Annotated in this window: 60 protein-coding genes and 1 tRNA gene (2 of these 61 cut by a window edge); 23 read left to right on the top strand and 38 right to left on the bottom strand. The window is 63.1% G+C overall.

Annotated elements, in window-relative coordinates; all coding sequences use genetic code 11:
- The 6 genes from pstA to EB233_RS07090 all read right to left on the bottom strand — a co-directional run.
- Positions 1–630, bottom strand: the 5' portion of a protein-coding gene (gene pstA / locus EB233_RS07115) for a phosphate ABC transporter permease PstA (RefSeq protein ID WP_064990814.1). Its footprint begins 222 nt before the window's first position; the window shows 630 of its 852 coding nt (coding positions 1–630); its start codon is at positions 628–630; its stop codon lies off the left edge, out of view.
- 3 nt (positions 631–633) lie between these two features.
- Positions 634–1,617 (bottom strand): phosphate ABC transporter permease subunit PstC, encoded by a 984-nt coding sequence (pstC, locus tag EB233_RS07110; RefSeq protein ID WP_064990815.1) that lies wholly within the window; start codon positions 1,615–1,617, stop codon positions 634–636.
- Positions 1,618–1,685: 68 nt separating this feature from the next.
- On the bottom strand, positions 1,686–2,741 hold the full coding sequence (gene pstS / locus EB233_RS07105) for a phosphate ABC transporter substrate-binding protein PstS (protein WP_081294204.1): 1,056 nt from the start codon (positions 2,739–2,741) through the stop codon (positions 1,686–1,688).
- Between the two features lie 533 nt (positions 2,742–3,274).
- Positions 3,275–7,450 carry a PAS domain-containing protein gene (locus EB233_RS07100; RefSeq protein ID WP_064990816.1) on the bottom strand — a complete coding sequence of 1,392 codons (4,176 nt, stop codon included), beginning with the start codon at positions 7,448–7,450 and terminating at the stop codon, positions 3,275–3,277.
- A 545-nt stretch (positions 7,451–7,995) separates the two neighbouring features.
- Entirely contained in the window at positions 7,996–8,232 is a 237-nt protein-coding gene (locus tag EB233_RS07095; protein ID WP_027053968.1) for a hypothetical protein, read from the bottom strand.
- Positions 8,233–8,360: 128 nt separating this feature from the next.
- A complete protein-coding gene (locus tag EB233_RS07090; protein WP_244277745.1) occupies positions 8,361–9,050 on the bottom strand; it encodes a DUF2865 domain-containing protein in 690 nt (229 codons plus the stop codon).
- Between the two features lie 531 nt (positions 9,051–9,581).
- Between EB233_RS07090 and EB233_RS07085 the strand changes: the two genes are divergently transcribed.
- Positions 9,582–9,797 (top strand): hypothetical protein, encoded by a 216-nt coding sequence (locus EB233_RS07085; RefSeq protein ID WP_064990818.1) that lies wholly within the window; start codon positions 9,582–9,584, stop codon positions 9,795–9,797.
- Positions 9,798–9,870: 73 nt separating this feature from the next.
- Here the strand turns inward: EB233_RS07085 and EB233_RS07080 are convergent, their stop codons facing one another.
- The 6 genes from EB233_RS07080 to EB233_RS07055 all read right to left on the bottom strand — a co-directional run bounded on the left by EB233_RS07080 (position 9,871) and on the right by EB233_RS07055 (position 13,619).
- The gene (locus EB233_RS07080; RefSeq protein WP_081294206.1) at positions 9,871–10,242 is read right to left on the bottom strand and encodes a hypothetical protein; all 372 of its coding nucleotides are present in this window, start codon (positions 10,240–10,242) and stop codon (positions 9,871–9,873) included.
- A gap of 269 nt (positions 10,243–10,511) precedes the next feature.
- Positions 10,512–11,360 carry a glutathione S-transferase family protein gene (locus tag EB233_RS07075; protein WP_064990820.1) on the bottom strand — a complete coding sequence of 283 codons (849 nt, stop codon included), beginning with the start codon at positions 11,358–11,360 and terminating at the stop codon, positions 10,512–10,514.
- Between the two features lie 29 nt (positions 11,361–11,389).
- Positions 11,390–11,971, bottom strand: coding sequence for a VOC family protein (locus EB233_RS07070; protein ID WP_064990821.1), 582 nt, complete (start codon positions 11,969–11,971; stop codon positions 11,390–11,392).
- Between the two features lie 684 nt (positions 11,972–12,655).
- A tRNA-Glu gene (locus tag EB233_RS07065) sits at positions 12,656–12,730 on the bottom strand.
- 92 nt (positions 12,731–12,822) lie between these two features.
- Positions 12,823–13,230, bottom strand: coding sequence for a VOC family protein (locus tag EB233_RS07060; RefSeq protein ID WP_064990822.1), 408 nt, complete (start codon positions 13,228–13,230; stop codon positions 12,823–12,825).
- Positions 13,227–13,619, bottom strand: a complete 393-nt coding sequence (locus EB233_RS07055) for a fimbrial protein (RefSeq protein WP_064990823.1) — start codon at positions 13,617–13,619, stop codon at positions 13,227–13,229. Before EB233_RS07055 ends, EB233_RS07060 begins: the two co-directional genes overlap by 4 nt.
- A gap of 26 nt (positions 13,620–13,645) precedes the next feature.
- Between EB233_RS07055 and EB233_RS07050 the strand changes: the two genes are divergently transcribed.
- Both EB233_RS07050 and rpoH read left to right on the top strand, forming a co-directional pair.
- Positions 13,646–14,701, top strand: a complete 1,056-nt coding sequence (locus tag EB233_RS07050) for an RluA family pseudouridine synthase (RefSeq protein ID WP_064990824.1) — start codon at positions 13,646–13,648, stop codon at positions 14,699–14,701.
- Positions 14,702–14,913: 212 nt separating this feature from the next.
- The gene (rpoH, locus tag EB233_RS07045) at positions 14,914–15,825 is read left to right on the top strand and encodes an RNA polymerase sigma factor RpoH (RefSeq protein WP_027053961.1); all 912 of its coding nucleotides are present in this window, start codon (positions 14,914–14,916) and stop codon (positions 15,823–15,825) included.
- 135 nt (positions 15,826–15,960) lie between these two features.
- Here rpoH and EB233_RS07040 read toward each other — a convergent pair whose 3' ends face one another.
- The 5 genes from EB233_RS07040 to EB233_RS07020 all read right to left on the bottom strand — a co-directional run bounded on the left by EB233_RS07040 (position 15,961) and on the right by EB233_RS07020 (position 19,942).
- Positions 15,961–17,151 carry an integrase core domain-containing protein gene (locus EB233_RS07040; protein ID WP_064990865.1) on the bottom strand — a complete coding sequence of 397 codons (1,191 nt, stop codon included), beginning with the start codon at positions 17,149–17,151 and terminating at the stop codon, positions 15,961–15,963.
- A gap of 267 nt (positions 17,152–17,418) precedes the next feature.
- Positions 17,419–18,291 carry an MBL fold metallo-hydrolase gene (locus tag EB233_RS07035; RefSeq protein WP_064989922.1) on the bottom strand — a complete coding sequence of 291 codons (873 nt, stop codon included), beginning with the start codon at positions 18,289–18,291 and terminating at the stop codon, positions 17,419–17,421.
- Between the two features lie 141 nt (positions 18,292–18,432).
- Complete coding sequence (locus EB233_RS07030; protein WP_027053959.1) at positions 18,433–19,092, bottom strand: peroxiredoxin; 660 nt, start codon at positions 19,090–19,092, stop codon at positions 18,433–18,435.
- A gap of 201 nt (positions 19,093–19,293) precedes the next feature.
- Complete coding sequence (locus EB233_RS07025) at positions 19,294–19,659, bottom strand: cell division protein ZapA (RefSeq protein ID WP_064989921.1); 366 nt, start codon at positions 19,657–19,659, stop codon at positions 19,294–19,296.
- A gap of 10 nt (positions 19,660–19,669) precedes the next feature.
- Positions 19,670–19,942, bottom strand: coding sequence for a DUF4164 domain-containing protein (locus tag EB233_RS07020; RefSeq protein ID WP_010911918.1), 273 nt, complete (start codon positions 19,940–19,942; stop codon positions 19,670–19,672).
- A gap of 271 nt (positions 19,943–20,213) precedes the next feature.
- Between EB233_RS07020 and tkt the strand changes: the two genes are divergently transcribed.
- The 7 genes from tkt to EB233_RS06985 all read left to right on the top strand — a co-directional run bounded on the left by tkt (position 20,214) and on the right by EB233_RS06985 (position 29,773).
- Positions 20,214–22,205 (top strand): transketolase, encoded by a 1,992-nt coding sequence (gene tkt / locus EB233_RS07015; protein WP_064989920.1) that lies wholly within the window; start codon positions 20,214–20,216, stop codon positions 22,203–22,205.
- Between the two features lie 153 nt (positions 22,206–22,358).
- A complete protein-coding gene (gap, locus tag EB233_RS07010) occupies positions 22,359–23,369 on the top strand; it encodes a type I glyceraldehyde-3-phosphate dehydrogenase (protein ID WP_064989919.1) in 1,011 nt (336 codons plus the stop codon).
- Between the two features lie 183 nt (positions 23,370–23,552).
- Positions 23,553–25,433 (top strand): potassium/proton antiporter, encoded by a 1,881-nt coding sequence (locus EB233_RS07005; RefSeq protein ID WP_064989918.1) that lies wholly within the window; start codon positions 23,553–23,555, stop codon positions 25,431–25,433.
- Positions 25,434–25,590: 157 nt separating this feature from the next.
- Entirely contained in the window at positions 25,591–26,787 is a 1,197-nt protein-coding gene (locus EB233_RS07000; RefSeq protein ID WP_027053954.1) for a phosphoglycerate kinase, read from the top strand.
- 150 nt (positions 26,788–26,937) lie between these two features.
- On the top strand, positions 26,938–27,963 hold the full coding sequence (locus tag EB233_RS06995; RefSeq protein ID WP_064989931.1) for a class I fructose-bisphosphate aldolase: 1,026 nt from the start codon (positions 26,938–26,940) through the stop codon (positions 27,961–27,963).
- Between the two features lie 174 nt (positions 27,964–28,137).
- Positions 28,138–28,875, top strand: coding sequence for a DUF899 domain-containing protein (locus tag EB233_RS06990; RefSeq protein WP_064989917.1), 738 nt, complete (start codon positions 28,138–28,140; stop codon positions 28,873–28,875).
- A gap of 184 nt (positions 28,876–29,059) precedes the next feature.
- Positions 29,060–29,773: an SGNH/GDSL hydrolase family protein gene (locus EB233_RS06985; protein ID WP_064989916.1), complete on the top strand. Its 714-nt coding sequence runs from the start codon at positions 29,060–29,062 to the stop codon at positions 29,771–29,773.
- Between the two features lie 37 nt (positions 29,774–29,810).
- On the opposite strand, the gene EB233_RS06980 is transcribed toward EB233_RS06985, so the two are convergent.
- Positions 29,811–29,972 (bottom strand): hypothetical protein, encoded by a 162-nt coding sequence (locus EB233_RS06980; RefSeq protein ID WP_081294108.1) that lies wholly within the window; start codon positions 29,970–29,972, stop codon positions 29,811–29,813.
- Between the two features lie 113 nt (positions 29,973–30,085).
- Entirely contained in the window at positions 30,086–31,039 is a 954-nt protein-coding gene (locus tag EB233_RS06975; protein ID WP_064989915.1) for a ring-cleaving dioxygenase, read from the bottom strand.
- Between the two features lie 310 nt (positions 31,040–31,349).
- On the opposite strand from EB233_RS06975, the gene EB233_RS06970 reads away from it, so the two are divergent.
- The 4 genes from EB233_RS06970 to EB233_RS06955 all read left to right on the top strand — a co-directional run bounded on the left by EB233_RS06970 (position 31,350) and on the right by EB233_RS06955 (position 33,457).
- The gene (locus EB233_RS06970) at positions 31,350–31,517 is read left to right on the top strand and encodes a hypothetical protein (protein ID WP_081294104.1); all 168 of its coding nucleotides are present in this window, start codon (positions 31,350–31,352) and stop codon (positions 31,515–31,517) included.
- An 83-nt stretch (positions 31,518–31,600) separates the two neighbouring features.
- Positions 31,601–32,191 carry a DJ-1/PfpI family protein gene (locus EB233_RS06965; RefSeq protein ID WP_064989914.1) on the top strand — a complete coding sequence of 197 codons (591 nt, stop codon included), beginning with the start codon at positions 31,601–31,603 and terminating at the stop codon, positions 32,189–32,191.
- Between the two features lie 66 nt (positions 32,192–32,257).
- Positions 32,258–32,665 carry a hypothetical protein gene (locus EB233_RS06960; RefSeq protein ID WP_064989913.1) on the top strand — a complete coding sequence of 136 codons (408 nt, stop codon included), beginning with the start codon at positions 32,258–32,260 and terminating at the stop codon, positions 32,663–32,665.
- A gap of 72 nt (positions 32,666–32,737) precedes the next feature.
- Entirely contained in the window at positions 32,738–33,457 is a 720-nt protein-coding gene (locus tag EB233_RS06955; RefSeq protein ID WP_027031515.1) for a helix-turn-helix transcriptional regulator, read from the top strand.
- 63 nt (positions 33,458–33,520) lie between these two features.
- Here the strand turns inward: EB233_RS06955 and EB233_RS06950 are convergent, their stop codons facing one another.
- The 4 genes from EB233_RS06950 to EB233_RS06935 form a co-directional block, all read right to left on the bottom strand.
- The gene (locus tag EB233_RS06950; RefSeq protein WP_044548374.1) at positions 33,521–34,213 is read right to left on the bottom strand and encodes a DUF1013 domain-containing protein; all 693 of its coding nucleotides are present in this window, start codon (positions 34,211–34,213) and stop codon (positions 33,521–33,523) included.
- Positions 34,214–34,373: 160 nt separating this feature from the next.
- Positions 34,374–35,456, bottom strand: coding sequence for a helix-turn-helix transcriptional regulator (locus EB233_RS06945; protein WP_064989912.1), 1,083 nt, complete (start codon positions 35,454–35,456; stop codon positions 34,374–34,376).
- Positions 35,457–35,774: 318 nt separating this feature from the next.
- Positions 35,775–35,915, bottom strand: coding sequence for a DUF1127 domain-containing protein (locus EB233_RS06940; RefSeq protein ID WP_064987068.1), 141 nt, complete (start codon positions 35,913–35,915; stop codon positions 35,775–35,777).
- A 293-nt stretch (positions 35,916–36,208) separates the two neighbouring features.
- The gene (locus EB233_RS06935; protein ID WP_064989911.1) at positions 36,209–37,219 is read right to left on the bottom strand and encodes an NAD(P)H-quinone oxidoreductase; all 1,011 of its coding nucleotides are present in this window, start codon (positions 37,217–37,219) and stop codon (positions 36,209–36,211) included.
- 137 nt (positions 37,220–37,356) lie between these two features.
- Here EB233_RS06935 and EB233_RS06930 point away from each other — a divergent pair, with 137 nt between their 5' ends.
- The 3 genes from EB233_RS06930 (at position 37,357) to EB233_RS06920 (ending at position 39,185) form a co-directional block, all read left to right on the top strand.
- Entirely contained in the window at positions 37,357–37,551 is a 195-nt protein-coding gene (locus EB233_RS06930) for a DUF1192 domain-containing protein (RefSeq protein ID WP_064989910.1), read from the top strand.
- A gap of 91 nt (positions 37,552–37,642) precedes the next feature.
- A complete protein-coding gene (locus EB233_RS06925; protein ID WP_027053943.1) occupies positions 37,643–38,890 on the top strand; it encodes an MFS transporter in 1,248 nt (415 codons plus the stop codon).
- A 31-nt stretch (positions 38,891–38,921) separates the two neighbouring features.
- Positions 38,922–39,185, top strand: coding sequence for an ArsR/SmtB family transcription factor (locus EB233_RS06920; RefSeq protein WP_027053942.1), 264 nt, complete (start codon positions 38,922–38,924; stop codon positions 39,183–39,185).
- A 36-nt stretch (positions 39,186–39,221) separates the two neighbouring features.
- On the opposite strand, the gene EB233_RS06915 is transcribed toward EB233_RS06920, so the two are convergent.
- The 4 genes from EB233_RS06915 to EB233_RS06900 form a co-directional block, all read right to left on the bottom strand.
- The gene (locus EB233_RS06915) at positions 39,222–39,686 is read right to left on the bottom strand and encodes an SRPBCC family protein (RefSeq protein WP_064989930.1); all 465 of its coding nucleotides are present in this window, start codon (positions 39,684–39,686) and stop codon (positions 39,222–39,224) included.
- Between the two features lie 11 nt (positions 39,687–39,697).
- The gene (locus EB233_RS06910; RefSeq protein ID WP_064989909.1) at positions 39,698–40,033 is read right to left on the bottom strand and encodes an ArsR/SmtB family transcription factor; all 336 of its coding nucleotides are present in this window, start codon (positions 40,031–40,033) and stop codon (positions 39,698–39,700) included.
- A gap of 5 nt (positions 40,034–40,038) precedes the next feature.
- Positions 40,039–40,695, bottom strand: coding sequence for a glutathione S-transferase family protein (locus EB233_RS06905; protein WP_064989929.1), 657 nt, complete (start codon positions 40,693–40,695; stop codon positions 40,039–40,041).
- A gap of 101 nt (positions 40,696–40,796) precedes the next feature.
- Positions 40,797–41,654, bottom strand: coding sequence for an alpha/beta fold hydrolase (locus EB233_RS06900; protein WP_081294107.1), 858 nt, complete (start codon positions 41,652–41,654; stop codon positions 40,797–40,799).
- Positions 41,655–41,746: 92 nt separating this feature from the next.
- Here EB233_RS06900 and EB233_RS06895 point away from each other — a divergent pair, with 92 nt between their 5' ends.
- The 3 genes from EB233_RS06895 (at position 41,747) to EB233_RS06885 (ending at position 43,208) form a co-directional block, all read left to right on the top strand.
- Positions 41,747–42,286 carry a winged helix-turn-helix transcriptional regulator gene (locus EB233_RS06895; protein WP_064989907.1) on the top strand — a complete coding sequence of 180 codons (540 nt, stop codon included), beginning with the start codon at positions 41,747–41,749 and terminating at the stop codon, positions 42,284–42,286.
- Between the two features lie 76 nt (positions 42,287–42,362).
- Positions 42,363–42,596: a hypothetical protein gene (locus tag EB233_RS06890; RefSeq protein WP_027053936.1), complete on the top strand. Its 234-nt coding sequence runs from the start codon at positions 42,363–42,365 to the stop codon at positions 42,594–42,596.
- Positions 42,597–42,776: 180 nt separating this feature from the next.
- Complete coding sequence (locus tag EB233_RS06885; RefSeq protein WP_027053935.1) at positions 42,777–43,208, top strand: GlcG/HbpS family heme-binding protein; 432 nt, start codon at positions 42,777–42,779, stop codon at positions 43,206–43,208.
- A gap of 34 nt (positions 43,209–43,242) precedes the next feature.
- On the opposite strand, the gene EB233_RS06880 is transcribed toward EB233_RS06885, so the two are convergent.
- The 8 genes from EB233_RS06880 to EB233_RS06845 form a co-directional block, all read right to left on the bottom strand.
- Positions 43,243–43,644, bottom strand: a complete 402-nt coding sequence (locus EB233_RS06880) for a hypothetical protein (RefSeq protein WP_027053934.1) — start codon at positions 43,642–43,644, stop codon at positions 43,243–43,245.
- A 155-nt stretch (positions 43,645–43,799) separates the two neighbouring features.
- Positions 43,800–44,753, bottom strand: a complete 954-nt coding sequence (locus EB233_RS06875; protein WP_064989906.1) for an agmatinase — start codon at positions 44,751–44,753, stop codon at positions 43,800–43,802.
- A 31-nt stretch (positions 44,754–44,784) separates the two neighbouring features.
- Positions 44,785–45,459 carry an amino acid ABC transporter permease gene (locus tag EB233_RS06870; protein WP_064989905.1) on the bottom strand — a complete coding sequence of 225 codons (675 nt, stop codon included), beginning with the start codon at positions 45,457–45,459 and terminating at the stop codon, positions 44,785–44,787.
- On the bottom strand, positions 45,456–46,115 hold the full coding sequence (locus EB233_RS06865; RefSeq protein ID WP_064989904.1) for an amino acid ABC transporter permease: 660 nt from the start codon (positions 46,113–46,115) through the stop codon (positions 45,456–45,458). The genes EB233_RS06870 and EB233_RS06865 overlap by 4 nt, the downstream gene beginning before the upstream one ends.
- Before the next feature lie 103 nt (positions 46,116–46,218).
- Positions 46,219–47,076: a transporter substrate-binding domain-containing protein gene (locus EB233_RS06860; RefSeq protein ID WP_064989903.1), complete on the bottom strand. Its 858-nt coding sequence runs from the start codon at positions 47,074–47,076 to the stop codon at positions 46,219–46,221.
- Positions 47,077–47,081: 5 nt separating this feature from the next.
- Positions 47,082–47,588 (bottom strand): Lrp/AsnC family transcriptional regulator, encoded by a 507-nt coding sequence (locus EB233_RS06855; protein WP_081294103.1) that lies wholly within the window; start codon positions 47,586–47,588, stop codon positions 47,082–47,084.
- A gap of 334 nt (positions 47,589–47,922) precedes the next feature.
- A complete protein-coding gene (gene rpmF, locus EB233_RS06850; RefSeq protein ID WP_008834724.1) occupies positions 47,923–48,105 on the bottom strand; it encodes a 50S ribosomal protein L32 in 183 nt (60 codons plus the stop codon).
- Positions 48,106–48,245: 140 nt separating this feature from the next.
- The gene (locus tag EB233_RS06845) at positions 48,246–49,007 is read right to left on the bottom strand and encodes a biosynthetic peptidoglycan transglycosylase (RefSeq protein WP_027053933.1); all 762 of its coding nucleotides are present in this window, start codon (positions 49,005–49,007) and stop codon (positions 48,246–48,248) included.
- A 222-nt stretch (positions 49,008–49,229) separates the two neighbouring features.
- Between EB233_RS06845 and EB233_RS06840 the strand changes: the two genes are divergently transcribed.
- The 3 genes from EB233_RS06840 (at position 49,230) to EB233_RS06830 (ending at position 53,416) form a co-directional block, all read left to right on the top strand.
- Positions 49,230–50,147, top strand: a complete 918-nt coding sequence (locus EB233_RS06840) for a polyprenyl synthetase family protein (protein ID WP_064989901.1) — start codon at positions 49,230–49,232, stop codon at positions 50,145–50,147.
- Positions 50,148–50,200: 53 nt separating this feature from the next.
- Positions 50,201–50,956, top strand: a complete 756-nt coding sequence (locus EB233_RS06835) for an SDR family oxidoreductase (RefSeq protein WP_064989900.1) — start codon at positions 50,201–50,203, stop codon at positions 50,954–50,956.
- Positions 50,957–51,070: 114 nt separating this feature from the next.
- Positions 51,071–53,416 carry a response regulator gene (locus tag EB233_RS06830; protein WP_064989928.1) on the top strand — a complete coding sequence of 782 codons (2,346 nt, stop codon included), beginning with the start codon at positions 51,071–51,073 and terminating at the stop codon, positions 53,414–53,416.
- 6 nt (positions 53,417–53,422) lie between these two features.
- Here EB233_RS06830 and EB233_RS06825 read toward each other — a convergent pair whose 3' ends face one another.
- The 3 genes in view from EB233_RS06825 to EB233_RS06815 are tightly spaced (at most 56 nt apart) and all read right to left on the bottom strand, a layout consistent with a single transcriptional unit that may run on beyond the window.
- Positions 53,423–54,184: a Stf0 family sulfotransferase gene (locus EB233_RS06825; RefSeq protein ID WP_064989899.1), complete on the bottom strand. Its 762-nt coding sequence runs from the start codon at positions 54,182–54,184 to the stop codon at positions 53,423–53,425.
- 56 nt (positions 54,185–54,240) lie between these two features.
- Positions 54,241–54,792 (bottom strand): phosphotransferase-like protein, encoded by a 552-nt coding sequence (locus tag EB233_RS06820; RefSeq protein ID WP_064989927.1) that lies wholly within the window; start codon positions 54,790–54,792, stop codon positions 54,241–54,243.
- 40 nt (positions 54,793–54,832) lie between these two features.
- On the bottom strand, positions 54,833–55,046 hold the end of the coding sequence (locus EB233_RS06815) for a lytic transglycosylase domain-containing protein (RefSeq protein ID WP_064989898.1). 641 nt of this gene lie beyond the right edge of the window; only the last 214 of its 855 coding nucleotides appear in the window; the start codon falls outside the window, past its right edge; its stop codon occupies positions 54,833–54,835.

Genomic DNA, 55,046 nt, shown 5'->3' with positions numbered 1-55,046 from the left:
GCCCGAGATGCGGGCGATGGCCAGCAATATGCCGGTGACGATGCCCGACATCGCGGCGCGGTAGGCGACCGAACGGATGACCACCCAGCGCGGCGCACCGATCGCGGTGCCGGCTTCGCGCAAGGCGTTCGGCACCAGGTTGAGCATGTCTTCGGTGGTGCGCACCACGACGGGGATGACCAGGATCGCCAGCGCGACGGCGCCGGCGATCGCCGAGAAATGTCCCATCGGCCGCACCATCAGCTCATAGACGAACAGGCCGATGATGATCGACGGCGCCGACAGCAGGATGTCGTTGATGAAGCGCACCACGGTGGTGAGCTTCGAGAAACGCCCGTACTCAGCCATGTAGGTGCCGGCCAGCACACCGATCGGCGTGCCGACGATGATGCCGATGATGGTCATCACAATACTGCCGTAGATGGCGTTGAGCAGGCCGCCGGCATCGCCGGGCGGCGGCGTCATTTCAGTGAAGACCGCAAGATTGACACCTGAAAGGCCCTTGTACAGCAGGGCGCCGAGGATCAGCGCCAGCCAGGCGAGGCCGATGCCGGCGGCGGCGACGCACAGCGTCATCATCACGCCATTCTTGCGCTTGCGGCTCTGGTGAAGCGATGCGGCTGTCGACATCGGTCAGGCTCCGGTACGGGCATCGATGCGCATCAGCATGTAGCGGGCGATGGCAAGGATCAGGAAAGTGATGACGAACAGGATCAGGCCGAGCGCCACCAGCGAGGAGGTGTAGAGGTCGCCGACCGCTTCGGTGAATTCGTTGGCGATGGTCGCCGAGATGGTCGTTGCCGGCGCAAACAGCGACGTCGAAATGCGGTGCGCGTTGCCGATGACGAACGTCACCGCCATTGTTTCACCGAGCGCGCGGCCGAGCGCCAGCATGACGCCGCCCATGATGCCGATGCGCGTATAGGGAATGACGACCCGGCGCGTGACTTCCCAGGTCGTGCAGCCGATGCCATAGGCCGACTCCTTCAGCACCGACGGCACCGTGTCGAAGACGTCCTTGGTGATCGAGGTGATGAAAGGCAGGATCATGATGGCCAGGATCATCGCCGAGGTCAGCAGGCCGATGCCATAGGGCGGGCCGGCGAACAGGCCGTTGAGGCCCGGAATGCCATGGAACACGCTGATGATGAAGGGCTGAATGGTCGTCTGCAGGAACGGCGCCAGCACGAACAGGCCCCAGATGCCGTAGATGATCGATGGGATGCCGGCCAGCAGTTCAACCGCCATGCCGATCGGCCGCCGCAGCGGGCGCGGGCAAAGCTCGGTGAGGAAGATGGCGATGCCGATGCCTAGCGGCACGGCGATCAGGATCGCGATCGCCGAGGTGATGATGGTGCCGTAGATCGGCGCCAGCGCACCGAACTTCTCTGTCACCGGGTTCCAGCTCTCGGTGGTCAGGAAGGAAAAGCCGAAGGTCGAAAGGGCTTGCCAGGAACCGGCAAACAGCGAGATCGCAACACCGCCAAGCAGGACCAGCACCAATATGGCGGCCGCCCGGGTCGTCGCGTGGAAGATCGAGTCGGTCAGCGCGAACCGTCGAACGGTGGCATCGCGCGAATTTCTGACGGCTGGCAAGGCTTCCTGGACAGCGCTCATGTCAAGCTCGGCTCTTTCAAGTTGATGAGAAAAGGAGCGCCGCGGGCGCGGCGCTCCTTCAAGAGATATTACTCGCCGGCGTAGACGGGCTTGCCGTCGGCCTGGATGTCGGCCTTCCACGAAGCCTTGATCAGGTCGACGACGCTGTCGGGGATCGAGACATAGTCGAGCGCCTTGGCGGTTTCCTTGCCGTCCTTGTAGGCCCAGGCGAAGAACTTCAGGGCTTCGCCGGTGGCGGCGGCATCATTCGGAGCCTTGTGGATCAGAACCCAGGTCGAGGCGGCGATCGGCCAGGTGGTGTCGCCGGGCTCGTTGGTGATGATGACGTTGAAGTTCTTGGCAGTCTTGAAGTCGGCGTTCGAAGCGGCGGCGCCGAAGGATTCGAGCGACGGCTCGACGACCTTGCCGGCAGCATTCACCAGCTTGGAGTAGGACAGGTTGTTCTGCTTGGCATAGGCGTATTCGACGTAGCCGATGCCGCCATCCGTCTGCTTGACGGTGTTGGCGACGCCTTCCGAGCCCTTGGCGCCGACGCCCGTCGGCCATTCGACGGCGGTGTCCGAACCGACCTTGTCCTTCCAGTCGGGCGAGAGCTTCACCAGGTAGTCGGTGAAGTTGAAGGTGGTGCCCGAGCCGTCCGAACGATGCACGACGGCAATGGCCGTCGACGGCAGGGTGAGGCTGGGGTTCAGCGCCTTGATCGCGGCGTCGTCCCAGGTGGTGATGGCGCCGAGATAGATCTGGGCAAGCGTCTTGCCGTCGAGGACCAGTTCGCCCGGCTTGACGCTGGTGAGGTTGACGATCGGCACGATGCCGCCCATCACCATCGGGAACTGCACGAGGCCGTTCTTTTCCAGATCGGCGTCGGACATCGGCTTGTCGGTGGCGCCGAAGGTCACGGTCTTGGCGATGACCTGCTTGATGCCGCCGCCCGAGCCGATCGACTGGTAGTTGAGGCCGATGCCGGTGTCCTTCTTGTAGGTGTCGGCCCATTTGGCGAACACCGGATAGATGAAGGTCGAGCCGGCGCCGGAAAGGTCAGCTGCGATGGCTGCGGAAAGGGTGAAGGTAGACGCTGTAGCCATTGCGATCGCAACGGCCGCCGAGCGGATGAAATGTCTCATGTGGCCTGCTCCTGTTCGGAAGATGGTCTCTCGGCGCCATTCCTAAGCAGCGCCCGCTGAGGCCAATAGCGTTCGATTATAACAGTCGCATGACAGTTTCATGTCAGCCCGGTAACGCGTTGCCGGCGCCTCCAAAGGTGACAGCGACCGCCACCAGTGGCGGCGTTCCGGTTTACCCTCTGAATCAGTGAGTTGAGCAGTCCGCAAAGCACGGCCGCCGTCGGGTGCGACGGCGGCTGCCTCCGGTAAATAAAATCCGGGCGGGAGTGCGTTGCTCAAGACCAGAGCGTGTCATGGCCGGGCCGTCGCCAAAAACAGGTCCGTTGGGGTAGGTTGACGCTGTTCCGTACTGGCGGTCGCTGCTCCCGCCCGTAACTGCAAGGGCGGAATTCGATTTTGCCATTGTCCCGGCTCGGCACAGCCTTTGGTATGGTGCGATCGCACCATAGGCATTGCACGCAGGGATAGCAGCGAATCCGCGATTGATTCCCTCGGCTTGCCGTTTCCGATGCTTGGAACCCGCCGACGCGGTGCTATCCCGCGTTGCGCTGGACCTGACGGCCCGCGCCGAGCCACCGCTCGACTTTCTCCAGCAGGGCCCTGGGGCTGATCGGCTTGGGCAGATAGTCGTCCATGCCCGCCTCCAGGCAGCGTTCGCGGTCGCCCTTGAGCGCATGCGCGGTGACGCCGACGATGGGGACATGCGTCCCGGTTTCCTGCTCCAGCCGGCGGATCGCGGCGGTTGCCTCGAGCCCGCTCATCTCCGGCATCGAGACGTCCATCAGGATCATGGCCGGATTGAGCTTGCCGAAGGCGTCGAGCGCCTTGCGGCCATTGCCGACAATCTCGAAACCGTAGCCGGTCTCGCCGAGGATCTGGGTGAAGACCATCTGGTTCACCTCATTGTCCTCGGCCACGAGGATATCCAGCCTGTGTCCGCCACCGCCAGTGGCCGGGAGCCTCGGGCGAACCGGCGGCGGCTGCAATTGCGCGCGTTGCTCGGACGGCGCCAGCGGCGGCCGCTGGGGAGCACCGAACCCTTCGGCTACAGCATACTGCGCGGCATGGTCATCCGTGGTGTGGCGGTGGCGCTGGATGGTCGCGACCAGCGTTTCCAGGAGCACGGAGGAGCGCGCCGGTTTGATCAGCTGGGCATCGATGCCGAGATCGCGGTAGCTGGTATTGGCGAGCGACTGGTCGACCGAGGTCAGCATGATGATCGGCGTGCCGGTGAGGCCTTCGGTGTTGCGCACGATGCGCGCCATTTCCGCGCCGCTCATCTCGGGCATCTGGTAGTCGAGCACGACGCAATCGACCGGCACACCATAGGCGGCGGCCGCGATCAGCACCTTGAGGCCCTCGGCGCCGCTTTGGGCCGCGCAGGAATCGAACGTCCACGAGGTCATCTGCTCGGTCAGGATGGCCCGGTTGACTGCATTGTCGTCGACGATCAGCACGCGGGCGCCCGTCACGTCCACCGGCATGATGCGCTGCCCGTTCTGCTGTCCGGCCCCGGGCAGCGTCACGGTGAACCAAAAGGTCGAGCCCTTGCCCTCGGCGCTCTCGACACCGATGGTGCCGCCCATCAGTTCGACCAGCCGCGAGGTGATGGCAAGGCCGAGCCCGGTGCCTTCGTGCCGCCGGGTCGAAGAAGTGTCGACCTGACTGAATTTTTCGAACACCAGTTTCAGTTTTTCCTCGGGAATGCCGATCCCGGTGTCGGTGACCGAGATCGTCAGCCTGGTTCCGGTCGGGACCCTCTCGCCGGTCACGTCGACCAGCACATGGCCCTCGTCCGTGAACTTGACCGCATTGCCGAGGAGGTTGGTTACGATCTGCCGGATGCGGCCGACATCGCCGACGAACAGGCTTTCGAGCCTCGGCTCGACGCGCACGATGAGCTCGAGATCCTTTTCCTTGGCCCGTGTCGACACCAGTGTAGCCACGTCCTCGATCGCCTCGGCAAGATTGAAGGGCGCCGGATCGAGCACCATCTGGCCGGCGTCGATCTTGGAGAAATCGAGGATGTCGTTGATGATGGTCAGCAGCGCGTTGCCCGATTTGACGATGATGTCGGTGAACGTCTTCTGCTTGGGATCGAGATTGGACTTGGCCAGGAGTTCCGCCATGCCGAGCACACCGTTCATCGGCGTGCGGATCTCATGGCTCATATTGGCGAGGAATTCCGACTTGGCGCGGTCGGCCAGCACGGCGCGCTGGCGCGCCTCGCTGAGTTCGGCCTCGCGCATCTTCAGTTCCGTGATGTCGGTGGTCGATCCGATCAGGTAGAGCGAGCCGTCCGACGCGATCATCGCGCCCTTGCGCGCGAATTGATGCCTGACGCTGCCGTCGGCAAGCTGTACGGTCTCCTCGATCTCCTGGGTCTCGCCGGTGCGCAGGACGGCCAGATCGCCGGCGACGAAAGCTTCGCCATCCGGACCGAAGATCTCCACGTCGGTCTTGCCGATCGCCTCCTGCTTGCTGAATCCGGTGAGGTCGCACCAACCCTTGTTGACGTAGAACTGCCGTAGATCGGAGCGCTTGGCGTAGATCGACACCGGGACATTGTCGATCAGGCTGCGGAACACCTCGTTCTCGCGCATGCTCTCTTCCAGAGCCCGCTCGCGCGCCTTGACCTCGGTGATGTCGGTGCTGGATCCGACCAGATGCACGGAGCCATCCGTAGCCGCTAGGCGGCTCTTGCGCGTCATCAACTGCCGCACCGTGCCGTCGCGATGGGTGACGGACTCCTCGACCTCGCGCACGGCGCCGGTCGCCACGACATCGCTGTCGTCATGGCTGAAGCCTTCCGCTTCCTCGGCGCCGAACAGCTGACGGTCGGTCCGGCCGATGACGTCTGCCTTGGCAAGGCCCGTAATGGCGCACCATGCCTTGTTGACGAATTCGATGCTTAAATCCTGCGCCTTGATGAAGGCCGCCACCGGCAACTCGTCCATGACATGCCGGAACAGATCGATCTGGCGCATCGAATCGCGCAGCGCCGCCTCGCGGCTCTTGATTTCGGTGATGTCGACGCGCACACCGATGAACGTGCCGTCATCGGTGCGCATGTCGTAGACCTGGTACCAGCGTCCATCGGCGTTGAGGCGCTCGTAGGAAGAATTTGGCAGCCTGTAGCGCGCCAGCATGCTGTCGAGCCAGCGTTCGGGTTCGGTCTCGTACAGCCTGTCCATCCCGCTATCGCCGCTGGAGCGGAAATAGCCGACCGAACGGCCGAATTCCAGCGCCTCGCGGAAGCTGCGGCCAGGCTGCCAGAAGGGCTTCAGCGCCGGCAGCGAGTCCTGCAGCTTGAGGTTGGCGAAGACGAACTTGTCGTCGCGGTCGTAGATGATGACGCCGGCCGGCAGCGATTCCAGCACGCTGGCCAGGTGCTTGCGCGCGTCCTGCGCTTCGGTCTCGCGGCCCTTCATGTCGGTAACGTCGACATAGGAGACGAGCCGCTTGCCGCCGGGTAGCGGTGCCAGCGACGCGACGAGCGTGCGCCCATCATTGTGCGGCAATTGCCTGGAGCCGGCGATGCCGGTCCTGATCTCGGCTTCGCGCTCTGCGCTGTGACGTTGCCAGGCAATTTCATCGGCGCCGTAAGGGTCGATGGTACGGCTGGCTTCCATCAGCTCGCGGAAGGGCGAGCCGATCCCGGCACGGCTCGGATCGATCCTCCAGAAATCATAGAAGGCCCGATTGATGACTTCGGCGCGCATATCGGCATCGAGGACGAGAACGCCGATCGGCATCTGGTCGACCATGGTGCGGAGATTGACGAAGGTCTCGGCGATTTTGGCGTTGGCGCTTTCGATCTCGGCATCGCGGCGCTTGAGTTCGGTGACCTCATAGTAGGTCAATAGCCGCTTGCCCCCCGACAGCGCAGTCACCGAGAACATCATCGTCCTGCCGCTGGCATGGACAAATTCGCGCGGCGCGACGGAGCCGGCGCGAATCTCTTCCAACCGGGTGGCGAGATAGCGCTGCCACTGCTGTTCGTCGATGTCGCCATAGATGCCATTGCGGCGGTTGAGTTCCATCAACCGGCTGAACGGAGCGCCGACGGTCACGGCACCATCCGGAATCCTGGACAGGTCGCGATAGGCCTTGTTGACGATCAGCGTGTCGAGCCTGGCGTCGAGAAGCACGACGCCCATGTGCATGGCGTCCATCGTCCGTTCGAGATCGGCAAGATGCCGGTCGGGTTCACCGTCCGACAACGGGCTCTGCTCCACGGTCTCGAAGGCGCTGACCAGTGCCGTGACATTGCGGCCTATGCCGCGATAGCCAGCGAACTCTCCGTCGCCGTCAAACCTTGGGAAGCCTGACGTCAGAACCCAGCGGCAGTCGGCGCGCCCTCCCTTCAGCTCGTAGACGAAGTCGCGGAAGGGCCGGCGCGCCTGCAGATCTTCCAGATGCGCTGCCGCGCTGTGGTTGCCCTTCAGGACCTGATGGAGGAAATCGAAGCGAAACCGGCCAAGAACATCTGCCGGATTGATGCCCGTCGCAGCCTGGTAGTTTTGCGAAAGCCAGGAAAAGCGCAGTTCGGCGTCGGTCTCCCATTGCCAGTCGGACGCGGCCTCGACCAATTGGCGAAGCGCATCGGTCGAATCCCTGTCTGCGGAAGGTGACGCATCGTCGCGATGCACCGCCCTGCCGGGCCTACGCTTGCCGCGCGCGCCGATTGCTTCGTCCGCTTCCGCCATGCTGTCCCCACCCCGAAAATCAAGGTCGAACCCTCCCTCCGCGGTTCGTCGGCGGAATGTGCCCGAGAAGCATTAACGATCCGCTAACCTTAACGGCGCAACCGGCCTGTTCCTCCTGCGCTATTCGGTCCGGTTGTCGAGCGCACCACGGCCGCGTTATAAGCCGTGCAGGGGTGTTGCTTATGATTGGACGGATAGGGCCTTTCTTGCTGGGCGTAGCGCTGCTTTGCGGCAGCGGCTGTTCACGCAGCTATGACGGCACGGTCATCATTCCGCGGCCCCTCGATGCCAGGCGATTCTGGGACCGGCCGCCACCCAATATCGACTACGCGCCGCAGGCCGCCAACGACGCCTTTCCTGTTCCGCCACAGCCACCCGGACGAGTTTCGGAGCAGAGAGTTTCGAAACCTGCCATGCACAGACGGCACCAGACGCGATTTTCACCATCGCCTCCCCCGCCGTCGGACCCGGAAAAGCAATTGGCGTGCAAGAATGTAAGCGAGCCAGGTCAGCGGGTCCGCATGGTCTGCGAGTAAAAACAGCTCCTATAGCGATGCCGCGCCCTTCTTCGGTTCCTTTGCGCCTAGCTTGTCGAGCGCAAGACGGACCTGGCGCAGATCGTCCTGCCAGCCGTCATCGTCGCCCATCGGACTTTCCGACGCGGCCCGCTGGAGCCCGCGCGCCTCGGATTCGATCTCGCGCAATTCGGCGATCTTCTGGTCGTTGGTCAGGGAGCCGTCTTCGACGATCTCCAGAACCCGCATTTCCCTAAACGTAGCCATGGTGTTCCTCCCGGCTGGTGTCGATCACAACGCCGTGAGCGCCCCTCTGTTCCAGACGGTCTCATGGCTGGCTGCACCATGACAGCCCGCGACAATCCGCTATCCGATGGATGCGCAGGGAGGGGCGGTCATTCAGCCGGGAAGAAGGCCGGACCGACCACGCGCACCGGCCGCTTGCCGGCCTCGATCGACTGCAACTGAGCCGCGCCCGCGGTCTCGGTGCCGGATTGCGGGATCGCCGCAACGCTGCCGAGGTCCGGCTTTGGCTGCGGCAGGGGAATGACGGCGTTACTCATGTTTGTCGGCGTCACCGTCCTTGCCCTCAATTCGGCAACCCGCTGGTAATAGCGCTTGACGTCGCAGGCCTTGAAATTGGCATCGTCGCGATAGCGGAAAGCCGACGGCAGTTCGGTGTAGGGTTTGCGCGTATCGAGCGCGAGCATCTTTTCGGTTTCTAGGCTGGCATCGCTCAGCGTGTAGAGATCGACGGCCGGGTCATTGCAGATATAACGGCATTGATCGGCCATATCCTTGATATCGTCGCCCCCGGCGAATTGCGACTTTGGCGCCGGAAAGAAATATCCATCCGAAAGGCGCACGCAAAACAGTATCGTATTACTAGCATAATTTGCTCCGCCTGCCGTGGACTGGCTCTTTGGCGCCGGGCGCTGGTCCGTCGTGCAGCCGAGCGCGGTGAACCGGGCCTGCAAGCCCGAAATGTCTCGGCCGGAACCGGCCGCGATCCGGCGCAGCACCTCCGTCCGGTTTCTGGCCAGGTCGGCACACGCGTTGAAGAAGCCGCCGGTGGCATTTTGCACCGTGCACCTGCGCTGCCTCTCCAGACCTTGGATCGCCGCAAGCTGGCGGCGCAGTTGCGCTAGTTCGGGGCCCACGACCCCGCCGCGGCCGCCGGAAAGCAACTGGCTCCTGATCGCGCTGCAACTATCCGCCTGGGAAGACGTCGTACCGAGCGCAGAAGCGGTTGCCGTCACCAGCGCTATCATCATGAGAAGCCAGAAACGGATCATCGGCCGACATGTCCTTGTTGCTGACAGCCTGGAATCGCATTCGTTTCGACTATGGCAATATTTGACTAAATAAGCCAAACATAATATTTGTAGTTTTTAGGCCTAATAAGACTTTCACTTAATCTGATAGACCGACCTCTGTAAATTCAATATTACATTTTTGTTTCAAGATTGAGACGAACCGCAAAACAATGCCTGGAGACCGGCGGCTGTCCGCGGTGCAGGCCATGCCCGCAGGGCGAACGATCAATCCACCGTTACCGAGCCTTGACCCCGAAACCTTTGCCTGACTGCGGCGTTGATAGGCAGAGGAGAACGCAGATGTCGATCCACTTCACGGTATCGGAACTGACAAGAAACCTTTTCCATTCTCTCGGGTTGGATCATGAGCGCGCGCCACGATCGCTCAATCCCGAGGAAAATCTGTTGCTCGAGTGCTATCTGGCCGGGCAGATTCCGGAGTCGGCCTGGAGCGATTATGTCTTCGAGACACCGGATTTGGCACGGCATGCCCAAGCCCGGCGCTTGAGCCAGTGAGCGACTGACTCTGAAAGCCCGGGCCAGCCTGGCAGGGGCCTGAAGCCCATCGCGCTGAAAGGCGACCGGATAGCTATTGCTTCGGGGAAACCAGTTGCAATGTGAAGACGTTGCCGCCAATGCCCTTCGCCAGCGCCGGTGAAAAGGTTAGGGGCGTGCAATTCTCGACGGCCGCGATGGCCGCATCGATGAAGGCTTTGCGCGCCTTGTCGTTGCCTGCCACCTTGGCGGCCGTAGGCCGCGGCGGACCGATCAGCGACCCGTCGCGCTTGAAGCTGAAGCTCAGGGTCACTGTGGAATTTCCGGAATCCGCCGGCGGCGTCCAGCACGCCTGGATGGCGGTCCCGATATCGTCCATCGTATTGAGCGTCGCGGCTTGTGACGGGATAAGCGCTCCAATCAGCGTGCCACCGGCGATCATCAACATTGCCGCCATGCATTTCATCGCAAACCTCATCTCGCTCAGAGCCGGCAACCCAGGTCGACTCGGCTGAAAGGATGTTAGAGCCAATGTCGGCGATGACCATATCCCGACGCGAAAAGTTGATGCTCCGGCATTTCCGGATCACCATCCCGCGATGCCCCGGCATGAGGTCCGAAAAAAGCAAAAAGGCCGGCACGGAGCCGACCTTTCCTTCCACCGGTAGTGCGCCAGTACATCCGTGGTCGCGCGGTGAATTCCAGACAGTAGACAGGGCTTTGGTTAACGAATCCTTAAGCTGAAGCCTTTGCCTGCGACCTCACATAGGCGATGTAGCCACGCACGTCGCCGGCCGGCTCGGCATAGGCCTTGCCGAGCTTCTTCTCGATCGCTGCCATGTACTCTTTCGCCCATTTGGGCAGCGCGTAGTCGATGACCGCCAGAAACTCGAGCGTCGCCGCCAGCCGGATGTCGGCGATCGACGGGTGCTTGCCGCCGATGAACGGCTTGCCGTCCCGGAAGAAGCTGTGGAAGACCTCCAGCGGCTCGGCGATCGCGGCCATCGCTGCCTTCTGCGCTTCCGACTTCTTGTCAGGATGGGCATCGCTGTGGCCGACCTCGCCGGCATAGTGCGGGAAGCCCAGCGCCGGATAGGTGGCGCGCGCTACATAGGGGTAGAGCGTTCCGATCAGGTAGAACATGGCGCTGTCGACCATCGCCCGCTTGGCCGGCGCCTTCGGATAGAATTTCTCCAGCCCGTGCTTGTTGGCGAGATACTGCATGATGGCGCAACTTTCCCAAAGCACCCCCCTGGGCAGGCCCTTGTCCTCGATCATCGGCGTCAGGTGCGCAGGATTGCGCGCGATGTACTCGGGCGAGCGCGTGTGACCCCAGGCGTCGGTCTCGGCGGCGTCGAAGCCGGCCGCTCGGGCAAACACCCGCACCGCCATGTTGTTGACGCTCGGCTTCAGCATGGAGAGCTTCAGCGCTGGCTTTTTCGCCGGCTTGGCCTTGGCGGTCTTGGGCGCCGACTTTCCGGCTGCCGGCTTTGCCGAGGCCGTTTTTGCTGCTGGCTTGGCGACGGCTTTCGGCTTTACCTTTACCGCTGATTTGCCAGCACTCTTGGTCACTGTCTTTGCCATTGTGGTCCTCCCTCTGTCTTCGTTGGCCGTCAGTATGGATTCTTTGGCGCCCGGTCGTCCGACAAGGTCGCGCGGGAGCTCTCGACAAGCGCCTGGATTGCGTCGGCAAGGTGCGCCTCGGCAATGTTGTAGTCGCCACGTGCAACGCGCAGCCTGTGCGCTCGCATCAGCACTTCGGCATGCGTGAAACCCGCCGGCGGCTCGAAGCGGTAGGAGGCGAGTTCGATCAGCAGGCCGAGCGGATCCTCGAAGTAGATCGAATCCATGAAGCCGCGATCCTTGACGCCGCTGTGCTTGATGCCGCGCTCGTCGAGCCGGGAGACTGCCTGCAGGAAGGTGACCCGCGACACCGAAAAGGCGATGTGGTGCACGCAACCCGGATCGGTGGGCGTGCGCCGCTTCTGCGGCGTGCGGCTCTCGTCGGTGAAGATGGTGATCAGCCGGCCGTCGCCCGGATCGAAATAGAGATGGCTCTCGCTGGCCTTGTCGAGGTTGGGCTGCTCGAAGATGAACGGCATGCCGAGCACGCCTTCCCAGAAATCGATCGAGGTCTGGCGCCCGGCGCCGACCAGCGTGATGTGGTGGACGCCCTGCGCTTGCAGTTTCTGCATTGGCCCTCTCCCCGCGGCATCGGTTGCCCCTCAGGATCTGCCTGGCACCCGGCGTTCTGCGCGCCGCTTCGGCCGTGCCTCGAAATCCATGACATGATGCTAATGCAATCGGCCGCGCCGCGCCAGCGGCGGCAAGCCTTATCGTCGCAAGACGGTGAAACCGCTTTTGGCCGCAAAAGCCTGCAGATCTTTTCAAGGGATGGACGATCGTGATGCGAAAGCCGCCTCGTCACATCCTGGCTGAAGGAGAGACTAAGCGACGGCCCTAAGTTCAGGTTCCGCCAGCGCTCCCAGGCCGCCGCACTCGGTGCAGGTGACGGTCTTGCCTGGGCAATTGGTCTGGTGCGTTCCTTGCGGGCAGCAATGCCCTTTCGACGCACTCCATCTGGAGCAATCGAAAACCTTGCCGCCGCCATGGCAGCGCGAGCACATCATCTTTACCGAGGCCATTCCAACTCTACCCGACCCAAAATCCGCCGTCCGCGGACGCTACCCTCACACGCCAAGTAACAGAGATTGCTGCGCTTTCAAGCGTTGCGGCCTGACTTAAATTGGGTGGATTCGGGCCAGTTGATCGTCGGGTTTTCGCGGGCTTTGCGAACCCTCCCGCCAAGCACAACCCACGCGCGTGGGTGCCTGGATGGTGTTCGATGATTTGGGAGATCAACGATCAAATCGCGTGCTTGGTACGCCCAAGGAGAATCGAACCCCTGTTCCCGCCGTGAGAGGGCGGTGTCCTGACCGCTAGACGATGGGCGCGCTCAAGAACCGGCGATATAGGCTGACGGCCGGGAAAAAGCAACTGGGCTTTGGCGGCTTTACCAGATCGAATGAAACGCCGCCCGCGGGGGTTACCGCTTCGGCTCGATCAGGTCCCAGAGATTGCCGTGCAGATCGGCGAAGACCGCCACTGTCCCATAGGGCTCGAAACGCGGCGCCTCGCGGAATTCGACGCCCTTTTCCAGCATCGCCGCGTGGTCGCGCGCAACGTCATTGGTTTCGAGAAACAGGAAGACCCGGCCGCCGGTCTGGTTGCCGATGCTCTGTCCTTGTGTCTCGTCGGACGCCTCGGCCAACAGCAGCCTGGCGCCCTGACCGTCGGCTGGCGCCACCGTGACCCAGCGCTTGCCGCCGCCGAGATCGACGTCTTCGAGGAGCAGGAAACCCAGCCGCTCGACATACCAGGCGATCGCCGCGTCATAATTGGCGACGACCAGCGCTACGGTTGCGACACGGCGATGTTCGGCAAAGCCTCTCATTTGTTGCGAATTGCGAACTGGCCGATCACACGGCGCTCGGCGATATCATAGACGAAGATCGCGCGACTGCCGTCGGTGAGTTCCGCATCGATCGAGACGCGATTGCCCGACAGCGACTGGCTGATCACTTTGGCACCGACCGGCAGCACGATGTCGCCGCTCAGGGGCTCGCCGGCTGGCACTTGGATGTCACCGGCCAGCGGCGGGGCCACCGGTGGCGCCTTGCGGGCTTTGTAGACAATCGCCGCGATCACCACCATAAGAGCCAGCAACAGCAGGCCGAGATTGATGGCCATGAAGCGGACGAGCTTGCCACGCATCTTTTCGACTTCGGGGTCGAGCGGCTTTTCCTCGGCTTCGGAGACTTCATCGGCATTGGGCCGGGCCATGGCAAATATTCCGGAACGGTTTTTCGATGAGCGCTCATAGCGAAGAGGCACCCCAATTGATAGAGGACGAATTCGCCGAGGCCGAGCCGACCGTGCTGGTCGCGGGCGCGGATGCGTCCGGCCAACGTCTCGATCAATGGCTGGCCGCTCAGCTTGGCCCCGACATGTCGCGCAGCCGCGTGCAGATGCTGATACGGCAGGGCGCGGTTTCCATCAACGGCAAGCCTGTCGAAGAAACCAAGCGCAAGATGACCCCAGGCGAAAGCGTATCGGTTGCCATGCCGGAGCCCGAGCCGGCCGAACCGCAGGGCGAAAATATCGCGCTCGATGTGCTCTACGAGGACGACGCGCTGATCGTCATCAACAAACCGGCGGGGCTGGTCGTGCATCCCGGCGCCGGCAACTGGACCGGCACGCTGGTCAACGCGCTGATCCATCATTGCGGCGACAGCTTGTCGGGCATTGGCGGCGTGCGCCGGCCGGGTATCGTGCACCGTCTCGACAAGGAGACCAGCGGCGTCATGGTGGTTGCCAAGACCGACCGCGCTCATAAGGCGCTGTCCGAAGCCTTCGCCGACCATGGCCGGACCGGCGATCTCGAGCGCGCCTATCTGGCTTTGGTCTGGGGCATACCGCAAAGACCGACCGGGACGGTCGACGCACCGCTTGGCCGCGCCGCCGACCGGGTGCGCCGTGCCGTGGTGCCGGAAGGCCGCGACGACGCCCGCCACGCCGTCACCCACTTTGCCGTTCAGGAGCGTTTCGGCGAAAAACAGCGGGAGTTCGCCACGGCAAGCCTGGTCGAATGCCGGCTGGAAACCGGCCGCACCCACCAGATCCGCGTCCACATGGCCCATATCGGCCATCCTGTCATCGGCGACCCGGACTACGGCCAGGCCTTCCGCACCAAGGCCAACCGGCTGCCGGAACCCCTGAAAAGTCGGGTCAAAGCATTTTCCCGGCAAGCTTTGCATGCCTGGCTCCTTGCATTTCGCCATCCCGATACCCATCTACCGATGAGGTTCGAGGCGCCGATACCGGGGGACATGGAGGAACTCGTCGGCGGCTTCCGCGATTTTTGAACCCGCCATCAACTGGCTCGAAACCAGCCATCAAAAAACCTGACTGGCATTGTTCACTTCAGCGTGACACACTGTTTCGTGTTGAACAAATGTCTGTCTTTTCTGGTTTTGTTCCTGTATAAGATCTGATGTCGCGAGCGAGCCTTTTGGTGCTCGCGTCACATGCCCGCCGCGTTTCGGGGGCATCACTCTAATAGAGAGGGGGCGCTATCATGGCCCAGTCACTACCCAGTATCGTTTCCGGCGAAGGCGGCCTCAGCCGCTATCTGGAAGAAATCCGTCGCTTTCCCATGCTTCAGCCGCAGGAAGAGTACATGCTCGCCAAGCGTTATGCCGAGCATGAAGACACCTCCGCCGCGCACAAGCTCGTCACCAGCCATTTGCGGCTCGTTGCCAAGATCGCCATGGGCTATCGCGGCTACGGCCTGCCGATCGGCGAGGTGATCTCGGAAGGCAATGTCGGCCTGATGCAGGCCGTCAAGAAATTCGAACCCGAGCGTGGCTTCCGCCTCGCGACCTACGCCATGTGGTGGATCAAGGCCTCGATCCAGGAATACATCCTGCGCTCGTGGAGCCTGGTCAAGATGGGCACGACCGCCAATCAAAAGCGCCTGTTCTTCAACCTGCGCAAGGTGAAGGGCAAAATCCAGGCGCTGGATGACGGCGACCTCAAGCCTGACCAGATCGCCGAGATCGCCACGCGGCTGAACGTTTCCGAGGCCGAGGTGGTGTCGATGAACCGCCGCTTGTCCGGCGACGCGTCGCTCAACGCCCCGATCCGGGCGACGGAAGGCGAGTCCGGCGAATGGCAGGACTGGCTGGTCGACGACCACGAAAGCCAGGAAGAAATGCTGATCGAGCAGGACGAGCTGGAAAACCGGCGCGGCATGCTGTCGGGCGCTCTTGCGGTGCTCAACGATCGCGAGCGGCGCATCTTCGAGGCTCGTCGCCTCGCCGAGGAGCCGCTGACGCTGGAAGAGTTGTCGGCCGAATTCGACATCAGCCGCGAGCGCGTGCGCCAGATCGAGGTGCGCGCCTTCGAGAAGGTGCAGGATGCGGTCAAGGCCGCCGCCAAGCGCCAGACCCAGGCCCTGCGCACCATCGAGGCGCAGCCGGCGGCTTAAAAAGTCGGCTTCGGCAACGAAACACAAAGGCGGCGTCAGGAAACTGGCGCCGCCTTTTTTGTTACCGGCGACGCAGTGTCCAGCCGATAGATGGGTACCAGTTTGAACCGGATACATGGGTAACAGTTCTCCCCCTTATGATGGGTTCGCCGCCGCGCCAGGCGGTTTGGTTGGTGTGGCGCTTCGGCGAACCAGTTTCATGTGCTTGTGGTCGATGAAGCCGAGCGGATGGGCATAGAAGCGCATCGCCCATTCGCCGTTCTCAGTCTCTTCGATGGCAATCGGCTCGCCTGCCAGCGTGGCCGAGACGTAGATTTCGGCGCCCTGCCATTTGACGGCGCCGTTCTGGCGCACGCTGCGCACCGCCGCCTCGGCCGGATAATCCGGCTCGGGGGGCTTCCTGGGCATGGGACGGGTTGAGGGACAATAATGCTGTGATGGGGTGCCCATGCCAAGCGCCTCGTGCGGGCGCTCTTCATTGTAGCTGCGCCGGAAGGCCTCGAAGGCCTGGGCTTGAGCCGCCCTGTCGGCCTCCGGTGCCTTGGCCATCGGCAGCATGGTCAAATGGAAACGCTCATGGCGCCCGTTCTGCTGCGGCTTGCCCGGTTGGATGCGCTCAAGGGCGATGCCGAGCTTGATGAAGCGCGCCGCAAGCGGCGTCAGCCCGGCGACGCCGGCCGACGCAAATGGCGAGCCATTGTCGCTTCTGAACCGATCCGGCAGGCCGTTCTCCTCAAACAACCGCTCAAACACAGGCCAGGCTTCTTCATCCGCCGTCGAGCTTGTTGCCTCGAGCCCCAATAGGTAGCGGCTCGACACATCCATCACCGTCAGCGGTTCGCAACGCCATCCGTCGCGGGTCCGGAACCAACCCTTGTGGTCCCCGGTCCACACCGCGTTCGGCTCCGAAGCTTCCGGCCATGGCCCATTGCCTGCCGCCTTCCAGCGTTTGCGCCTACGCCCCACAAGTCCATGCCGCCTCAGAATCTCACCGGCCGTCGAGACCGCAGGCCAGCCGCAGCAGGGCTCCGCTCGCTTGAGCCTGGCCATGATCTTCTTGGGCCCCCACAGCGGGTGGATCTCCTTCATAGCCACGATCCGCCCCACCAAATCCTCGGCCGTCGCCCGGCCGTGATTGAGCGGCGCTCGCGGCCGATCGTGCAAACCTTCCGGACCAAACTCCCGATAACGCCCTAGCCATTTGTAGCCGCTCTTGCGCGAGATGCCGTAGGCCGCACACAGCTGCGTCATCGTCTCCTCGCCAGAAAGGCAGTCCACAACAAACCGGAGCCGCTCATCCATGATGCCAGTCTCTCGCCAAACCATCGCCGGTCCTCCCGGCGGACAAGAAAACTGTCACCCATCTAATCAGTCCATTCTGTTACCTATCTATCCGGTTCGGACAGCAGCCGCTTTCTCCCCGTCACTATACGGGGAGAAATGTCCGGCAGGACAATGAGGGGCGGCGCTGAGGTTGCCAGGTTCTTGCCAGTGCAGCAGCACATGCCGGACATCATCATCAACGCTGGCGCCGCCCCTCATCCGGCTGCCGCCACCTTCTCCCCGTATAGTGACGGGGAGAAGGGACAAACCTCAAAGCCCATCCAGCGGAAACTTCAGATACCGCCTTCCATTGGCTTCCGGCTCCGGCAGCCTGCCGCCATTCATGTTGACCTGCAGCGCATGCAGGATCAGCCGCGGCATTGGCAATGTCTTGTCGCGTGCCTCGCGCAGCGCCACGAACTCGGCCTCGCCGCGCGCGGCGACGAGATGAATGTTGCTGGCCTTCTGCAAGGCAACCGTGCTTTCCCACAAGGGCTCGCGGCCGCCGGCCTGGTAGTCATGGCCGACGAAGACGCGCGTCGCGTCCGGCAATGCCAGAATGTCCTGGATCGAGCGCCATAGCCGTGCGGCACTGCCCCCGGGAAAATCCGCCCGCGCTGTGCCGCTGTCGGGCATGAACAGCGTGTCATGGACGAAGGCGGCGTCGCCGATCACATAGCTGATCGAGGCCAGCGTATGACCGGGTGAGAACAGCACCTTGACCGGCATGGTCCCGATCCGGAAAGTCTCGCCCTGCGTAAACAGCCGATCCCACTGCGAACCGTCGGCGGGAAAATCCGGCCAGTTGTAAATCACCTTCCACAGCTTCTGGACGTCGACGACCCTGTCACCGATCGCCGTCGGCGCTCCGGTCTTCTGCTTCAGGTAGTGCGCGGCCGAGAAATGATCAGCATGCGGATGGGTGTCGAGAATCCACTCGAGCTCGAGCCCGCTTTCCCCGATGAAATCGAGCAGGACGTCGGCGCTCTTCGTACCGGTTGCGCCGGATTTCTCATCGAAGTCGAGGATCGGATCGATGATGGCGCACCGCTTCGTCGCCGGATCGGTGACGACATACTGGATGGCCCCGGTCGGCTTGTCATAAAAGCCCCTGACCTCAGGTCTTGCCAAAGCCACGTCCAACCGAGCTCTCCAACCTCAGCCGGCAGGAACGATTTTCTCCGCCGGACCCCAACGGGAGCATGGTTGTCCGCCAAAGTGGGCCAGTCAAGCATGACTTGGCCCGCCAGGTCGGAAAAGGCAAAATCCGTTCCGTGATCTGCCTCAGGCCGACGGCTGCTTGGTCTTCCTGAGATAGGGCAGGATGGTCTCGAACGCCCCGAAGCGCTTGATCGCATCCTCGTTGGAAACCGCGGCCGTGATGATGACGTCCTCGCCCTGCTTCCAGTTGGCCGGCGTCGCCACCTGATGCTTGGCGGTAAGCTGCATGGAATCGACCGCACGGAGGATCTCGTCGAAGTTGCGGCCCGTGGTCATCGGGTAGGTCAGCACCAGCTTGATCTTCTTGTCCGGCCCGATCACATAGACCGAACGCACCGTGGCGTTGTCGGCTGGCGTGCGGCCTTCCGAGGTTTCGCCGGCGCCGCCGGGCAACATGTCGTAAAGCTTGGCGACCTTGAGGTCCTTGTCGCCGATCAGTGGATAGTGCACCGTTTGGCCGGTCGCCGTCTTGATGTCGGCCTGCCACTTGTCGTGGCTGGCAACCGGATCGACGGAGATGCCGATGATCTTGACGTTGCGCTTCTTGAACTCACCTTCCAGCCCCGCCATCGTGCCAAGCTCGGTCGTGCAGACCGGGGTGAAGTTCTTCGGATGGCTGAACAGGATCGCCCATCCGTCACCGATCCAGTCATGGAACTTGATTGACCCTTGCGTGGTCTCGGCGGTGAAATCCGGCGCAATATCGTTGATACGAAGGCTCATGGCACATCTCCCCTGTAACTAATCCCGTCGGCGCGGCAGGCCTCAATCAAGGCGCGCCTGCTCCGGCCCGCCGTATATTAGCGCAAAAATCGCGACTGCAAGATAATATGAAACTCTTGTCGGCGGCGGAATGAGCATTTTCATGCTGCCGATGGCATCGGCGCAAGGGGCTTCCAGTTGCATGGGAAGGCTTGGGCCGGCTCAGGCCTTGTTGATCGCCAGCGTCGCAGTCAGATCTTCCATGCGTTGCGCTAATGCGCCGAGCGCGCTTGTCATCACGCTGTCGCTCTTGTCGGCCTTGGTCAGCGCCTCGTCGCGCGTCTTGCGCAAGGTCAGCACTTCGCTTTCCATACCCTTCACGCGTTTCTGCAGCTCAGAGAGTTCGTCCATCACCATGATGCCGGCCATGACGGTCAGCCGCTGGTCGCCGATCTCGCCAAAGGAATCCTTCAGGTGCGAGACATAGCGGTCGAAGCGCTCGGCAAGGTCTATCAGATGCTCTTCCTGGCCTTCGTCGCAGGCCATGCGGTACTGTTTGCCGTCGATTGAAACCGTGACCTGTGCCATGGGCCAGCTCCTATCTGTCCAACACGGCGCGGATGGTTTCCATGGCGGTCACCAGCCGTCGCGAGACTTCCTTGTTGGCGTCCTCCAGCCGTTCGGCGCGCGCTTCGGAATTGTCGAGTTCCTGCGCCAGCCGGGAACGGTCGGCATTCATCCGCTGCACTTCGGCCTCGGCTTCCGAGTAGTCGCGTTCATGCTCGAGCTTGGCCGCGACGGCGCTTTCCAGCCCCTCGATGGCCTTTCCCAGCCTGGCGATGACTTCTTTGAGCGTGGTTTCCCCGGTCATGGCCTTCGTCCTGCCCTGCCCATCACCGAATCGTTCGTGTTCAGAACGCGTTATGTCGGAAACATTAGGCACCGGGTGAAGGCGACGTCAACAAAGCTCTCGCGACTGTCCCCTGCTAACGCTAATGTAGGTCGCTTCACCAAGTCTCAACGCCATCACAAGAGTGGCAAATCTGCACCCGATTTGTTGACTAAAAGCCCGCGCCTGCTATGTGTCGCGCACCCTTTTCAAGGGCTCTCCCAAGCCCTCAAACCCCCACCCTGGAGGAACCATGACGTCGCGTGAACAACATGACCGGATGGCCAATGCGATCCGTTTTCTCTCCATGGACGCCGTCGAGAAGGCCAATTCCGGCCATCCCGGCCTGCCCATGGGCTGCGCCGACATTGCCACGGTGCTGTTCACCCGCTTCCTGAAATTTGACGCCAAGGCTCCGCACTGGGCCGACCGTGACCGCTTCATCCTGTCGGCCGGCCATGGCTCGATGCTGCTCTATTCGCTGCTCTATCTGACCGGCTACGAGGACATGACCCTCGACCAGATCAAGAATTTCCGCCAGCTGGGATCCAAGACCGCCGGCCATCCCGAATACGGCCACGCCACCGGTATCGAGACGACGACCGGCCCGCTTGGCCAGGGCCTCGCCAATTCGGTCGGTTTCGCCCTCGGCGAGCGCATCATGAACGCCGCCTTCGGCAACGACCTCGTCAGCCACTACACCTATGTGCTGGCCGGTGACGGCTGCCTGATGGAAGGCGTTTCCCAGGAAGCCATCGCGCTGGCCGGGCATTTGAAGCTCAACAAGCTGATCGTCTTCTGGGACAACAACAACATCTCGATCGACGGTCCGGTCTCGCTTGCCGACAACACCGACCAGGTCGCCCGCTTCCAGGCCTCCGGCTGGAACGCCAGCCATATCGACGGCACCGATCCGGAAGCGATCGCCTACGCCATCGAAGCCGCCCGCCATTCCGACAAGCCGACCATGATCGCCTGCAAGACGACCATCGGTTTCGGCGCCCCGACCAAGGCCGGCACCAACAAGGCGCACGGCTCGCCGCTCGGCGCCGACGAGATCGCCGGCGCGCGCAAATTCTTCAACTGGGAATCGCCGCCCTTCGAGATTCCGGCCGACATCCTCGACGCCTGGCGCACTGCCGGCAAGGCCGGCGCCAAGCCGCGCGCCGACTGGGAAGGCCGCCTCGCCAAGGCCGAACCGAAGCTGAAGGCCGAGTTCGAGCGCCGCCTTTCCGGCAAGCTGCCGTCCAATTTGGACGCCGTCATCGCCGACTACAAGAAGAAGCTCTCGGCCGACAAGCCGAAGGTGGCGACGCGCAAATCGTCGGAAATGGCTCTGGAAGTCATCAACGGCGCCGTGCCGGAAACCATCGGCGGTTCCGCCGACCTGACCGGCTCCAACAACACCAAGACCAGCCAGACCAAGAACATCACGCCGGACGATTACGGCCAGCGCTATGTCCATTACGGCATCCGCGAGCATGGCATGGCGGCCGCCATCAACGGCCTGACGCTGCATGGCGGCCTCATCGCCTATGGCGGCACCTTCATGTGCTTCTCCGACTATGCCCGCCCGTCGATGCGGCTTTCCTCGCTGATGGGCATCCGCTCGATCTTCGTCATGACCCATGATTCCATCGGTCTGGGCGAAGACGGCCCGACCCACCAGCCGGTCGAGCACCTGGCGGCTCTGCGCGCCATCCCCAACCACAATGTCTTCCGTCCGGCCGACGCGGTGGAAACCGCCGAATGCTGGCAGATCGCGCTCGAATCCGAAAAGACGCCGTCGACCCTGGCGTTGACCCGCCAGAATCTGCCGACGGTCCGCACCGAGCATTCGGCCAAGAATCTGAGCAGCCAGGGCGCCTATGAACTGGCCGCGGCCAGCGGCGAGGCGGCAGTGACGATCTTCGCCACCGGCTCCGAGGTCGAGATCGCGCTCGGCGCCCGCGACCTGCTCGAGAAGCACGGCCACCCGACCCGCGTCGTGTCGGTACCTTGCTTCGAACTGTTCGATCAGCAGAGCGAGGCCTATCGCAAGAAGACTATCGGCAACGCGCCGATCAAGATGGCGATCGAGGCCGGCATCCGCCAGGGTTGGGATCATCTTATCGGCTCGGACGGCATCTTTGTCGGCATGCATGGCTTTGGCGCTTCGGGCACCATCGAGCAGCTCTATCCGCATTTCGGCATCACCGCCGAAGCGGCCGCGAAGGCGGCGGAGACCCGCCTGCACGGCAAGTGATATTGATGTCCGGCCCCGAGAACCGCTCTGGCGTTTCGCGGGGCTGGACCAACCTAATCGATTTAAATTCGGCCCTCTGCGGCTGGATTCTTGTGCCGTCCGCCGCTATGAAGCAGCGGATCCATCCGCCTTCCAGCTCCCAGGGAGAGAAAAATGACCGTCAGAGTTGCCATCAACGGATTCGGCCGCATCGGCCGCAACATCCTGCGCGCCATCCATGAATCCGGCCGCAAGGACATCGACGTCGTCGCCGTCAACGATCTCGGTCCGGTCGAGACCAATGCCCACCTCTTGCGCTACGACAGCGTGCACGGCCGCTTCCCTCACGAGGTGTCCGTCGATGGCGACCAGATCACCGTCGGCAAGGAGAAGTTCAAGGTTACCGCCATCAAGGATCCGACGCAGCTGCCGTGGAAGGAACTCGGCGTCGACATCGCGCTCGAATGCACCGGGATCTTCACCGCCCGCGACAAGGCCGCCGCGCACCTGACCGCCGGCGCCAAGCGCGTGCTGGTCTCGGCACCCGCCGACGGCGCCGACCTGACCGTCGTCTACGGCATCAACCACGACAAGCTGACCAAGGACCACATCGTCATCTCGAACGCGTCGTGCACCACCAACTGCCTGGCGCCGCTGGCCGCAGTGCTGCACGACACGGTCGGCATCGAAAAGGGCATGATGACGACGATCCACTCCTACACCGGCGACCAGCCGACGCTGGACACCATGCACAAGGATCTCTACCGCGCCCGCGCCGCCGCCCTGTCGCAGATCCCGACCTCGACGGGTGCGGCCAAGGCGATCGGCCTTGTGCTCCCCGACCTCAAGGGCAAGCTCGACGGCATCTCGATCCGCGTGCCGACCCCGAACGTCTCGGTCGTCGACTTCAAGTTCATCGCCAAGCGCGCCACCACGGTGCAGGAAATCAACGAAGCGGTGATCGCCGCCTCGAACGGCAGGCTGAAGGGTATTCTCGGCGTCACCCATCACCCGAACGTCTCGATCGACTTCAATCATGATCCGCGCTCGTCGATCATGGCGCTCGACCAGACCAAGGTGATGGACGGCAACTTCGTTTCGGTGCTGTCCTGGTACGACAATGAGTGGGGTTTCTCCAATCGCATGGGCGATACCGCCGTCGCCTTCGGCAAGACCATCGCCTGATCGCGGGCTCTCGTCTCACGACTTTGCAAACGCCCGGCTTTGCCGGGCGTTTTCATTTGCCGAGGCAGCAACAAAAATCAGCGGTGTAGGCCAAAAACCACCCTCCCGCCTTGCACTGGTCACGCCTTCGCCCCACTCTGCCGTAATCCAGGAGACAGACGAATTTGAGGGGCTGATTTAAGAATGGAGCATGCGATCTACCTCGTCACGCTGGTCGGCACGGCGCTCGTTGTCGCCGCGGCGTTTTCGAGCCTGATCGCCTTTCGCTTCGGCGCCCCCCTCCTGCTGCTGTTTCTCTGCATCGGGCTTGCCACCGGCACCGACGGCCTCGGCATCGAATTCGACAATGCTCGCATCGCTTATTTTGCCGGCTCATTGGCGCTGGCCGTCATCCTGTTCGATTCGGGTTTCGGTACGCCGCTCAACGCTTTGCGGCAGGCGGCGGGGCCGGCCCTGTCGCTAGCGACTGTCGGCGTGCTTCTCACCACTGGGCTGTTCGGCGCCGCCGCCTACTATCTGCTCGACTTGAGTTGGCTGGAATCCTTCCTGCTCGGTGCGGCCGTCGCCTCGACCGATGCGGCGGCCGTGTTCTTCCTGCTGCGCGCCGGCGAGATCAATCTGCGCGAGCGCGTACGCTCCACGCTCGAAGTCGAATCCGGCACCAACGACCCGATCGCCATCTTCCTGACCATCACCCTGGTCGAAGTCATCGCCGCGCACGCCAACCCCGAAGCCAATGTCCTCCTCACCAGCCTTATCCTGGGCTTCCTCGTCAACATGGGCCTTGGCGCCCTTGTCGGCGTGCTCGGCGGCTTGGCCATCGTGCGTCTCGTCGACCGGCTCAATCTCGACCATGGCCTGCTGCCTATCTTCGTGCTGACGCTGTCGCTGATGGTCTTTGCCGCCGCCGGCGCGATCGGCGGCTCCGGCTTCCTGGCGGTCTATATCGCCGGACTCATTGCCGGCAATTCCGACATCCGCGCCGTCACCATTCTCAAGCGCTTCCAGGACGGCATGTCGTGGCTGGCGCAGATCATCATGTTCCTGATCCTCGGCCTGTTCGCGACCCCATCGCAATTCCCGGCGATCATGGTGCCGGCTATCGCGCTTGGCCTGTTCCTGATGTTTGTCGCGCGGCCCATCGCCGTCTGGCTCTGCCTGGTCCCCTTCCGCCTGCCCCGTCCCGAAGTCGCCTTCGTCTCCTGGGTCGGCCTGCGCGGCGCCGTCTCAATCCTGCTCGCCATCACCCCCCTGCTCGGCGGACTGGAGAATGGCCGCACCATCTTCAACGCCGCCTTCATCATCGTGCTGGTGTCACTGATCATCCAGGGCTGGACAGTCGGCCCGCTGGCGCGTCGCCTCGGCCTCATCGTGCCGGCGCGCCTCGGCCCTCTCGACAAGGTCGAACTCGAATTGCCGGGCTCCGCCCATCACGAACTTCTTGCCTATCGTGTGGCGCATGGCAGCCCGGTGGCGCGCGGTGAGCGCATTCCACGTTGGGCACGGCCCTCGCTGGTGCTGCGCGACGGCCGCTCGATGCGCTTCCAGGACATGGGACGGCTGGCCGCCGGCGACCAGGTCTACATCTTCGTGCCGGACCGCTATCCGCGCCTGCTCGACAAGCTGTTTGCCAGCCGTGCGGTGGTCGACCCCGAGGATGCCGATTTCTTCGGCGCCTTCGCCGTCGATCCGGCCCGCTCGGCCGAGGAACTGGAGGCCGCCTATGGGCCGGGCCTAAGCGAGGCCGAGCGCAAGCTGACCGTCGGCGCCTTGGTCACGGCACGTCTCGGCGGCCATGCCGAATATGCCGACCGCGTGCTGATTGGCCCGATCGAGCTGATCGTCAGGGATGTCGACGACAAGGGCAGAATCACGGGTCTCGGCCTCTCCTTCGAGCCGACGGCGCCGGTCGCGCGGGTTCCGGTGTTCCTCAGCGCCGGCGAAATGGGCGACCGTCTGGGCGCCTTTGTCCGCAACTGGCGCAAGCCAACCGAGACGCAAGAAGCGCCACGGACAGATGAGACCCCGGAGCCACCGGTCGAAAAGGCAACGACCGGCAGCTGACGAGAGCGATCGTTCGCCCTGCCCATCCGCGTGGGCGATCTTCACGGACTATGTCCCCGCCCGCCTCAAAATTTCGCACCGCCATCCCAGCCAAAGCCTTGCATCGTCGTTGATGCGAGGTATGGTCCCGGCGATTTTCCCGAGGAAAGGAACCGGCATGGCCGCCTTCAAGACACTGGACGATATCGGCAACATCAGCGGCAAGCGCGTGCTGGTGCGCGTCGACCTCAACGTTCCCGTCGCCGACGGCAAGGTCACCGACGCCACCCGCATCGAACGCATCGCGCCGACCATCGCCGAACTGTCGGGCAAAGGCGCCAAGGTCATCCTGCTTGCCCATTTCGGCCGACCCAAGGATGGCCCCTCGCCCGAATTCTCGCTTGAGCCGATCGCCAGGGCGACGGCGCAGGTGCTCGGCCGTCCCGTCGGCTTTGCCTCGGATTGCGTCGGCGACACGGCGGGAAGCGCGGTCGCGGCCATGAACAAGGGCGACGTGCTTCTTCTCGAAAACACCCGTTTCTACAAGGCCGAGGAAAAGAACGACCCGGCCTTCACCGAAAGGCTCGCCGCCAATGGCGACATCTTCGTCAACGACGCCTTTTCAGCCGCCCACCGCGCCCACTCCTCGACCGAGGGGCTGGCGCATCTTTTGCCTTCCTTTGCCGGCCGCACCATGCAGGCCGAACTCGAGGCGCTGGAGAAGGGCCTGGGCAATCCGGTCCGCCCTGTCGTTGCCATTGTCGGCGGCGCCAAGGTCTCGACCAAGATCGACCTGTTGATGAACCTGGTGAAGAAGGTCGACGCGCTGGTCATCGGCGGCGGCATGGCCAACACGTTCCTGGCCGCGCGCGGCACCGATGTCGGCAAGTCGCTGTGCGAGCATGACTTGGCCCCGACAGCCAAGCAGATCATGATCGAGGCGGCCGAGGCCGGCTGCGCCATCATCCTGCCGGTCGATGGCGTCGTCGCCAGGGAATTCAAGGCAGGCGCTGCCTGCGAGACCGTCGCCATCTCCGACGTGCCTGCCGATGGCATGATCCTGGATGTCGGCGCCAAGACCGTGACGACGATCGGCGAATGGATCGACCGCGCCGCGACGCTGGTCTGGAACGGTCCGCTCGGCGCCTTCGAGATCGCCCCGTTCGATCACGCCACGGTGGCGGCGGCAAAACACGCCGCGGCGCGCACCAAGGCCGGCAAGCTGGTCTCGGTCGCCGGTGGCGGCGATACGGTGGCGGCCCTCAACCACGCCGGTGTCGCCGACGACTTCACCTATGTCTCGACCGCCGGCGGCGCCTTCCTGGAATGGATGGAAGGCAAGCCGTTGCCCGGCGTCGACGTGCTGAAGCGCTGAGGCAATTCTCGGCCCAAGCAACGATCCGATCAACTCAAAGCGAGCCGGCGGCGGCGCCGGCACCTTTCAATCGATTCGAGCTTTCCGATGCCATTCCTTTGGCGGTAGACTTCCGTTAAGCGCGGAACGAACCCCTCCAGGAGAAGCATGATGAGCGAACGTCTCGAAGACATTGCCGCCGCGATCGTCGCCAATGGCAAGGGCCTGCTGGCCGCCGATGAAAGTTCCGGCACGATCAAGAAGCGCTTCGACGTGATCGGCGTCGAATCGACCGCAGACAGCCGCCGCGATTATCGCGAGATGATGTTTCGCGCCAAGGACGCGATGACCAAGTATATTTCCGGCGTCATCCTCTATGACGAGACGATCCGCCAGAAGGCCGCCGACGGCACGCCGCTGGTCGACATCATCAAGGCGGCAGGCGCCATCCCCGGCATCAAGGTCGATGCCGGGGCCAAGCCTCTGGCCGGCTTTCCCGGCGACACCATCACCGAGGGCCTCGACGGCCTGCGCGAACGCCTTGCCGACTACTACAAGCTTGGCGCCCGCTTCGCCAAATGGCGCGCGGTGATCGACATCGACATCGCCAAGGGCGTGCCGTCGGCGACCTCTATCGGCTCCAACACCCATGCGCTTGCCCGCTACGCCGCCCTTTGCCAGGAAGCCGGCATCGTGCCGATCGTCGAGCCGGAAGTGCTGATGGACGGCGCCCATTCGATCGACACGTGCTACGAGATCAGCAAGATGACGTTGCTTAAGCTCTACAACGAGCTCTACGCGGCGCGCGTCGTGCTCGAAGGCACGATCCTGAAGCCCAACATGGTGCTGTCGGGCAAGAAGTCGGGCACGGTGGACAGTCCCGAAAAGGTCGCCGAGATGACCATAAAACTGTTCCGCGAGACGGTGCCGGCGGCGGTCCCTGGTATCGCCTTCCTTTCCGGCGGCCAGGAGGACGAGGAAGCGACCGCCAACCTCAACGCCATCAACGCCATCGGCCCGCATCCGTGGAAGCTGACCTTCTCCTACGGCCGCGCGCTGCAGGCCGCCCCGCAGAAGGCTTGGAGCGGCAAAGCATCGAACGTCGCCGCCGGCCAGGCCGCCTTCACCCATCGCGCCCACATGAATTATCTGGCCGCGCTTGGAAAATGGCAGGCAAGCCTCGAACAAGCCGCCTAACCCCCAGCTCGTCCCTTTCGCTTCGAACCCGGGCCCATGCGCCCGGGTTTTTGTCGGGCATGCCGGACTTGGGTCCGAGCGTGTCCATTCTTATCTCCCTTCTGGTAAAAACAGACGGCGATGTCGGTTTTTGCCCATCCCGAACGTCCTTGGGGTGCAGACAGGGAGAGGCTCATGCATCGCAACAAGGCCGTTTCGCGCGAAGACTGGTTCCGGGCGCACAAGGCGCATCTGGCCCGCGAGAAGGAACTGACGCGGTTGCGCGCGCGTGTTGCGGCCGAACGGCGGGAACTGCCTTGGCTGAAAGTAAGGAAGGACTACGTCTTCGAGACGGAGCAGGGGCCGAAGAAACTGGCCGATCTTTTCGCCAACCTCAGCCAGTTGATCATCTATCACTTCGTGTTCGCGCCGGGCTCCACGCATCACTGCGAAAGCTGTGCCTTCGTCGCCGACCATATGGACGGCGCCAACCGGCATCTGAGACATCACGACGTGTCGCTCGTCGCCGTATCACGGGCGCCGCTTGCGGAGCTGCTGCCCTACAAGCAGCGCATGGGCTGGACGTTCGATTGGGTATCTTCCTATGCCTCGGACTTCAACTTCGACATGCAGGTATCCTTCACCGACAAACAGATCGCATCCGGCGAAGCCGTCTATAATTTCGAAACACCGGTGCTGACGTCGAAGGACCTGCCCGGCACCACTGTCTTCCACAAGGGCGAAACCGGCGACATCTTCCTGACCTTCATGTCACGGGCACGTGGCAGCGAGCAGTTCATCGGCGCCTATCAATATCTCGACATTGTTCCGAAAGGCCGCGACGAAACCGGTCCTTACCGGACCTTCATGGACTGGGTACGGCTGCACGATGAATATGGAAACAGGTCGCAACCGGACGACGCGCGCCTTTAGCGCAATTCCAGGAAAAGTGTGACGCGGCTTTCCCTTGGGAATTGCGTCAACACAAACAGTTGGAGCGGTTTGCCGTTTCGTGAAACGGTGAACTGCTCCAAGGCACCGGTCGGCGACGCTAGGGCACGTTCACGGCGGACCAAACATGCGCTAAGCCTGCCGCAAATCGTTCGACGGTATCGCCATGCGCTTCCCCGCCTTTCTCACCTGGCTCGCCTTCCCCATCTATGTCTGGCAGGGATTGGGCGTTCGCCGTCGCACCTCGCGCATGCTGCCGGCACACGGACCGGTCATGCACGACCTTGCCGGCGAGGCGCCGGCGGTCTCGCTTCTGGTGCTGGGTGATTCCTCGGCCGCGTCGGTCGGCATCGGCAATTCCGAGGATGGGCTTGCCGCGCAGCTCGCCACGCTGATGTCGCAACGCACCGGCCGCGCCGTGCGCTGGCGCGCCGCCGGCTTCAATTCGGCGACGTCGGGCCAGATTCGCGACCATGTCCTGCCCAATCTGTCGGCCGATCCGTGGACGCATATCGTGCTCGCCATCGGCACCAACGACACCAAGAATTTCCATTCGGTGCCGCGCTTCAAGAAAGAGTTCGGCGGCCTGCTCTACGCACTGCGCGCCAAATGGCCGGAGGCGCGGGTGGTGTGGTCGCCGGTGCTGGAGTTCACGCGGGCGCCGGCCATGCCGCCGCTGCTCGGCAAGATCCTCGAAATCCGCGCGACCGCGATGAACCGGATGGGCGAACGCCTCTGCCTGGAGCGCGGCGCGGTGCCGGCGCCGCGCCTGCCGATCACAAATCCCGAAGAGGGTTTCGCCTCCGACGGATTCCATGCCTCGGAAGCAGGCTACCGGGCCTGGGCGGAACATCTCGTCGACCAGCTGCTTGCCGGCTGACTTTGCCGCGCCAGTCCTGTCATGCGCAGGAACCGCTCTAAGTCAAATGCCCGAGCACGGCCGCCAGCGAGATCGCCGCCATGGCGAGCAACGCCAGCTTCCAGAAATCGCTGCGGCGCTTGAGCCCGGGCCAGCCGATCGGTTTGATCAGCTGGATGACCATGAAACCAATGATCACAAGGGCAAGGAGTTTCGTCATGCCGCCTTTGACCAGCAACGCGGCTGGCTGTCAAAGCGGTTCGTTCGGTCGCCGACACACAACTGACGCCGCGTTCTCCAATCGGAACGCGGCGCGGTTGCCGAAAGAGCGGTCTACTTCAGCGGCTTGAGGCCGGCCTCGATCGAGGCGCGCTTCGGTTCGAGGAACGGTGGCAGTGCCAGGCTTTCGCCGAGCGTCTCCAGCGGTTCATCGGCGGTGAAGCCCGGCCCATCGGTAGCGATCTCGAACAGGATGCCGTTCGGCTCACGAAAATAGAGCGAGCGGAAGTAGTAGCGCTCGACCTCGCCGCTCGACGGCAGGCGGAATTCGGCCAGACGAGCGGTCCACCCATGCAGCGTCTCCTCGTCTGGCGCCCTGAAGGCCACGTGGTGAACCGCACCGGCGCCTTGCCTTGCGGGCGCCAGCCCGGGCTGCACGGCGACATGCAGTTCCGCCGCCGGCCCGCCCGCGCCCATTTCGAAAACGTGAACCTGACCCTCGCCGTCCGGCGAGGCATAGTCACGGACTTTGCGCATGTCCATCACCCTGGTCAGCACCGCCTCGGTGTTGGTGATGTCGGGAACGCTGATGACGATCGGCCCGAGCCCACGGATCTGGTGCTCGGCTGGGACCGGGCTCCGTGCCCAGGGGTGGCTGCCGCCCTTGCCCCCATCGCTGACGAGACGTAGGCGCTGGCCTTCGGGATCTTCGAAATCCAGCGATGGATAGCCACCTATATCGGCGACCTCTCCTGTCGGGATGTTTTCGCTCGTCAAATGCCGCTTCCACCAGGCAAGGCTTTCCAGACTACCGACCCTGAGGCTGGTTCGCGCGATGCTGTGTGTGCCGCGCCGTTCGCGGCCAACCGGCCAGTCGAAGAAGGTGAGGTCGGTGCCTGGCGTCGCTTCGCCGTCGGCGTAGAAAAGGTGGTAGGCCGATGTGTCGTCCTGGTTCACCGTCTTCTTGACCAGCCGCAGGCCCAGCACCCTCGTGTAGAAGTGAAGATTACCGGGCGCATTGGCTGATATGGCGGTCAGATGGTGGATTCCTGTCAGTTGCAGGTTCATGGTCGTCTCCCTGGCTTTGGGGAAGAATTTTCTCCTTTCATATCAGAACTCCGGCCCCGCCGCTGAAGGCCGCCGATCCTGACAGTTAGTCGCCATGCGATGAACAATATCTCTCCGACTGTCGATCAATTGGTGAACAATCAGCGCCCGCGGACCTGCCGCGGCGGGGCATAATAGCAGCGGGGAACACCCCTCTCCCTCGGGCGACGCGCCAAACGGAATTATCCTCGTCCGCCCTGCCATCCTCCTGACAGACTGCTGTCAGGAGGGGTGTGCGATACTGCCTTCAGTCAGAGAGAGGAGAATAGCCATGAACGGTTTCACCATTCTGCGCGGCATGCAGCACTATGTCGGCAAGGTTCGCACCATGCGCAACGAAATCCGCACGCAGCGTTTCATGAACGCGCTGCCTGCCGACATCCGCAAGGATATCGGCTGGCCGGATATGTATGCGGAGCGCCGCTCCCACGGCAGTTGAGGCCAATTTTCGGCGTCGATATTGGACATGACCGCGCCAATGCCCAAATATGGGTTCGGCGGGCCGGGGGATGGAGCGAGCTTATGCCCGATCAAAAGTCAATCGGCTTCCTTTTCATCGAAGGTTTCGCCGACTGGGAGTATGGACTGCTTGCGGCCTCGGCGGTCGAATGGTTCGGCGCACGCGCCGTGTCGCTGACGCCTCAAGGCAAGCCGGTGACCGCGATCAGCGGTTTTCGGCTGACGCCCGACCGTTCGACAGCCGTCGAAGAGAATGCCGATCTCGATGCCGTCGCCGTCATCGGGTCCGACCAATGGGCGGGCAAGGCGCCCCCGGATGTCGCCAAACTGCTCAATGCCGTTGCAACGAGCGGCGGTGTCGTCGGCGGGATCTGCGCCGGAACGTTGGCGCTGGCCCGGGCCGGCATCTTCGAAGAAGCCAAGCATACCAGCAATGGCCGCGACTGGATCAACGGACATGAAGCCGGCTATGCCGGTGGTCTGAACTATCAAGACGTGCCGTATGCCGTCGCTGACGGCAAAGTCGTTTCCGCGCCGGGTTCGGCACCTGGCACCTTTGCCCTTGTCTTTCTGAACACGCTTTATCCCGAAAGAGCCAGCGATCTCGCCCAGATGCGAACGTTGTTCGTGAGGGAATATGCTGAAGCCTCCTGACAGAATGCTGTCAGGAGGTGCATGCGATGGTGGGGGAATGCGCATAGCCGGCCGAGAGGACGATCGATGAAAAGCTGGAACGACAGGCTGGACACGCCTGGCATCAACGGCGTGAAACCAACGCCTCGCACGATGGGTGACGTGGTCGAGGGGCAGCCGATGCTGGTGCCGACTGCTCGTCAGGTCGACGATTTCATCCGTTCAATTCCCGAGGGCGTCGAGATGGACATCCGTGCGTTGCGCACTGCCCTTGCCGTCGAACATGGCGCCGAAGTGACATGCCCGGTCACCATAGGCTATCATCTGCGCACGGTTGCCGAAGCCGCCAACGAAGACCTCGAGGGCGGCATGACGCTGAGCGATGTCGCACCCTTCTGGCGCGTGCTCGATGCCAGGACGCCGACAACGAAGAAACTGTCCTTCGGCGCGGAGTTCGTCGCCGCGCAGCGCAAGCGCGAAGGGCTCAAACCGTAATGCATGGCAACTGGAAGTGGACCCGGTCCCGGAGCCACAGCATGCATGGGAAGAACACTGGGGAAGCAAACGATGCGTCGCGCCGACAGGCTCTTTCAGATCGTGCAGCATCTGCGTGGTGGCCGTCTGGTCACCGCCCAGAAGCTCGGCACGTGGCTCGAGGTTTCCGAGCGAACGATCTATCGCGACATAGCCGACCTGCAGTCGACCGGAGTGCCGATCGACGGCGAGGCCGGTGTCGGTTACATGATGAGGGAGGGTTTCGACCTTCCGCCACTGATGTTCACGCGTGACGAGATCGTGGCGCTGGTTGCCGGCGCGCGGATGGTGCGCGCCTTTGGCGGCGCCGCGATGGCACGCGCCGCCGACGAGGCGTTGGTCAAGATCGGCGCCGTGCTGCCCGATGCCGAAAAGGACCGCATCGCCCGCACCGAGATTCATACACCGATGTGGGTGGTCAGCGACGCGGCCCGCGAGGCGATCGACTTGATCGAACGCGCGGTCGAAAAGCGCCAGGTGCTGACCGTTGACTACTCGGACGAGGCCGGCCGTAGCACCGCGCGCGACATCAGGCCGCTCGGCCTGTGGTTCTGGGGCAAGGTGTGGACGCTGGTCGCCTGGTGCGAGATGCGCGACGATTTCCGCGCCTTCCGCATCGACCGCATTGCCTCGGTGGTGATCGCCGGCCGCATCTTCAAGCCGGAGCGCGGCAAGCAGCTCGCCGACTTCTACCGCGCCGTGGAGCGCAGCGAGGACTACGGCATGGCGCCGGACCGCGTGGCGCGAAGCTGAGATTTGCCAGATCGCACAAAAAAGCCCGCTCGAAGCGGGCTTTTTCCTGGTCTGTCGCCGACCTCACTCGTCGTCGGCGTCTTCGTTCTTCGACTTCAGCGCCGATAGCTTGGCGAACACGGCGTTGGCGTCGAGTTCGGCATCCTCGTCCTTCGGCTTCTCGGGGGCGGGCACCAGCCGCTCGGTCAGGGCGGCGGGCAGCAGCGTGTCGCCAACCGGCTGCGCCTGCTCGCGGCCGCGCGAAGCGCGGTTGACTTCCATATCGAGGTCGATCTGCGAGGCGAGACCCAGCGTCACCGGGTCCATCGGCTGCAGATTGGCCGAGTTCCAGTGCTTGCGTTCGCGGATCTGCTCGATCGTCGACTTGGTGGTGCCGACGAGGCGCGAAATCTGCGCGTCCTTGAGTTCGGGGTGGTTGCGCACCAGCCACAGGATGGCGTTCGGCCGGTCCTGGCGCTTCGACAGCGGCGTGTAGCGCGGACCCTTGCGCTTCGATTCCGGCACCCGCACCTTGGGGTCGGAAAGCTTCAGGCGCTGGTTCGGGTCCTTCTCGGCACGCGCGATCTCGTCGCGGGTCAGCTGCCCGGTCATGATCGGGTCCATGCCCTTGATGCCTTGCGCCGATTCGCCGTCGGCGATCGCCTTGACCTCGAGCGGATGCAGCCCGCAGAACTGCGCGATCTGCTCGAAGGACAGCGCGGTGTTGTCGACCAGCCAGACGGCGGTCGCCTTGGGCATCAGCAGCGTATTGGCCATTTCCAGAAATCCTTCTCGTTCGCCCGCGTTCCCGCGCGGGCGGTGGTTTAGAGCCACCAAAATGGGAAATTCGCGGCCTGTATAACCGTTCCCGGGTCGTTTCGCAATGTTTTTGGATAGGCGCGGCAAGCGCGCTCGAATGCCTTGACCGCCGGCGACCTCAGCCGAAAGGACCGGCGCTTTTGAGCAGGGCGACGAGCTGGCTTTGCTGGCGCGTCCCGGTCTTGGCGAATATTCGTTCCAGATAGGTCCGCGCGGTTTTCTCCGTGATCTTGGAGCCGGCCGCCGCTGCCTTGAGCGCATGGCCTTGCGACAGTGCCGTGGCCAGCCGCGCCTCGGCTGGCGTCAGATCGAACAGTCCGGCAAGCAGCGTTGGCGAAGGCACAAGCGAACTGGCGCTGAGCGCCGTCGCCGCCACCAGAATGTCGGCACCCGAAAAGATCTCGTGCGCCGAACGGCGCAGCGGCAGCATGTGCAGGATCATCGGCGACCGGCTCTCCACGCCCTGCACCGGTATGGAGCGGACGGTCGGCTCCAGATCGTTGCGCGCGGCGACGATGGCCTGCTGGAACAGCCGATTGGCTTCGGCGTCGGCAATGGCCATGCCGCCAAAGGCGGTGGGCAGGAATAGCGAGGACAGGCTTTCGAACAACGCGTTGGCGACCATCACCCGCCCTTTCAGCGACAGCACTGCCGCCGGCAGGCCCATCGCCGTCATGGCGGTAACCGTTCCTTCGGCGCGTTCGAGGCCGAGCCGCCCCGCTATCAGGCCGGCGCGCGCCATGGCTGGCCGCAGGCTGTCGAGCACATCCAGGCTCTTCTGGTCATAGCTGCCTTCACCGAGCCGGCGCTGGAAGACGAAAATCGCCAGTTCGCCGCTCGGCATCGGTATCGCGGTGCAGGCATGTGCGCCGATGCCCATGGCGCGGAGCCGTTGGCGCACCGGATCATTCTCGATCTCGTCCGGTGTCAGGAAAGCCTCGACGTCGACGAAGCTCGCCGGCTGCAGCGCGCACATGCGCGAAACCGCTGTCGAGAACTGCAGCGTATCGCTCGCCAGCAATTCACGTTGCAGATCCTGCAGGAATTGGATCGCCCTGCCGCGAGCGGGCTGGTCGTCACCGAACAGAAACACGGCACCGCCCACGGAACCCGATACGGAATCGATGTCCTCCAGCACATCAGGCCAGAGATCCGGCACGAAGGCCGCCTCGTAGATCCTGTTCGTCAGGTCGTCGAGCATGGCATGAGCCTCTCCGGGCCGCCTCATCGTCCCCGACGTCAACATGTCAGAGTGGTCGCGGTCAATCATGGATAGGCAAAATGCCACGGAACGGCTCCGTTGGGGCGCCGTCGGTGGGACCGCTTCTCGTTGCTGGCTTTGCGCAATCCTGAGGGAGCAGCGCTGGGCGCGCTCTTGAGATCGGCAGGCAATCGCCTGAGATCCCCAAAAAGACAAAACCCGCTGGACAGGGTCCAGCGGGCTCGGAACCGGAAACGGGAAACGTCTGCGACGGCTCTACTTCTCTGTATGCGCCCGGCCTTGCGACCGGGTTACGTCTTAAATCGCCTGGCGGGCGATCCGTTCGATGTCGGCGCGGTTGATGCCGAGATCGCTGAGCTGACGTGCGTTGAGACGGTTCAGTTCGCGCACGGTCTCGTTGTACATGCGCCAGTTACGGAAAGCGCGGATCGGGTTCATGGTAGTCCTCCTGATGGGGTGTTCGTTTCGATGCTGCACAGATAGTGATCATCGATCGGGACTTGAACGGCCGATTTTGCATAGCAATGATGCAAATGCTGCATTGCACCATTAAGCCTCTGTTCATCTTGTAGGCAGCGACGCCAACGCCGGGACGTGTCGAGATTCAGGTCAGGCCGAGCCGAGAATGGCGGGATTCGAGAACCGGAGCGGAGCGTACTCAAAGTACGTGAGCACCGGAAGCGCAGGAGGCCACCATTCGCAGGCCGGCCTCACCTGAATATCGGCACCTCCTAGCCGACGTCGAGCACTATCTTCCCGATATGCTCGCCCTCCTCCATCCGCTCATGCGCACGCCAGGCATCGGTGAGCGGGTAGATCATGTCCATGACGGGCGCCACCTTGCGCGTGCCGAGCAGTGGCCACACTTGCGCCTCGAGAGCTGCCGCGATTGCCGCCTTGAATTCGACTGTGCGCGGTCTCAGCGTCGAACCCGTATGGGTCAGCCGCTTGACCATGATCTTGGAAAAATCGGCGCTGGCAACGGCGCCGGCCTGCACGGCGATCTGGACGATGCGCCCCTCGACGGCGGCGGCCTCGTAGTTTCGCTGGACATAATCGCCGCCGACCATGTCGAGGATGACATTGGCGCCCTTGCCCTCCGTCGCGTCCTTGACCGCCTTGACGAAATCCTCTTCGCGATAGTTGATCGCGCGATCGGCGCCGAGCTTCAGGCAGGCGTCGCATTTGTCCTTCGATCCGGCAGTGGTGATGACGTACGCGCCAAAGGCCGAGGCCAGCTGGATCGCCGTCGTGCCGATGCCCGACGAGCCGCCATGCACCAGCAGCGTCTCCCCCTTCTTCAGGCCGCCGCGTTCGAACATATTGTGCCAGACGGTGAAATAGTTCTCCGGCACCGCCGCCGCCTCCGTATGGGTGAAGCCCGCGGGCAGCGGCAGCACGCTGCCGGTGTGAACCTTGACATATTCGGCATAGCCGCCGCCCGGCGTCAGCGCGCAGACCCGGTCGCCGAGGCGCCAGCGTGATATCTCGTCGCCAAGGGCGGCCACTTCACCAGACACCTCGAGGCCCGGCAGATCCGATGCGCCGGGCGGCGGCGGATAGGCGCCCTTGCGCTGCTGCACGTCGGGCCGGTTGACGCCGGCGGCATGCACCTTGATCAGGATCTCTCCGGGGCCGGGCAAGGGGACGTCGCGCGTTTCCGGTTTCAGCACCCGTGGGCCGCCCGGCTCCGAGATCGCGATCGCCGTCATCCTTACCGGAATTTTCTGTCCGCTCGCCATGAAGTCTCCCGTCTTTCCTCGCCGCATTCTTACCGGCTGTTTGCATCGACGCCCTTGCCCTATGTATGCTGATTGCCAAATCAGGCAAATGGCCAATCTGGTGTGCCCCAATCCGGCGTGACAAAGGAGGAGCAACGATGGCGATCTTCGACGACGAACCCAAGAAGAAGGCGCGCCCGCACGAAATCGGGCAGGATTTGTCGCTGCTTTCCGTCGGTGACCTGTCCGAGCGCATCGGCATCCTGCGCGACGAGATCGCCCGGCTGGAGACGGAGCTCAAGGCCAAGGACAACACCAAATCGGCGGCCGAGGCACTGTTTCGCCGCGGATAAGGCCGACGGGCGGAACGGCCCGCCGCTGAAAAGCCGGAATGCGACTGTCTTCAGACCCTGCCTTCCCCCCAGAGTCCAGCCGGATCAAAAAATGCTCGCATCCTACCGACCGATCCTTTCTCTGCTTCGCGGCACTGCCTTTCTGCTGGCGGCATCGGGTCTGCATGGGCTGTTGCTGCCCCTTCGCGGTCAGGTGGAGGGCTTCTCGACCGCGTCGCTCGGCCTGATGGGCACGGCCTGGGCCGGCGGCTTCGTCACCGGCTGCTTCTTCGCGCCGCGCATCGTGCGCCGCGCCGGGCATGTGCGCGCCTTCGGCGCGTTCGCGGCGTCCGGCGCCATCGTGGCACTGCTCACCGGTCTGGTCATCGACGAATATGTCTGGATCCTGCTGCGCGCCTTTACCGGCTTCACCATGGCCGGCGCCTTCATGGTCATCGAAAGCTGGCTGAACGAGAAAGCCACCAACGAGAACCGCGGCACCGTTTTCGGCCTCTATATGATGGTCACCTACGCCTCGATCATGGGCGGACAGATGATCGTCGCCGGCGGCGACGTGAAATCAGCCTCGCTGTTCATGATCACCGGCATCCTGTTCTGCCTGTCGCTGATCCCGACCGCCGTTTCGACGGCGTCGCACCCCAAACCGCTGCAGGACGTCAAGCTCGACGTCAAAGGGCTCTACGCCAACTCGCCGGTGTCGGCGGTCGCTTGCCTGTTGGTCGGCATCGCCAATGGCGCCTGGGGCACGCTGGGCGCCGTTTACGGCGCCCGTATCGGCATCTCCACCGCCGAGATCGCCTTGATGATGAGCCTCGTGGTCGTCGCCGGTGCCGCCATGCAGTTGCCGGCCGGGCGCCTGTCCGACAAGACCGACCGCCGTTTTGTGCTTGCGGGTGCCGCTTTCGGCGGCGCTCTGGTCGCGGTTCTCATCTTCCTGTTCGAGCCACGCTCCGCCATCTTCGTCATCGTGCTGACCGCCGCCTACGGCGCCTTCGCCTACACGCTCTATTCGATCGCCGTGGCGCATGCCAACGACCACGCCCGCGCGGAGGATTTCGTCAAGGTATCGGGTGGACTACTGCTGCTTTACGGCTTCGGCACCATGATAGGGCCATTGCTGGCGGCAGCGCTGATGGGCTGGATGCGGCCGGAGGGCCTGTTCCTGGCGACCGCCCTCGCGCATCTGTCCCTGGCCGGCTACACGCTGCTGCGCATCAGCCGCCGGGCCCCGGTTCCGATCGAGGATCGCGATGCCTTCAAGACGCAGCCGGCCGATCGCTCGCTGACGCCGGAAGCATTGCGGCTTGATCCAAGAAGAAAAGCAGAAGCAAACAGTTGAGATTCGAAAAACTTTGCCTCACAAATGAGGAATGATGTTTTCCGACGCCTTCATGGCGATCGCCGACCCCAATCGGCGCCACCTTCTGGAAGAACTTCGACGCGGTCCGAAGACCGTCAACGAGTTGGCCGCCGGGTTGCCAGTTTCACGCCCGGCCGTTTCACAGCATTTGAAAGTGCTGCTCGACGCCGGCCTGGTCAACGCCAAGGCTGAAGGCACGCGGCGCGTCTATACCGTAAGCAATTCCGGCTTCCTGAGACTCAACATCTGGCTCGATCAATTCTGGGAAGCCTGATCTGCTCGCCCTTTGGTATCAATGCCGCCACGACGATCAAATTTGCACTTTCAGGAAGGCGCCGAGCGCATCGAGAAGTTCGCCTGTTCCATGCTCACGCGTGGCTGAGGTGTCGTGGCCGTCGAGAAAGGCACCCTGTTCCGTCATCACCAGCCGCGTGCCGCCCGCTTCGGCCACAAGCTCGATCGTCGCCAGTGACACGGAGACGCGGGTTTCCCCGAACAGCAGTTCATAGCTGTATACGATGCGCTGGTCCGGCACGATGTCTTGATACACCGCGTTGAAGAAATGCATCTGCCCATCGCTTGGACATCCGGCATTGATCTCCTTGCCGCCGACGCGGAAGTCCATCTCATGCCGGCTGGGCATCGGGTCGTGGGGATCCACGAACCAGCGCCGCTTGGCATCGGGATCGCTGAACGCGGAGAAGACCCTTGCCGGCGCCGCTGGATAGAAGCGCTCGACGACAAAGGTGGAATGGACGACGGATCGCTGGCTCACTGAGGTCTCCTTCAATTTTCGTCTTTGCTTTCGGCCAGAAAATCGCCGAGCCGGTCCAGTCGGCGTTCCCAGGCAAGGCGCCGTTCATTGATCCAGTGTTCGGCCGCCCGCAATACCGTCGGCTCGATCTGGCAGGTGCGCACGCGCCCCATTTTTTCAGAGCGGACCAGACCGCTTGCCTCCAGCACGTTGAGATGCTGGACGACAGCCGACAGCGACATCGCCAGCGGTTCGGCGAGCTGGCTGACCGATGCGGGGCCGCGCGACAGCCGGTCGACCATCTGCCGCCGTGCCGGATCGGCGAGCGCTTGGAACATCAGGTCGAGCTGGGCGGCATCGTGCAGCACCGCGGTCAGCCGTTGTTGTAGGGAAAGAACTTGAAGTAGGGCCGCGCCTCCTCGATCACTCTGGCGAAGGCGGCACGCTGCTGCAGCCGGTCGTGATAGCGCTTCACGGCGGGAAATTTGTCACCGAACGGCTCGACCTTGTTGGCGTAGAAAAGTGCGGGAGACGCCGCGCAATCGGCCATGGTGAAGGCATCGCCCACCGCCCAGTTCTTCGATTGCATCTCCTGCTCGATGATGGCGTAGGACGTACGCAGTTGGCCGCGCGCCTGCTCGACGCCAAACGGATCGGTCTTGTCCAGCGGACGCAGCCGGTCGCCGACGATCTTCTGCATCGGGTCCTGCACATAGAAGTCATAGAAGCGGTCGGCCTGGCGGACCACCAGGGCCAGGTCGATGTCGGCGGGAACGAGTTCGACCGGCCCCGGATAATGCGCCGCCAGATATTCCACGACGATGGTCGATTCCAGCACCGTGCGGTCGCGCGCATCGTCGCGCAGCGCCGGCATCTTGCCGGTCGGCGATATTTTCAGGAAGGCGGCGCGCGAGTGCTCGTCGCCGAGATCGACGATGACCGGGTCGAAGGCGATGGCGTTCTCGTAGAGTGCGATCAGCGGCTTCCAGCAGAAGGAGGCCAGCGGATGGAAATGCAGCGTCAGGGACATTCTTTGCTCGTTCTGTTTCTCGTTCATCCACGGGCGGGAGCTATGCGCCCGCCAAATCAATACTGAAGTACTTACTTCACTATTGCGACCGGGCTTCCGCGTCAAGGCCGACCCGTGAAATCCCGATTGGACCTGATATGCGCGACGATGGCGGCTTGCATGGCGGGCCAGTCTTGCGGATGCAGTTCGTGGCCGCCGCCTTCAATGCAAAGGAGCTTTCCGCCAGCGACCATCTTGGCCAGCGCCTCGCCATGTTCGATCGGAAGGATAGGATCCGATGTGCCGTGGATGACCAGCAGCGGCGCAGCCATCTCGTGAAGGCGGCCCTTCCATCCATCACCACCCTCGAGCGAAAAATGATTGGTGGCGCTCAGGGACCCCCCGGACCTGATATAATCCTGTTCGATGAACGCTCGCATCCGGGCCTCGTCGAACGGATGCGCGGTGCTGGCGATTGCCCTGGCATCCCTGACCATGAAGTCGATCACCTGGCGGCGGTCAGCCCAGTCGACATCGACACCTTCCGACGAATGTTTGATATAGGCATCGGTCGTCTGCGGCAGATGCGAGGTGTCCACGCCCACCGGCGTACTGCTGATCACGGTCAGCGATGCGACGCGGGAGGGGTGCTTGAGCGCCACGAGTTGCGCGATCATGCCGCCCATCGACATGCCGGCAACATGGGCCCTGCCGACGCCATGGCGGTCAAGCACACCAATTGCATCGTCCGCCATGTCGTCGAATGTATAGGGCGGCTTGCCCGGCGGATATTTGGTCGAGCGGCCGGTATCGCGATTGTCGTAGCGGATGACGTACAGGCCGGCATCCGCGAGGTCCCGGCAGAATGCCTGCGGCCACCACAGCATCGAGGCCATCGCACCCATGATCAGCAGCAACGGGGGATTTTCGGGGTCGCCAAACGCTTCGGATGCGAGCTCGGGACGATTGATCGTCGTCATCATAAGGTTTCCTCAATCTGATTGCACAATGCAATCAGTTGCACGATAATAAACCGATATGATAATGCAACCGGTTTTACGGAGAGAATCGAATGAGCCTCGATCGTCGGTCCGGCTGCCCGATCAACCTGTCGCTGGAGGTGTTCGGTGACCGCTGGAGCCTGATCATCCTTCGCGACATGATTTTCGGCGGCAGGCGCCATTTTCGCGAACTGCTCAATGGCTCGATGGAGGGCATCGCCTCCAACATCCTCGCCGATCGGCTGAAGCGATTGATGGAGTTGGGCATGCTGACTAGGGCCGACGACCCCTCGCACAAGCAGAAGGCCATCTACAGCCTGACCGAGATGGCAATCACGCTGGTGCCGATCCTGGCCCATCTCGGCGCCTGGGGCCGCGTCTGGCTGCCGACCAGCGAAGAACTCTCGATCCGCGCCGAGCTCCTGGAAAAGGGCGGGCCGCCACTGTGGGAGAAGTTCATGGACGAGTTGCGCCATGAGCATCTCGGCGCGCCGCTCGATGCGGCGTCTGGCCCTACTGTCCGCGCGACCCTGCAAGCCGCCTACGAGGCCGTGGTCGCCAGCAAGGCTCGCAGCGCCGGCAATGCCAGCAGCGCCAGCCCGGCTGCCTGATCAACTATTTTTCCCGTTCGAAGGCCGGCTCTGCTAGAAGAAGCGGAAAACCACAATTCACGGGATGGATAAGGTCTTGGTTGAGAACTCTCGGGATGCCGCCCGCGCGCGCGCCGATCTGCGCTTCAAGAAGCAGGAAGAGGCGGCAACCGTCCGCCAGAAGGCGATGGCGGAATATGCCGCCGAGAGTGACGCCCGCAAGGTCAAGACCGACAAGCTGCGGGCGCTTCGCCTCGCCAAGGAAGCCGACGACCTCGCCAACGCGCCGGCAGTACCCGCCAAGAAACCTGCACGCGCCAAGAAGAAATAACGCACCGTTGCGGATTGGCCTGAAATCGGGCCAGCGCTGCCCATTCTGTCACAGCCGCCCGACAGCACCCAGACAGCCGCCCTTCATCTCGCTGCTTCACAAGAAGCAATTTCAACCGAAACCGGGATTGCTTCGTCCGGCCGGCCGCCGATGATTGTCCCTTTCCAACAGGAGATTGCCATGACCGCGCTGCCGCTCGAAAAAGCCAGGCAAATCATCGATGCCGCCTTCGCCAAGGGCGCCGATCTCAAGCTCAAGCCGCTGGGCGTCTCGGTGCTTGACGCCGGCGGCCATCTGGTCGCCTTTCAGCGCCAGGACGGCGCCTCGTTCCTGCGCCCGCAAATGTCGGCCGGCAAGGCCTATGGCGCGCTGGCCATCGGCATGGGCTCACGCAAGGTCGAGGCCTTCGCCAAGGAGCGTCCGCATCTGGTTGCGGGCATTTCCGACGTGTCGGGCGGACGCGTGCTGCCGGTGGTCGGCGGCGTGCTGATCCGCGACAAGGCCGGCGCCGTCATCGGCGCCGTCGGCATATCAGGCGATACCTCGGACAATGACGAGGCTGCGGCCATAGCCGGCATCGAGGCCGCCGGTTTCACCGCCGATCCGGGCTGAGACGTAGTTCGGCATTGAAGGCCGGGATGCGGCCTTAGTTGAGATTGATGTCTCGGCTCGCCGACCGCATCGACACCGCGAAACCGGCCAGCACGTCGAACAGCGCGATGATCATCAGCGTGAAGAAGATGGAATGCGCGGCGCCCTTGACCAGCAGGAACTCGACAAGGAAGGCGACGAAGACCAGCGTCGACAAGAGATGGTCCATGATCGAGGCGTTGGTCGTGCGCGCCGACTTCACCATTTCGACGAACAGGAAGATCAGCCCGATCAGCACCATCAGGTCGCCGAGCGTCATCGAGAACACCCCGCCCGACATCATGCGGAACGAGAGGATCTCGCTCGCCCACGGATCGTCGCCGCCGCCGAAAATTCCGAGCAGGCCGAGATTGTAGAGAATGAAAGGCACGATCAAAAGCGGGACGGCACCGAACATCTGGCGTCTCCATATGGGGGCATCATCTGTAGAATGCGCCGCAGGCACGCCGTCAAGATTTTTCGTGCAAAGCCGCAAACACGGTCGAAGACCGGATGCAACAACCATGTCAGCCGGTTGCCCGGCCGACAAGGAGTAAACGCGAGATAAAGCGCTCAGCGCTTGAAGTAGCCGGCGCGCACGGCGGCACCGATGACGTTGAGGATGATATGGCCCGCCGTCATCGAGGTGATCTCGTTTATATCGCGCGCCGGCGCGATCTCGACGATGTCCATGCCGACGAGACGGCCCTTGCCGACCAGCCCCTGGATCAGCTCGATCGTCTGGCGGTAACTGATGCCGCCCGGCTGCGGCCCCTCCACCGCCGGCATGACCGCCGGATCGAGGCCGTCGGCGTCGATGGTGAGGTAGTAGCGGCCGCCATCCGGAATACGCTTCAACAGCGCCGCCGTGCCGATATCCTGCCATTCATTGGTCGTGATGATATTGGCGCCGTAGGCGCGGGCCGCCTCAACTTCCTCGGTGCGCGCGCTGCCCTGGCCACGAATGCCGACCTGGAAGATGTCTTTGACATGCGCCATCTCCGAGGCCCGGCGGATGGTGCTGGAATAGCCTTCCTTGACGCCGTTGACGTTGTCGCGCCAGTCGAGATGGGCGTCGAGCTGCACCAGCGTGATCGGGCCTTCGCCGTCGAGCGCGCGGAAGATCGGGATCGGAATGCCATGGTCGCCGCCGATGGTGATCGGCAGCGCACCAGCGGCCCGGATCTTGCGGATCGCCGCCTCGGCTCTCTTGTAGTGCCCTACATGATCGGCGGCATTGCCTGGCACATCGCCTACATCGACCACCTTGATATCCTGGCCGGCGAAGACTGGGCCGCCGATGTCGAAATCATAACGGTCGAGCGACTGGCTGATGCGCTGCGAGGCGCGCCGCACTGCCGTCGGCGCGTTGGTCTGGTCGTTGATCAGCTCGTCGATCATGTAAGGATCGCCATAGGGCATGCCAATGATGGCGACATCGGCCTTCAGCGTGTCGAGATCCTCGACAAGCGGGAAGTTCAGGAATGTCTGGAAGACATCTCGCGGCGCGGTGGTGAGTTTGGACATGGGCTCTCCTCTCATGTTGAAGGCTATTGGATCAGGCGCCACGGCGGGCTGCGAGATGCGGTTGCAGCCTGTGCTCCAGGCTGCGCGAGATCGCCGCGACAAGGGCGGTCAGTCCCCAGTACAGCAATGCGATGGCGGTGAAGATCTCCACCGGCGAGAAGGTGCGGCCGATGATGTCCTGGGCCTTGTAAGTGAGTTCGGGAACGGTGATCGCCGAGAGGATCGCCGATTCCTTGATCAGCGTGATGGTGAGGTTGGTGGCGGCAGGCAGAATGTAGCCGAGAACCTGCGGCACCAGGATCTTGCGGAAGATGGTGAAGTAGCGCAGACCAAGCGCGTAGCCGGCTTCGACCTGCCCGCTTGATATGGACTGGATCGCGCCCCGAATGATCTCGGCGGAATAGGCGCTGGCATAGGCCGACAATGCGCCGATCGAAACCACCACCGGCGAAAGCCTGATGCCGAACATCGGCAAGGCATAGAACAGCAGAAAAATCTGGATCAGGAACGGGACGTTGCGGAAGATTTCGACATAGGCCGAGACGATTGCCGCCGGCAGCCGCCCGCCCCGCAGCCTCACCAGCGACAGCACGACCCCGAGCGCGAAGCCGAACGGCAGCGACACGGCGCACATCAGCACCGTGTTGCCGAAGCCCTTGGCAAGGATTTGCCAATTGTCCGCGATGACGGAGAAGTCGAACGTCATCCGCGCGCTCCCTCGGCCTTGCGTTCCAGATGTCGGGTCAGAAGGCTGCAGGAGAACAGCACGATAAAATACAGCAGCGCCGCGATGCAGAAGGCCTCGACCGGCCGATAGGTGACGTTCATGATGTTCTGCGCGGTGCGGGTCAGCTCGACCACGGCGATCACCGACAGGATGGACGATGCCTTCACCAGCATGGTGAACTCGTTGACCATCGGCGGGATTATGGCGCGGAACAGCTGCGGCATGATGATCTTGAACCAGGTCACGACCGGTTTCAGGCCGAGTGCCTTGGCCGCCTCATACTGGCCCGCAGGTATGCGCGTCAGCCCGGCGCGCAGGATTTCGGCGACGAAGGCCGCGCTGTTGAAGCTGAGCGCCAGCACGCCTGCCAACAATGGCGGCAAGTCGATGCCGACCAGGCCCGGCAGCACGTAGTAGACGACGAAGATCTGCACGATCAACGGCGTGCCGCGTATGAAGCTGGTGTAAAGCGCACCGATCCAGCGAACCACGCGCCAGCGCGACTGGCCGCAGGCGAGCAGGCCGAAGCCGATCGCCGTACCGACCAGGAAGCCCAGCGCCGAGACACCCAGCGTGATGCCGGCGCCAGTGAGGAATTGCGGCAGGAAGGTCAGCGTCTTTGAAAAATGGAGCATTTTTCGAGCTCGAACGGGGGAACACCGTCTGGCGTCGGCGGGGCGATAGCCACAGCGGCTCGTCGCTTGCACCGCGCCAGACGTGTCTAGGGATCGAAAGAACTCAGAGCGCACCGGGCGGCAGATAGCCTTCGGCAGGCGTTTTCATCTCGAAGCCGAACCATTTCAGCTGGAGCTCCTTCAGCTTGCCGGTGTCCTTCAACTCGCCGATTTTGGCATTGATGAACTCGCGCAGGTCCTTGTCTTCCGGCCGCACCACCCAGGACAGGTAGGAGAATTCGCCGATCGAGCCGACCACTTTGTAGGTGTCGGGGACATTCTTCATCAGCACCGCCGCCGAAGGCGAGGCAATGACGATGGCATCGACCTGGCCGGAGGCGAGAGCGACATGGGTTTCGGGGAAGGAGGTGAACAGCTTCAGTTCACCGACACCCTTGCCGCCCTTGCCCTTGAGTTCCTTGTCATAAGCTTCGATGACCGGTTGCACGGAGGAGGCAAGCTGCGTCGCCACCACCATGCCGCTGATGTCTTCCGGCTTCTTGATGCGCGCCTCGTCGGCGCGCACCACGATGACGTTCTCGAACGAGCCCGTCGGCCTCGTATAGGCATATTTCGCCGCCCGTTCGGCGTTGATGCCGGTCGAGGTGGCCATCAGGTCGAACTTCTTGGCCAGCAGGCCTGGAAGCAGGCCCTGGAACGGCAGGTTGAGCTGATCGAGCTTCACGCCGAGCTGGCTGACGACATAGTCGAGAATGTCCTTGTTGTAGCCGACGATCTGGCCGTCGCGCACGAATTCGAACGGCTCGAACGCGGCCTCGGTGCCGACGACGATGGTGCCGCGCTGCTTGATCTGGTCAATCAGACCATCGGCATGAGCCGCGGAGGCGACTGACAGGAAGAGCGGCGCGGCGGCAAGCAGGGACAGGACGCGGCGGCGCGATGCGGAAAGGTACTCACCCATTTTTGTTACCCTCTTTTTTCTTCGGTTTTGCTGCGTTGGTATGCCCGACCTGAGTGCTTGAACACGCGGCCGATCATGTAGCTCTCGGAATCCTTGATCCCGGGAACGTTCGCCAGTTCGCTCACCAGGAAGTCGTGCAGGCTGGTCGTCGATGGCAAAGTGAGCTGGATGATGATGTCGAACGGTCCGGTCATGGCGTAGACGCTGTCGACGAATGAGTACTCAGACAGTTTGCGGGCGACACTGATGATGTGCTCGCGGTCGACATCGAACCCGACAATGGCGGCGATGCCGACATCGCTGCGCAAGGGCCGCACGACCGCCTGGATGCAGATATCCGGATCCTCGAGCACTCGCGCCATCTTGCGCCGCACGGTCGCCTCGGTGACGCCGATACGCTTGGCGATATCGACACTCGACATCCGCCCATCGACCTTGAGCTGGGAAAGCACCGCCTGTTCGGTGTCGTCGAGATCACTCGTGCTGACGAAATCCCACATCTCATTCCCCATTTATGTCGATTTCCGACTACCATTCTGAAAATTGCATAAGAAACCGCCAAATACAATCCCTTGCATGTCGAAAAGCATCGAGGATGGCGACATCGATGGCCGCAAGAAATATTGGAGCTGGGGCTTGGTTTTGGGACGTCGCGTTGATGAACGTCAGTGCGGTGGATTACGCGCGGACATCCGGAACGCTTGGAAATCCCGGCGGCCAAAACATTCTCGAGAGCCGATCAGCACTCGGGCCGAGCTTCGGCTCCGGTCATCAAGCCCGCCAAACGCAAAAAGACCGGCCAGAGGCCGGTCTTTTGTAACTCAAACCATCAAAAAAAGCTTGGTCTCAGCTTTCCTTGGGGGTCAGCACCTGGCGGCCGCGATACATGCCGGTCTTCAGGTCGATGTGGTGCGGGCGGCGCATTTCGCCGGAATTCTTGTCCTCGACATAGGTCGGGGCCTTGAGAGCGTCGGCCGAGCGGCGCATGCCGCGCTTGGACGGAGAGGTTTTGCGTTTCGGAACGGCCATGGATATGCTCCACTACATGGTCAAAAGCCCCGCCCGCCCTCGTGAAAGGGCCATGTCGGGGCCTAAATCTGAGAAAGTCGGGTGCCTATACACGCCCTGCGCCGTTTTGGCCAGCGCTGGCTTGAATTTTTTTGTGTCGGCTACTCCAGGCAGCCGACATAAGCGCCGGAGCGGCCGGCACGCCGCTCGATCAGATTGGCCAACCTTCTCAGGCCCGGTCCGGGTTTTGCCGGATTGCGGGCGATCGGATTGGGCAGAGTGACGGCGAGAAGGGCCGCCTGCCGGCGCGACAGCTGTTTTGCCGGAATGCCGAAATGATGCTGCGCCGCTGCCTCGATGCCGTAGATGCCAGGCCCCCATTCGGCGATGTTGAGATAGATCTCCATGATGCGGCGCTTCGACATGACCGCGTCGAAATAGACGGCCAGCGGCAGTTCCACGACCTTGCGGACGGAGCCGAGCGGTCGCGACCAGAGAAAAAGGTTCTTCACCGTCTGCATGGTGATGGTCGAGGCGCCGCGTGTCGCCTCACCGGCCAGCGCGTCGTCGACGACGCCGCGCAATTCGCCGAGATCGACGCCGCGGTGGAAACAAAACTGCCCGTCCTCCGACATGATCACCGAATGGGCCAGCACCGGCGCGACGTCGTCGATCGACACCCAGCGCCGATCATAGCCGGAGAAGGTCGCGAGGTCCTTCAGCATCAGCGTCGACACCGGGTGCACAAAGGACGGCAGATAGAGAAAGGTCAGCACTGTCGGGATCAACGCCAGCACGGCGGCCACGACGATGCCGCGCCGGACCCAGCGCCTGAGACTGCGGCGGTTCACGCCGCGCGATCTCGTCGCCATGTCCAGCTTTTCGGTTTCATGATCGACGATCGGTTCCGCCAAGCCGCCCAACCCGTACAAGCGAGCTCGTTTCGAAACTCGCTCCTGTGAGTCATATGATGGTGTTTTCGAGAACCGGAGCGGAGCGTACATTCGAGTACGTGAGCACCGGAAGCGCAGAAAACGCCTTCAGATGACCGCAGGAGTAGAGTTTCCAAACGGGCTCTTACTGCTCCGGCATAATGGCGCTTGCCTTCTTGCGCAACGTCTGAGTGTCGGCTACCGCTCCCGGCCATGACGAATGACGACGAAATGGCGTTCGAAATGGCGCTGATCCGGCGGGCGGCGGCCGTCGAGGTGCTGCTGCGGCGGTTGCTCGACGATCGCCCGCTTTCGGGTGAGATCGCACGGCCCGACCGGCTGATGGCGGCGATGCGCCATGGCGTGCTGAACGGCGGCAAGCGCCTGCGCCCCTTCCTGGTCATGGAAAGTGCAGCGCTGTTTTCAGCCGATGGCGAAGCCGCGCTGCGCGTCGCGGCGGCGCTTGAATGCGTGCACTGCTATTCGCTGATCCATGACGATTTGCCGGCGATGGACGACGATGACCTGCGCCGCGGCCAGCCGACAGTGCACAAGGCCTTCGACGAGGCGACCGCCATCCTGGCCGGCGACGCCTTGCTGACGCTGGCCTTCGACATCACCGCCGGCGAGGCGACCGTGCTGCCGGCCGAGCGGCGGGCGGCATTGGTGCTGGCGCTTGCCCGTGCCGCCGGTGCCGGCGGCATGGTCGGTGGCCAGAAGCTCGACCTCGAAGCCGAACAGACACCGCCCGACGAGGCCGGCATCATAAGGCTGCAGGCGATGAAGACCGGCGCGCTGATCCGCTTCGCCTGCGAAGCCGGTGCCATCATCGCCGGCGCGCCGGCCGATGAGCGCGAGCGGCTGGCCGAATTCGGCTCGGCGATCGGCCTCGCCTTCCAGCTTGCCGACGACCTGCTCGATTTGACCGCCGACGCCAGCCAGATGGGCAAGGCGACCGGCAAGGACGCCGCCGCCGGCAAGGGCACGCTGGTGGCGCTGCACGGTGCCAATTGGGCGCGTAGCCAGCTCAACGGCCTGGTTGGCCAGGCGCATGCGCTGCTCGAGCCCTTTGGAGACAAGGCGGCGCTGCTGAAGCAAGCCGCGACCTTCGTCGCGACACGCAACAGCTGAGGGCCTGCCCCGATGCCGGGGTAGGGCGAGAGGCAAAGGGGAGATCAGCTTCGATGTCGTCCAATCTGTTCGATCTTGGCGGGCGCCGGGCGCTCGTAACCGGCTCCTCGCAAGGCATCGGGCTCGCCTTGGCAAAGGGCTTGGCGCAAGCTGGTGCCAGTGTGATCCTCAACGGCCGCGACGGAACGAAGCTCGACGCCGCGGCGGCGCAGATTCCAGGGGCCGAAACACTCGCCTTCGATGCGACCGACCACGACGCGGTCCGCTCGGCGATCGACAATTTCGAACTGTCCGGCCGCCCCATCGACATCCTGGTGAACAATGCCGGCACGCAGTTCCGCACGCCGCTCGAGGACTTTCCCGCTGATGCGTTCGAACGCCTGCTGCAGACCAATGTCGCCAGCGTCTTCCATGTCGGCCAGGCGGTCGCTCGCCACATGATCAAGCGCGGCCGCGGCAAGATCATCAATATCGGCAGCGTGCAGACGGCACTCGCTCGCCCCGGCATCGCGCCCTACACGGCGACCAAGGGCGCCGTCGGCAACCTGACCAAGGGCATGGCGACGGACTGGGCGAAATATGGGCTGCAATGCAACGCCATCGCACCCGGCTATTTCGACACGCCGCTCAATGCTGCGCTCGTCGCCGATCCGGCATTCAGCGCCTGGCTTGAAAAGCGCACGCCGGCCGGGCGCTGGGGCAAGGTCGAGGAACTGGTCGGAGCCTGCGTTTTCTTGGCCTCCGATGCTTCGTCCTTTGTCAACGGCCATATCCTTTATGTCGACGGTGGCATCACCGCATCGATCTGATCTTCCGCACCGCCGCACGGAGGCGGCAATCGCACCGCTCGCGCGAACGAAATTTTAATGTAAATGAAGCGTAATCCCGATCATTAAAATAATGCGTATGTGTTGGGGTTGCGCATGCCGGAATATTCTTCCTTCATCCGGTTTGTCCGGATTCGCTATCTTTCAGGATTGCTGATTTTCGCGCTGGCTTCGACGGCCATCATGATCGCGCTCAACCGTGTCAATTCCTTCCGCCATGAGATCGACGCGCTGAGCAGCAACCTCGTCGTCTTCACCCGCGACCTGCGCAACGCGACCAGCTTCGCCGAGACGACAGGTTCGGCATGGCGCAACGAAACGCGCGATGCGCTGACCGCTTCGGCGCGCGGCCATTCCGAACGCCTGACCAGCGAGATCGACACACTGACTGCTCAGCTCGCCACGATCCGCTCGCGGCTGTCGGCCCCAACCATCAGCGAACTCGAAACCGCCTCGGTCAACGGCGATCTGTTCTGGTCGGCACGCGACATGGTGCGCAACTTCAACCTGATGTCGGTGGCGCAGAAGGGCGATGAATGGAGCTACCGGGAAATCCGCAACCAGAACGATCTGTTTGTCCAGCCGATGCTGGTCCGCGTCCGCACCGCCATGGATGAGGAGCGCCATTTGGCCGACACATCGAGCGACCGGCTGCTTTTGTGGGCGAGCGGGCTTCTGTTCGCCGTCCTGGCCATTGTCGCCTTCTGGATCTTCCGGCCGATGGAGCAGGCGATCCGTCGCGCCTTTGCCCAGTCGGCCGAGTCCCTGTTCAAGGCCGAGGCCGCCGACCGCGCCAAGTCGGAATTCCTGGCCAATATGAGCCACGAGATCCGCACGCCGATGAACGGCGTGCTCGGCATGGCCGAACTCCTGGCCAAGACCGAACTGACGCCACGCCAAAGGACCTTCACCGACGTCATCGTCAAATCCGGCAATGCGCTGCTCACCATCATCAATGACATCCTCGATTTCTCCAAGATCAATGCCGGGCAGCTCACCCTGGACCCGGCCCCTTTCCGTCTCACCGAAGCGGTCGAGGATGTGGCGACGCTGGTCTCGGCGCGTGTCGCCGAAAAGAACCTCGAACTGATCGTGCGCGTCGATCCCCGCCTGCCGGCCCATGTCGTCGGCGACGCCGGCCGCTTCCGGCAGATCGTCACCAACCTCGTCGGCAATGCGGTGAAGTTCACCGAGAAAGGCCATGTGCTGATCGATGTCGGCGGCGAAATCGTCAATGACGTCGTCCAGCTCAAGCTGCGCGTCGAGGACACCGGCATCGGCATCCCGGCCGAGAAACTGCAGAACGTGTTCGAGAAATTCGCCCAGGTCGACGGGTCGTCGACCCGCCGCCACGAAGGCACCGGACTTGGGCTCGCCATCGCCGCCCGCCTCGTCGATCTGATGGCCGGCAAGATCGGCGTCGAGAGCGAGATCGGTCGCGGCTCCGTCTTCTGGTTCGGGGTGCCGCTGCCCGTGCATCATGCCGAGGCGCGCGACGCGATCGTGCCAGTCGACGTCACCGGAGCGCGCGTGCTGGTCATCGACGACAATCCGGTCAACCGCGAGATCCTGCTCGAGCAGCTCAGGAGCTGGAGCTTCGACTGCGCCGCCGCCGAAAGCGGCGCGGTGGGGCTGGCCTTCCTCGATCGCGCCTGCCAGTTGGGCGCCAGCGTCGACTGCATCATCCTCGACTACCAGATGCCCGGCATGAACGGCGCCGATGTCGCCCGGGCGATCGCCGCCGACAGCCGGCTGTCGGCCATCCCGATCGTTATCCTGACCTCCGTCGACCAGGTCGATTTCGGCAAGATGATCATCGACTTCGGCATATCGGCGCATCTGACCAAGCCGGCGCGCTCGGCGGTGCTGCTCGGCACGGTCATCTCGGTCATCCAGAAGGCACGCTCGCAGGTTGGCAAGGCGCAGTTCGTTCGCGAGCCGGCCCAGCTGATGCCGATGCCGCAGGCGGCTCCGCCCGCCTTCACGGTCATCCGTGGCCCCGCCGTGCCGGTCATGCCAGTGCTGGAATCGACCGCCACGCCGAATGGGCCTATCGACATCCTCATCGCCGAGGACAATGAGGTGAACCAGCTGGTGTTCGGCCAGATCCTCAATGGGCTCGGCTTGAGCTATCGCATCGCCGGCAATGGCCGCACCGCGGTCGAAATGTACCGGTCGCTGCATCCGAAACTGATCCTGATGGACGTGTCGATGCCCGAGATGAACGGCTACGAGGCAACCCGCGCCATCCGCGCGATCGAGGCGTCGTCGGACGGTCACATCCCGATCATCGGCGTCACCGCGCACGCGCTGAAGGGCGATCGCGACAAGTGCATCGAGGCCGGCATGGACGACTATCTGCCAAAGCCCGTTTCGCCAGATCGCCTCGGCGCCAAGATCGGCACATGGCTGAGCGAAACGGTGGTGGCCAGGACGGCCTGATCCACGTCACTGTGTCAAGCGGGCCGCGTCCAGACGATAGCGGCGCATCCAGTCGAGGCTTGTCTCGTCGGCGAGCTTTGCAACGCCTGGCCGGATATCCTCGGCATTCGGGGACCGGACGCCGAGAGCTTCGCAGATGCCCAGCAATGCCGCGGCCGGATTGGCGGAGAGACGCTCATAGCCAATCCGCAGAGGCGTCAGGCCTTGCGCCGCGAACCAGATGTTCCAGGCCGCATCATAGGCTTCGAGCGCGGCGAGCTCCCCTTTGATCCGCTCGAAATCATACTGGGGCTCTTGTGGCGGTGCGACCCTTTCGATCTCGGTGCCGTCAGGTGCGACGTGCCAAAGACCGGTCTGCTGTGCCTTGATCAGGGAGACAGCCTGGGCGAGCTTGTTCTCGCGCGACAGGTGGATGTAGAGGATTCGGCCAAAGGCTTTTGTGAAACGCGCCGCGTCCGACGCAAGCCCTGGGAAAATCCGGTCGAGGATCGCCGAAAGCTCATCCAGGTTTTCGCGCATCAGGCGCAGGCCGAAGACGCCTGTCCCACCCTTGCCGGCGGTGATTGCCGCATCGAGATAGGCCGTGTCGAATTCGAGCTCGCCCATCGTGTCGCGATCGGGCAGTTTCCACTCCTCGGCCCATTCCGACAGATCCTGCCGCCGGTAGAAAGAGTGCGGATCGCCTGACGTCCCGGTGGATGCCAGCAGCTTGCACAGCAAGGTGCTGCCGGTTCTCGGCGTGCCGCAGATAATATAGGCGTCGAACATCCCGCTGCCCTTGTCGTTCCTCACAGGCAGGGCGAACCCAAGTGGTCCGCCGCTGCCTATAATTGAAATCTCTGCTGGATGCGATGCGCGCATTCGAGCGGCGTAAGCTGGCTGGTGTCGATTTCGATATCGTAGCGTATTGCCTCGTGCACACGCTCATATTGCCAGCGCGCCAGCCCTGGCAGTCTGTCGGGCCGCTGCGCTTCGCGGGCCTCCAGAACCTCCAGCGGCGCCATGACGCCGACCAGATGGAGATCGAATGGCGCCAGCAGTCCGACATATTCCGACAGTTCGCCGTTGCACAGCACATCGTCGACGATCAGGTTGTTGCCTTGCTTGGCCATGGCGGCAATGGCGTGGCGCATGCCGCGCAAGGTTCTTTCGCCCACCGGTCCAGCCCGGATCACAACCGCGGGTTTGCCATCCTGTTGAACCGTTTCGTAAGCGAAGCCGTCGGCATGGTCCTGCAAGGCCTCGGGCAGCATTTCGAGGAAACTGTCCATCTGGACATGCAAGAACGGCGCGGCGGTCATCGTCTGCAGCGCCCTGGCGATCGAGCTTTTGCCGGCGCTGCCGGCGCCATTGAGCAGAACGATCCTGGCTGCCACTTTCAACCGCCTCTTTCAGACATGAACTAGCCTCAGGCCTTTACCGGTTGCGTACCACCACGCAAGCCCCGCCGACGCTCTGCAGTTTCTGGCAGATGACATTGGCGGCGGCGCGATCGTCAATCCCGATCCTGACCGCGTAGATGCCACGCCGGCCGATAGGCGTGCGCACCCGGCTCACCACCGGATCATGGCCGGCAAGCAACGCCGGAAACCGGCTCCTCACCCGCAGCCACTGGTTGATTGCCGCGCTG

It is taken from the genome of Mesorhizobium erdmanii, from assembly GCF_013170725.1.
GTDB lineage: Bacteria > Pseudomonadota > Alphaproteobacteria > Rhizobiales > Rhizobiaceae > Mesorhizobium > Mesorhizobium erdmanii.
Note: the sequence above shows the minus strand (reverse complement) of the source record. Positions and strands in the feature narration are given on the sequence as shown.

Bases quoted from the DNA above. Each gene is read 5' to 3' on its own strand.
- pstC (WP_064990815.1), bottom strand. From the start codon at position 1,617: ATGAGCGCTGTCCAGGAAGCCTTGCCAGCCGTCAGAAATTCGCGCGAT.
- pstS (WP_081294204.1), bottom strand. From the start codon at position 2,741: ATGAGACATTTCATCCGCTCGGCGGCCGTTGCGATCGCAATGGCTACA.
- EB233_RS07100 (WP_064990816.1), bottom strand. From the start codon at position 7,450: ATGGCGGAAGCGGACGAAGCAATCGGCGCGCGCGGCAAGCGTAGGCCC.
- EB233_RS07095 (WP_027053968.1), bottom strand. From the start codon at position 8,232: ATGGCTACGTTTAGGGAAATGCGGGTTCTGGAGATCGTCGAAGACGGC.
- EB233_RS07085 (WP_064990818.1), top strand. From the start codon at position 9,582: ATGTCGATCCACTTCACGGTATCGGAACTGACAAGAAACCTTTTCCAT.
- EB233_RS07080 (WP_081294206.1), bottom strand. From the start codon at position 10,242: ATGAAATGCATGGCGGCAATGTTGATGATCGCCGGTGGCACGCTGATT.
- EB233_RS07075 (WP_064990820.1), bottom strand. From the start codon at position 11,360: ATGGCAAAGACAGTGACCAAGAGTGCTGGCAAATCAGCGGTAAAGGTA.
- EB233_RS07070 (WP_064990821.1), bottom strand. From the start codon at position 11,971: ATGCAGAAACTGCAAGCGCAGGGCGTCCACCACATCACGCTGGTCGGC.
- EB233_RS07060 (WP_064990822.1), bottom strand. From the start codon at position 13,230: ATGAGAGGCTTTGCCGAACATCGCCGTGTCGCAACCGTAGCGCTGGTC.
- EB233_RS07055 (WP_064990823.1), bottom strand. From the start codon at position 13,619: ATGGCCCGGCCCAATGCCGATGAAGTCTCCGAAGCCGAGGAAAAGCCG.
- EB233_RS07050 (WP_064990824.1), top strand. From the start codon at position 13,646: ATGAGCGCTCATAGCGAAGAGGCACCCCAATTGATAGAGGACGAATTC.
- rpoH (WP_027053961.1), top strand. From the start codon at position 14,914: ATGGCCCAGTCACTACCCAGTATCGTTTCCGGCGAAGGCGGCCTCAGC.
- EB233_RS07040 (WP_064990865.1), bottom strand. From the start codon at position 17,151: ATGGTTTGGCGAGAGACTGGCATCATGGATGAGCGGCTCCGGTTTGTT.
- EB233_RS07030 (WP_027053959.1), bottom strand. From the start codon at position 19,092: ATGAGCCTTCGTATCAACGATATTGCGCCGGATTTCACCGCCGAGACC.
- EB233_RS07025 (WP_064989921.1), bottom strand. From the start codon at position 19,659: ATGGCACAGGTCACGGTTTCAATCGACGGCAAACAGTACCGCATGGCC.
- EB233_RS07020 (WP_010911918.1), bottom strand. From the start codon at position 19,942: ATGACCGGGGAAACCACGCTCAAAGAAGTCATCGCCAGGCTGGGAAAG.
- tkt (WP_064989920.1), top strand. From the start codon at position 20,214: ATGACGTCGCGTGAACAACATGACCGGATGGCCAATGCGATCCGTTTT.
- gap (WP_064989919.1), top strand. From the start codon at position 22,359: ATGACCGTCAGAGTTGCCATCAACGGATTCGGCCGCATCGGCCGCAAC.
- EB233_RS07005 (WP_064989918.1), top strand. From the start codon at position 23,553: ATGGAGCATGCGATCTACCTCGTCACGCTGGTCGGCACGGCGCTCGTT.
- EB233_RS07000 (WP_027053954.1), top strand. From the start codon at position 25,591: ATGGCCGCCTTCAAGACACTGGACGATATCGGCAACATCAGCGGCAAG.
- EB233_RS06995 (WP_064989931.1), top strand. From the start codon at position 26,938: ATGAGCGAACGTCTCGAAGACATTGCCGCCGCGATCGTCGCCAATGGC.
- EB233_RS06990 (WP_064989917.1), top strand. From the start codon at position 28,138: ATGCATCGCAACAAGGCCGTTTCGCGCGAAGACTGGTTCCGGGCGCAC.
- EB233_RS06985 (WP_064989916.1), top strand. From the start codon at position 29,060: ATGCGCTTCCCCGCCTTTCTCACCTGGCTCGCCTTCCCCATCTATGTC.
- EB233_RS06980 (WP_081294108.1), bottom strand. From the start codon at position 29,972: ATGACGAAACTCCTTGCCCTTGTGATCATTGGTTTCATGGTCATCCAG.
- EB233_RS06975 (WP_064989915.1), bottom strand. From the start codon at position 31,039: ATGAACCTGCAACTGACAGGAATCCACCATCTGACCGCCATATCAGCC.
- EB233_RS06970 (WP_081294104.1), top strand. From the start codon at position 31,350: ATGAACGGTTTCACCATTCTGCGCGGCATGCAGCACTATGTCGGCAAG.
- EB233_RS06965 (WP_064989914.1), top strand. From the start codon at position 31,601: ATGCCCGATCAAAAGTCAATCGGCTTCCTTTTCATCGAAGGTTTCGCC.
- EB233_RS06960 (WP_064989913.1), top strand. From the start codon at position 32,258: ATGAAAAGCTGGAACGACAGGCTGGACACGCCTGGCATCAACGGCGTG.
- EB233_RS06955 (WP_027031515.1), top strand. From the start codon at position 32,738: ATGCGTCGCGCCGACAGGCTCTTTCAGATCGTGCAGCATCTGCGTGGT.
- EB233_RS06950 (WP_044548374.1), bottom strand. From the start codon at position 34,213: ATGGCCAATACGCTGCTGATGCCCAAGGCGACCGCCGTCTGGCTGGTC.
- EB233_RS06945 (WP_064989912.1), bottom strand. From the start codon at position 35,456: ATGCTCGACGACCTGACGAACAGGATCTACGAGGCGGCCTTCGTGCCG.
- EB233_RS06940 (WP_064987068.1), bottom strand. From the start codon at position 35,915: ATGAACCCGATCCGCGCTTTCCGTAACTGGCGCATGTACAACGAGACC.
- EB233_RS06935 (WP_064989911.1), bottom strand. From the start codon at position 37,219: ATGGCGAGCGGACAGAAAATTCCGGTAAGGATGACGGCGATCGCGATC.
- EB233_RS06930 (WP_064989910.1), top strand. From the start codon at position 37,357: ATGGCGATCTTCGACGACGAACCCAAGAAGAAGGCGCGCCCGCACGAA.
- EB233_RS06925 (WP_027053943.1), top strand. From the start codon at position 37,643: ATGCTCGCATCCTACCGACCGATCCTTTCTCTGCTTCGCGGCACTGCC.
- EB233_RS06920 (WP_027053942.1), top strand. From the start codon at position 38,922: ATGATGTTTTCCGACGCCTTCATGGCGATCGCCGACCCCAATCGGCGC.
- EB233_RS06905 (WP_064989929.1), bottom strand. From the start codon at position 40,695: ATGTCCCTGACGCTGCATTTCCATCCGCTGGCCTCCTTCTGCTGGAAG.
- EB233_RS06900 (WP_081294107.1), bottom strand. From the start codon at position 41,654: ATGACGACGATCAATCGTCCCGAGCTCGCATCCGAAGCGTTTGGCGAC.
- EB233_RS06895 (WP_064989907.1), top strand. From the start codon at position 41,747: ATGAGCCTCGATCGTCGGTCCGGCTGCCCGATCAACCTGTCGCTGGAG.
- EB233_RS06885 (WP_027053935.1), top strand. From the start codon at position 42,777: ATGACCGCGCTGCCGCTCGAAAAAGCCAGGCAAATCATCGATGCCGCC.
- EB233_RS06880 (WP_027053934.1), bottom strand. From the start codon at position 43,644: ATGTTCGGTGCCGTCCCGCTTTTGATCGTGCCTTTCATTCTCTACAAT.
- EB233_RS06875 (WP_064989906.1), bottom strand. From the start codon at position 44,753: ATGTCCAAACTCACCACCGCGCCGCGAGATGTCTTCCAGACATTCCTG.
- EB233_RS06870 (WP_064989905.1), bottom strand. From the start codon at position 45,459: ATGACGTTCGACTTCTCCGTCATCGCGGACAATTGGCAAATCCTTGCC.
- EB233_RS06865 (WP_064989904.1), bottom strand. From the start codon at position 46,115: ATGCTCCATTTTTCAAAGACGCTGACCTTCCTGCCGCAATTCCTCACT.
- EB233_RS06860 (WP_064989903.1), bottom strand. From the start codon at position 47,076: ATGGGTGAGTACCTTTCCGCATCGCGCCGCCGCGTCCTGTCCCTGCTT.
- EB233_RS06855 (WP_081294103.1), bottom strand. From the start codon at position 47,588: ATGGGGAATGAGATGTGGGATTTCGTCAGCACGAGTGATCTCGACGAC.
- rpmF (WP_008834724.1), bottom strand. From the start codon at position 48,105: ATGGCCGTTCCGAAACGCAAAACCTCTCCGTCCAAGCGCGGCATGCGC.
- EB233_RS06840 (WP_064989901.1), top strand. From the start codon at position 49,230: ATGACGAATGACGACGAAATGGCGTTCGAAATGGCGCTGATCCGGCGG.
- EB233_RS06835 (WP_064989900.1), top strand. From the start codon at position 50,201: ATGTCGTCCAATCTGTTCGATCTTGGCGGGCGCCGGGCGCTCGTAACC.
- EB233_RS06830 (WP_064989928.1), top strand. From the start codon at position 51,071: ATGCCGGAATATTCTTCCTTCATCCGGTTTGTCCGGATTCGCTATCTT.
- EB233_RS06825 (WP_064989899.1), bottom strand. From the start codon at position 54,184: ATGTTCGACGCCTATATTATCTGCGGCACGCCGAGAACCGGCAGCACC.